Consider the following 52,738-nt stretch of genomic DNA (forward strand, 5'->3'; position numbering starts at 1 on the left):
CGACGGCCAGCGCGGCCGTCAGCCGGGCACCGGGCCATCCCGCCAGGTCGTCCAGGCGGGCCGAGGCCCAGCCGTAACGGCGGTAGCGGGGGGACCTGTGGCCGACCATGGCGTCGAGCGTGTTCACGGCCCGGAAACCCACGAGCCCCGGGACCCCTCCGACCGCCCCCCACACCAGCGCGCCGACGACGGCGTCCGAGGTGTTCTCCGCGACCGACTCGACGACCGCGCGGGCGATCTGAGGGCCGTCCAGGGACTGCGGATCGCGCCCGCACAGGTGCGGCAGCCGCTCCCGGGCCGTCTCCACGTCCCCGGCGGCGAGCGCGCCGCCGATGGCACGGGCCTCCCGGCCCAGCGACGTGCCGCCGACAACCGACCAGGTGGTGGCGGCGGTCAGCGCCACGGCGAGCGCCGGGCGGTCCCGTACCGCACGGGCGGTCAGCGCCGCGGCCCCCACGGCGCCTCCGGCGCACACCAGGGTGTGCAGGGCCCCCCGGCCCCGGTCGTCACGCCAGAGCAGGGCCTCCGCCCGTGCGGCGGCCCTGCCGAAACCGGCGACGGGGTGGCCACGCCGGGGGTCGCCGAACAGCGCGTCGGCGACCAGCCCGACCGTGGCGCCGTACGCGAAGAGGCGATCGGCACGCACGGCTCAGTCCGTCGTGGGTCGGGGCGTTCCGGCACGAGGGGGCAGGGGGTGCGGCGCACTGCGGCCGGGCATGGTGTAAGTCCTCACTCAGGGTCCGCGCCCTGGTTCGACGTGACCGGCGACGAGAGTCTCCTGGCTCCCGGCTCCGCAGTTCCCCCGGCCTTCCAGCCCGTGTCGACGGGCCGTGACGTCCGGTGTGGGGGAGTGCTCCCCGGTGACAGTGGCGGGACCGCGCCGGATTCACACCGGCTTCCTCTGCTGTCGCCGTAAATGGCTCCGGCAGTCCACCACGCTGCGAGAACGCCCGTCAACTCGCTGTTGACCTGCACCCCTCGACTGTGCGCAGACGCACATCGGGCCGGACACACCGTGGTGTGCCCGGCCCGACGACATGCCGGCGGGGGCGTCAGATGACGATCAGGGCGATCCCGTAGGTGACCGCCGCCGCGCACAGGCCGAAGCAGAGGTACGCGCCGACTCGTGCCAGGGCCGCCGACCCACCGGAGCCGGCGCTGCCGGCCGGAGCGGACTGCTTGGAGAGCCCGACGATGCCGAGGGTGAAGAGGCCGACCAGCGCCACGGTGACCACGAGACTGACACCGAAGACGGAGGCGAGAGCTGCCCAGTCGATTTTCATGCGGATCTGTCCTTACACCGTGGCCGGAGGACGGGCCGTGTCGTCCGGCGCCGCGGTGGGGGCCGGGAGGGTGGTCGTGGGGTCGGCGGCCGGGACGCCGGCCGGCGGCGGCGAGACCGCGGCGATGGCGGTGGTGACGACGCCCTGCGGCTCGTCCTGCCCGGCCGGGTCGTTGACGTTGGTGTGGTCGACCGGCTTGCGGCGCGAGGCCAGCCAGATCGCGCCGGACCCCGTGACGAGCAGGACCGCGGTGACGGTGATGCCCCAGGGGCCCTGCTTGGTCAGGAACTCGGCGCCCGCGCCGACCAGGCCCGCCGCCGGGAGCGTCAGCCCCCAGGCGACGAACATCCGGGTGGCGGTGGACCAGCGGACCACGCCCCCCTTGCGGCCGAGGCCCGCGCCCATCACCGCGCCGGAGCAGGACTGGGTGGTGGAGAGGGAGAAGCCGAGGTGCGAGGAGGCCAGGATGACGGTCGCCGCACTGGTCTGGGCGGCGAAGCCCTGCGGCGGCTTCAGCTCGGTCAGGCCGCTGCCCATGGTGCGGATGATGCGCCAGCCGCCGAGGTAGGTGCCCAGCGCGATGGCCACACCCGCGGAGACGATGACCCACATCGGCGGGTTCGAGCCGGGGGCGAGCACGCCGCCGGTGACCAGCGCCAGGGTGATGATGCCCATCGTCTTCTGGGCGTCGTTGGTGCCGTGGGCGAGCGAGACGAGGCCGGCGGAGGCGATCTGTCCGGCCCGGTAGCCCTTGGCCGTCGACTTCAGCTGCTTCTCGTCGGTGACGTTCCGGTTGATCCGGTACGTCAGCTTCGTGGCCAGCATCGCGGCGAGACCGGCCACCAACGGGGCGGCGATCGCGGGAAGCAGGACCTTGGTGACGACGGTGCCGCCGTTGATGGAGGACCAGCCGGCCGACATCACCGCTGCGCCGATGAGACCGCCGAACAGGGCGTGTGAGGAGCTGGAGGGAAGCCCGACCAGCCAGGTCAGCAGGTTCCACAGGATGGCGCCGACGAGCGCCGCGAAGATGACCTCGGTTCTGATGCCGTCCTCGTTGACGATCCCGCCGGAGATCGTCTTGGCGACCTCCACCGACAGGAACGCGCCGATCAGGTTGAGAACGGCGGACATGGCCACCGCCGTCTTGGGCTTCAGTGCGCCGGTCGAGATGGTGGTGGCCATCGCGTTGGCGGTGTCATGGAAACCGTTCGTGAAATCGAACACGAGAGCTGTCACGATCACAATCGCAAGCAGCAGTGTGATGTGTTCCATTTACCCAGGCAATCGTTCGACGTCAGTGGCACGTGGACCGTAGGCAACCTGGGTGAACGGAAGATGAACTGAGAAGGGCGCTGTGGTGACCCCAACCGGGGTGGATCGGTTCCGCTTGAGCGCGGAAGTGACGGTGGGACACCGGTGGGGCGCGGCCTGGGCTGCCCTTTACCGCTCGGTGGCGAAGATTTTGACCGGCCCTCCATCACCCGAAAGAGATCCCCGTCACGCCGTGCTTGACGTTCCGGTTTCCGGCCGCCGCAGCACCGCCGACCCCGACGCACCCGCCGACGCCCCCGGTTTCCGGACTGCCTTCCCGCAGCGGCCGGGCCGCCGCGCTCACCCCCGGCCTACGCTCTCCGCATGACTGCGAGCGAGCTGCCCCGGCACACGATCGAACAGACCTGGCGGGAGGTCGTGGACACGGCCCGCCGGAGCGCCGCGGACGGCCTGGTCGTCGGCACCTCGGGCAACGTGTCGGCCCGTGTGGGCCCCCTGGTCCTGGTGACGCCCAGCGGAGTGCCCTACGACCGGCTCGGCCCCCGGGACGCGGTCGGCGTCGACCTGGACGGCCGACAGGTCCTCGGAGACCTCGCCCCGACCAGCGAACTCCCGCTCCACCTGGCGGTCTACCGGGACACGGACGCCGCCGCCGTGGTCCACACCCACGCGGTGCACGCCACCGCCGTCTCCACCCTCCTGCCCGAGGTGCCGCTCGTCCATTACGCGGCGGCCCTGCTCGGAGGCCCCGTCCGCACCGCCGCCTACGCCCGCTACGGCACCCCGGAGCTGGCAAAGGCCATGCTCGTCGCCCTGCGCGGCCGCACCGGCTGCCTGCTGGCCAACCACGGCACCGTCACCTACGGCGACACCCTCGAGAGGGCCTACGAGCGCACCGCCCAACTGGAATGGCTCTGCCGGCTCTGGCTCACCGCCTCCTGTGTGCCGGGCCGCGCCCCGAAGCTGCTCAGCGAGGCCCAGCTGGCCGAGGTGACCGAAGCGCTCCAGGGGTACGGCCAGCCCAACTGACCCGGTCCGTCCGCACCCGGCCGCCCGTGGCCCCGGCCCCGCGCCCGCCCGGCCCCGCGCCCGCCCGGCCCCGCGCCCGCCCGGCCCCGCGCCCGCCCGGCCCCGCCCCGGACGGCCCCGCCCACTGGCGCCCCGACGCCCGCCGCACGACACTGAAGCCGTGCGCCCGGCAACTGCGACGGCAACGGCCGTCACCACGATCCTCGGACTCGGTGCGGCAGCGGTCGCGGCCGGCCGGTACGCCTGTGACGCCGCCCTCAAGGCGCCGCCGGGGCGGTCCCTGCCCGCAGACCGCAGACTCACCGTGCACGCCACAGCGGTCGGGCAGGTCACCCTGACCCGGTCCTTCTCCGCGCTGAGGCCCGGCGTGTACGGGCTGACCGGCCCCGGCGTCCACGCGGTGGTCGGACCGGTCGTCGAAGGGGCCTCGACCGCGCCGGACACCGTCGTCCGGAGGCTGGAGCGGGTCTCCCGGGGAGTCCTCGAACCGGGCGCGAAGGTCCGGCTCACACCCGAGCTGTACGACGGGGACCCCCTCGGCGACCTCGGGCTGGAGTACCGCGAGGTCGAGATCCCCGGCGAACTGGGGACGCTGCCCGCCTGGTTCGTGCCCGGCGCGCGCGACACCTGGGTCATCACCCTGCACGGCCTCGGCGCCAGCCGGGCCCACCCCATGAACCTGATGGGGTTCCTGCACGGACAGCGCTTCCCGGTCCTGGACCTCGCCTGCCGCGGCGACCGCGGGGCCCCCCGCCCCGCCGACGGCGTCGGCCACTTCGGCGCCTGCGAGTGGCGTGACCTGGACGCCGCCCTGCGCCACGCCCTGCGCAACGGGGCGGCGAACGTGATCGTGCACGGCTGGTCCACCGGCGCGACGGCGGCCCTGTACGCCGCGGCCTGCTCCCCGCTCCGCGACCGGATCAGCGGACTCGTCCTCGACTCCCCGGTGCTCGACTGGCCGGTCACCCTGCGCGCCCTGGCCGCCGCCCGCGGCGTCCCGGCCGCCCTGCTGCCGCTGGCCGTCCGCGCCGCCCAGGGCAGGACCGGGCTGTCCCGAGCTCCGTTGCTGGACAGCTCTGTTCCCGCCGCCCTGCGCGCCCCGACCCTCCTTCTGCACGGCCCGCACGACACCATCGCGCCCTGGGGGCCCTCCCGCGAACTCGCCGCCCGCCGTCCGGACCTGGTCAGCCTCCACACCGTCGCGCAGGCTCCGCACGCGGCGATGTGGAACGCCGGGCCGGCCCGCTACGAGGAGACCCTGCGGCGCTTCCTCACTCCGCTGATGTGAGCCGATCCAGTGACCGGACCGCCGTTTCCGGGACGCCGGCACCACCTTTCGCGTACCGGTGAAACGCCTTCCGTTTGGGCTTTCGGGCCGTCAGGGGCAAGACTGCTCCTCGTGACGTCCCGTACCCCGCGCGACTCCAGGCTGCGACTTGTCCGCCCGCGACCCCTTGCCACCGCCCGCAAGGCCGTGACCACCCGGCGTACCAGGCCGGCCCCGCGGCCGCCCGAGGGCACCCCGCCCCGTCCGGAACTGGCCCGGCAGGCCAGGACGGTGCTCGCCGACGCCGTACGCATCGCCCACTGGGCCGCCGGCACGCCGGGGCCCGGCGCCGCCGCCCCGGTCGCCGCCCAGGCCATGGAGCGGGCGGCGGCGGCCCTGGAGCTCTCCCCGGCGCAGGTGCGCGCGGGCTGGGACCGGGCCCGGCTGGCCGGCCTCATCGAGCTCCACGGCGACACCGCCCGCCCCGGTTGGCGGCTGAGGGCCTGGGACCGGGACGACTCCGCCGTGCTCCGCGGCTGGGTGGCGCTCTTCGACGCCTGGTCGCTCGTCCACCCCGCCCCCGAGGGCGTCGAGGCCGGGCCGGTCGCCGAAGCCGTCGAGGCCGTCCCCCAGGTGCTGTCCCTCCTCCAGCTCTCCGCGGGCCCCGTGCCCGTCCCCGCCCTCCTGGACCTCCTGGGGCAGCGCGTCGCCGAACTCCAGGAGGAGCGCTGCGAGGTGCCCCTCGGCCCCGGCCGCCCGGCCCCGCCGGGCGCCGCGGCCCCGGCCGGGACCGACCCCGCCGGGAGGGCCGACCTCAACGCCCTGCTGCTCGACTGGGCCCTGGAGGGCCTCGCCGCGGTCGGCGCGCTGACCCTCGGCGACGGGCACGCCACCCTCACCCCCCTCGGCAACTGGGCGGTCTGGGTCAAGCTGGAACAGATCTGCGTCGCCGCCCAGAGCCCCGCGGGCAACATCGAGCAGTCGGCCGCCGACATGCTCCTCGGCTGCGCCCGGCTCACCCCCGGGCCGGCCCGCGACGAATACCGGGCCTGGCTCGCCGCTCGCACGGTCGGCAGCGCCGTCGCCGAACTGCTGACCGTCGCCCGGGGGGAGGACGCCCTGCTGCGCGGTCTGGCCTTCGAGGCGCTGCGGGTCGTCGGGGCCCCGGCCGAGCCCGAGGTCCGCGCCGTGCTCGGCGAACCCTCCCTCCGCCCCTACGCCCTGCTGTGGCTCGCCGAGTACGAGGGCAACGACCCGGACGACGCACAGGACGCCCTCAGCCGGGAGGAGGCCACCTGGCTCTGGGTCGACACCGCCGCCGCCGTCGCCGACCACGGCGAGACCGGGCTGCTGGTGCGCCACCTCGACTCCGCCGTCCAGGGGACCGTCCCGGCCCTCCTCGACGAGGTCAGGGCCGTCGGCCACCCGCGCACCGTCCAGGTGCTGGTCGCGCTGGCCGCCGCCCACCCGGACCCGGCCCTGGCCAAAGCGGTCCGCCGGGCCGCTTTCCAGGTCCACACCGGCGGGGCCTGAGCCGCCCGCTCCCGGGGCCCGCTCAGCCCGCGGACCCCGGGGCGTACGTGCCGAAGCTCCACACGTTGCCCTCGGCGTCCCGCGCCATGTAGTCCCGCGAGCCGTAGTCCTGGTCGGTGGGCGGCATGAGGATCTCCACACCGAACTCGGCGGCGCGGGCGTGGTGCGCGTCCACCTCGTCCACCACCACGTAGACCCCGGCCGGGCCCGCGCCCGCCATCGCCCCCGCGAACACGCCGCCGCGCCCCTTGGAGCCGAGCATCACCCTGCCGTTGCCGCAGGACAGCTCGGCGTGCAGCACCTCGCCGCCCTCGCCCTCGTAGACCGCTTCCTCGGTGAAGCCCAATCCCTGCGTCAGCGTCCTGATCGCCGCCTTCGCGTCGTCGTACAGGATCGTCGGGTAGATCGTCGGAACCCCGCTCGCCGCGCCTGCCATCGCCCTCACCTCTTCTGACGTCTCTTCACCGACCGGGGCCACCGCCCGGACCGGCCGGATGTGACCTGTGTCTCAGTCTCGCACCGGGCACTGACAACGCCCCGCGGAGGAGAGTCCTGCCACGCCTTCGTGCCGCTGTCCTGTGGTGAGTATCGGACGATTCGCACCCCCCGGTATGCGGAAAACCAGTTGCCCACCGCCAGTAGAATGGCCCCTATGGCCATTCTCCCTGTGCATTAGCGGCGTCGAGAGACCTCCGCCCTCGTCCCTCCGCCGTCCCCACTGCCCTGGAGTTTTTCCGTGATCACCGCTTCCGGCATCGAGCTGCGCGCCGGCGCCCGCATCCTCATCGAGTCCGCCTCCTTCCGCATCGCCAAGGGCGACCGCATCGGCCTGGTCGGCCGCAACGGGGCGGGCAAGACCACCCTCACCAAGTGCCTCGCGGGCGAGGGCACGCCCGCGGGCGGCGCCATCACCAGGTCCGGCGAGGTGGGCTACCTCCCGCAGGACCCGCGCACCGGCGACCTCGACACCCTCGCGAGGGACCGCATCCTCTCGGCCCGGGGTCTCGACGAGATCCTGCGCAAGATGCACGAGAACGAGGACCGGATGGCGAACGGCAAGGGCGCCACCCGCGAGAAGGCGATGAAGAAGTACGAGCGCCTGGAGACGGAGTTCCTCACCAAGGGCGGATACGCCGCCGAGGCGGAGGCCGCCACCATCGCCGCCGCGCTCAACCTGCCCGACCGGGTGCTCGGCCAGCCCCTGCACACGCTCTCGGGAGGTCAGCGCCGCCGCGTCGAACTGGCCCGGATTCTCTTCTCCGACGCCGACACGCTGCTCCTGGACGAGCCGACCAACCACCTCGACGCCGATTCGATCGTCTGGCTGCGCGACTACCTCAAGTCCTACCGCGGTGGCTTCATCGTGATCTCCCACGACGTCGACCTCGTCGAGACGGTGGTCAACAAGGTCTTCTACCTCGACGCCAACCGCTCGCAGATCGACATCTACAACATGGGCTGGAAGCTCTACCAGCAGCAGCGCGAAGCGGACGAGAAGCGCCGCAAGCGTGAGCGCCAGAACGCCGAGAAGAAGGCCGCAGCCCTCAACTCGCAGGCCGACAAGATGCGTGCCAAGGCCACCAAGACCGTCGCCGCGCAGAACATGGCCAAGCGCGCCGACCGGCTGCTGGCCGGCCTCGAAGCGGTCCGAGCCTCCGACAAGGTCGCCAAGCTGCGCTTCCCCGAGCCCTCGCCCTGCGGCAAGACCCCGCTGATGGCGGAGGGCCTGTCCAAGTCGTACGGCTCGCTGGAGATCTTCACCGACGTCGACCTCGCCATCGACAAGGGCTCCCGCGTCGTCATCCTCGGCCTCAACGGCGCCGGCAAGACCACACTGCTGCGCCTGCTCGGCGGCGCGGAGAAGCCCGACACCGGTCAGATCATCAAGGGCCACGGGCTCAAGCTCGGTTACTACGCCCAGGAGCACGAGACCCTCGATCCCGAGCGCACCGTCCTGGAGAACATGCGCTCCGCGGCCCCCGACCTCGACCTCGTCGAGGTCCGCAAGACGCTCGGCTCCTTCCTCTTCTCCGGCGACGACGTCGACAAGCCGGCGGGCGTGCTCTCCGGCGGCGAGAAGACCCGGCTCGCCCTCGCCACCCTGGTCGTCTCCTCGGCCAACGTGCTGCTCCTCGACGAGCCGACGAACAACCTCGACCCCGCCAGCCGCGAGGAGATCCTCGGCGCACTGCGCACCTACAAGGGCGCGGTCGTCCTCGTCACCCACGACGAGGGCGCGGTCGAGGCCCTCCAGCCGGAGCGGATCATCCTGCTCCCGGACGGTGTCGAGGACCTCTGGGGAGCCGACTACCGGGACCTCGTCGCCCTGGCCTGATGCGCGGCTGATGGATCATTCGGCCTAGGCGCGCTCCGTCATCTGTGGGAGAACGTCTCGTACCCCGGCGGTGCGCCCGGCGCTGCCCCGTCGCGCGCCTCTCCGGCGGTTGTCGCGCCCCGCACAGCCCTGACCTGGAGGTTCTCCCCCCGGACAGGGCTGTGCTTCGTTCCGCGCCCCATGGAATGAGGGGCTCCGTTCGTGTCGACGGCCCTTCCGTGCGGGAATCCGGTCGTACCGACCTTGCCGAATGGGTGGCCAGGAAGCGTGCGAGGGGTGATCATGAGAGTCCAGAGCGCACTTCCTATGAGGAGGCACGGGTGGCCGAGACTCTGAAGAAGGGCAGCCGGGTAACCGGCGCCGCGCGTGACAAGCTCGCGGCAGACCTGAAGAAGAAGTACGACTCCGGTGCGAGCATCAGGGCGCTGGCCGAGGAAACGGGCCGCTCCTACGGGTTCGTGCACCGGATGCTCAGTGAGTCCGGAGTGACGCTGCGGGGACGCGGCGGCGCGACACGGGGCAAGAAGGCCGCTTCGGCCTGAGGTGTCCCGGTCTCCGGGGCTCATCGGAACGCGGGGTGACCACCCGGCCGACCGCGAGGTCGTCCGGGTGGTTACTGTTCAGTCACTTATTTCTGAGTGCTGACTGCACCCGATCCGGAGGGGCCCCATGACCTCGCTCGACACTGTGCTCGACAAGGACGGCGTACGGCTCACCGTCGATGACGCCATCGCCACGGTGACGCTCACCAACCCGGCCAAGCGCAACGCTCAGTCTCCCGCTCTGTGGCGGGCGTTGACGGAGGCCGGGCGGGTGCTTCCCGGCACGGTGCGGGTCGTGGTGCTCCGCGGTGAGGGCGCGTCCTTCTCCGCGGGCCTCGACCGGCAGGCTTTCACGCCCGAGGGGTTCGACGGCGAGCCGTCGTTCCTCGACATGGCGCGCGGCCCCGAGGCGGAGCTGGACGCGACCATCGCCGCGTATCAGGAGGCCTTCACCTGGTGGCGTCGCAACGACATCGTGTCGATCGCGACGGTCCAGGGACATGCCATCGGCGCCGGGTTCCAGCTCGCCCTCGCCTGTGATCTCCGGATCGCCGCGGAGGACGTGCAGTTCGCGATGCGCGAGACCAGCCTCGGCCTCGTCCCCGACCTCACGGGCACCCACCCCCTGGTGCGTCTCGTGGGGTACGCCCGCGCACTCGAAATCTGCGCCACCGGCCGTTTCGTGCACGCGGAGGAGGCCGAGCGCACCGGCCTCGCCAACCTGGTGGTCCCCGTCGACCAGCTCGACGCCGCCGCCCGCGACCTGGCCGCCGCCCTGGTGGCCGCTCCGCGCGACGCCGTCATCGAGACCAAGGCCCTGCTCGGCGGCGCGCTCTCGCGTGACTACGAGGAGCAGCGCAGGGCCGAGCGTGCCGCCCAGGGCCGCAGGCTCCGCGACCTGGCGGGCGTCGCCGACTGACGCCGGGGCCCCGCCGCACGCCCGCCCGGCTCCTGCCCCGGCGGGCCTCCACGGTCGGGGGAACGGCGTGCCCACCGCACACGCGCCGGGCGCCCGCACCGCCCAATTCGCGGCCACGGGGCGTCTGCGGTGGGGCCGAAGGCCCGTCGGCGCAAGCGGGGATCAGCCGTCAGAGCGAGGCTCCACCACGTCCGTGACCAGCACCGACACCGGGAGCCTGCCCTCCGTGGCCGCCGACACCGCCGTGCGCACCGACCGGGCCACGTCCAGCGCCCGGTGGTCGGCGGCCGTCGCCACCTCGATCCGTACGTGGTCCGGGCCGGTGTGCACCGCGCTGCCCAGCACCCGGGTCAGCGCGACGACCCCGGGCACCGAGGCGGCGGCCGTCGCCACCGGGCCGTCCGCCTCCGCGCCGAAGGCCGCCGGAGCGAAGGCGTCCGCCCGCCCCTCGTGCAGCGGCGCCGCCCCCGGTCCGGCGGCGTCCTCGGGGGGACGCGGTGCGCCCCGGCCGGCCTCGCCCGCGTCGGGCGACGCCGACCGCCGACCGGCCTCGCCCCCGTCCGGCGGCGAAGTCACCCCGCCGGGCGCACCGGGGTCGAGCAATGCCGTCACCCTCAGATCCACCTCCGAGACCTCCAGGCCGAGCCGGGCGGCGGCCGCGGAGATCAGCGCCGCGCGCAGGGCGGCCGCCGCGTCCGGCAGCGGTCGGCCCAGGGCTGCGGAGAACTCCGCCTCGATCCGCAGCGGCCCGGCCGGCAGCGCGCTCGGCGGAGCCGGCGGCGCAGCCGTGGCGTCCGGCGCTGTGCCCTGTTCCGCCTCCTCCCCCGCCCAGCCGATCCGCAGCCTGCCCAGCACCGTCCCCGGAGCGGCCACCGCCCCGCGCAGCACCGAGGCGGCCGCCGTCTCCGCGATCCACGTGCCGTCCGCCGGTCCACCCAGCGGCAGCAGTCTGCCCAGGCCCAGCCGCTGCCGTACCGCAGCCGTCCATCCGTCGGCCCTCTGCGGGCTCCGCGCCGTCGTCATCCCCCCAGCCTGCCGTATCCCGGGCGCGGGATACGGCAAGCGCACTTAACGTGGGCGAGGAAGTCCCCCCCTGCCCCCGAAGGGAAGAGCAGCGATGACTGAGACCTCCCAGCGCAACACGCCCGACAGCGGTTCCGGCGACAAGAGCCTGAGCAGGCGCGGCGGCGGCGACCCCGGCAGCCGCGGCCGTACCACCATCGCCGACGGCGTCGTCGAGAAGATCGCCGGAATGGCCGCACGCGATGTGAGCGGTGTCCACGCGATGGGCAGCGGCCTGTCGCGGACCTTCGGCGCGGTCCGAGACCGGGTCCCCGGCGGCGGCAAGTCCGTCACCCGCGGGGTGAAGGCCGAGGTCGGCGAGTCGCAGGCGGCCCTCGACCTGGAGATCGTCGTCGAGTACGGCGTGTCCATCTCCGACGTGGCCCGCGACGTGCGTGAGAACGTCGTCACAGCGGTGGAGCGCATGACCGGCCTCGAAGTGGTCGAAGTCAACATCGCGGTCAGCGACGTCAAGCTGCCCGACGAGGACGACGACGAGGACGAGGACACCCAGCGCGTCCAGTAGGCCCCCGGTTCTGGCGTCGATAGGCAGTTGAGGAGTCACGATGAGCATGGCTGTGGTCGGCCTGTTGGCCGGCATGGCGCTCGGGTTCGCCGGTTACTTCGGCGGGTTCGGAGCCTTCGTACTGGTGGCCGCGCTGGGGGCGATCGGCTTCATCGCCGGCCGCTTCCTGGACGGCGACCTGGAACCCGGCGACTTCTTCAGGAGTCGCGAGCGCGGCGACCGGCGACGGTGACGGCGGTGACCGGGCGCGTCGCCCCCGCCGAACGGGGCGAGACCCGGATCGCCGACCGGGTCGTCGCCAAGATCGCCGCCCAGGCGGCGAAGGAGGCGGTCGACGCACCGCCCGACGACGGGGCGTCGCCGCGTGCCACGGTCACCGTGCACCGCGACGCCGCCCGGGTCCGGGTCAGTCTTGAGCTCGGCTATCCCAGCGACATCGGCCGCCAGTGCGGGGCCGTTCGCCGTCGGGTGGTCCAGCGGGTCAAGGCGCTGGTGGGCATGGAAGTGCCCGAAGTGGCCGTGCAGGTCGAGCGGTTGCACCCCGCGGGAGCGGGCGCCGCCGCACAGGGGAGAATCCGATGACCGAATCCGGCGAACCGACCGGCTCCACCCGGCGCATGCCCCCGGTGGAACCGAACGACGGCGCCCACCCGCCCCCCTCGGAGAGGCAGCCCTCCTCCGACGCCCGCGAACCGGTCCCGACCCTGGAGCAGGGTGACAGCCGGGCCGGCCGCTTCTGGTCCGCGCGCCGGGTGCCGGCCGCCCTGCTGGCTCTGGTGGTCCTGGGCGCGGCCGGGCTGCTGCTATACGACATCGCCGCCGTACGGGCCGGCCGCCCGGCCATGCAGTGGCGGCGCTCCCTCGCCGACGGGCTGGCCGAACGCCGTCTGGACGACGCCCTCGTGCTCACCGGAGCCGGGGTGGCGGCGGCGATCGGCCTCTGGCTGATCCTGCTGGCCCTCACCCCCGGACTGCGGGACCTGCTGCCGATGCGCCGGGACCGCGCCGACGTGCGGGCCGCCCTCGACCGGAGCGCCGCCGCCCTGGCCCTGCGGGACCGGGCCGTGAACGTGGCCGGGGTGCAGTCCGTGCGGGTCCGGGTGGGCCGCCGCAGGGCGAAAGTGCGCGCGCTCTCGCACTTCCGGGAACTCGACGACGTACGGACCGATCTGGACGCCGTACTGGGAGCGGGGATCAGGGATCTGGGCCTGGCCAAGCCGCCCGCCCTCTCCCTCCAGGTGCACCGTCCGGAGAAGAAGGGATGAGCCGCATGCGCTCCACCGTCAACCGGGTCCTGCTGGTCCTGGCCGGTCTGCTGCTGGCCGCCGTCGGCGGAGCCGTGCTCGCCGCCGGCCTCGGCGCGCCGGTACCGTCCTGGTGGCCCTGGGACGGCAAGGGCGATGTGCTGCTCAGCTCCGCCGACCGGGGCCGCTGGCGCGACCAGGGCTGGTGGTGGCCCACGGTGATCGCGATCCTGGCCGTCCTGGTGGTCCTGGCCCTGTGGTGGTTCTTCGCCCAACTGCGCCGTGGCCGCCTCGCCGCACTGCTGGTCGACAGCGGTGACGGTGAGGGAGCTCAGGTGCGCGGCAAGGCGCTGGAGGGCGCCCTCGCGGGGGAGGCGGACACGGCGGACGGGGTGGCGCACGCGCACGCTGCCCTGACCGGCCGCCGGACCGCGCCCCGGGCCAGGGTCCGGCTGCGGATGGAGCCGGACGCCGCCCCCGTCCGGACGCTGCGGGCGGTGGCCGACGGCGCGCTCGCCCACGCCCGGGAGTCGGCCGGACTCGCGGAGCTTCCCGCCGAGATCCGCCTCCGGGCCGTCAAACACCGCGCGGAGCGGGTGTCCTGACGGCACGGGAGCCAGCGTCAGGGCGGGTGCGGCGGGTCAGAAGCCGTGCCGCGATCCGCCGTCGACCGGAACCATGATCCCCGTCAGATACGAGGCGGCGGGCGAGAGCAGGAAGGCCGCGGTCCTCCCGAACTCCTCGGGCGTCCCGTAGCGCCGCAGCGGGACGCGCGCCTCGCTGGCGGTCCGGGCGGCCTCCGCGTCACCGGACAGCGCGTCCAGCTCACGGACCCGGTCGGTGTCGATCCGGCCGGGCAGCACCCCGACGACCCGGATGCCGCGCGGGCCCAGCTCGTCGGCCAGCGACTTGGCGAAGCCGGCGAGACCGGGGCGCAGCCCGTTCGAGATGGTCAGCCCCGCGATCGGCTCGTACACCGACCCGGAGAGCACGAAACCGATCACACCGCCGTCGCCGAGCGCGGCGGCCGCCGTCCGGGCGAGCCGCACCGCCCCCAGGAAGACCGTCTCGAACGCCGTCTGCCACTGGTCGTCGGTGTTGTCGGCGAGGAACCCCGGGGCCGGGCCGCCGACGCTGACGAGGATGCCGTCGAGCCGCCCGAAACGCTCCCGCGCGGTGTCCACCAGGCGTTGGGCGGCGGTCGGGTCGGCGTTGTCGGCGGGGAGCCCGACGGCGTCCGGGCCCAGCTCGGCGGCGGCCTCCGCGACGCCCGTCGCGTCCCGGCCGGTGATGATCACCTTCGCCCCGTCGGCGGCCAGGGCGCGCGCCGTGGCGTTGCCGAGGCCCCGCGTCGCCCCGGTGACGATGTACACACGGTCCTTCAGTCCAAGATCCATGGCCCTATCCTGCCGGGTCCTCCCCGAGGAGGGCGACAGCCGCGTTCACCAGACCGATGTGGCTGAACGCCTGCGGGAAGTTGCCCAACTGCCGCTCCGCCGCGACGTCGTACTCCTCCGCCAGCAGCCCCACGTCGTTGCGGAGCTCCAGCAACCGCTCGTACAGCCGACGGGCCTCGGCCGGCCGGCCGGTCCGCCGCAACGCGTCGACCAGCCAGAACGAGCAGACGACGAACGCCCCCTCCTCGCCGGGCAGCCCGTCGACGGACATGCCCGCGGTGCTGTAGCGGCGGACCAGGCCGTCGCTGCCCAGCTCGTCGCGGACCGCGTCGACCGTGCCGATCACCCGCGGGTCGTCCGGCGGCAGGAACCCGGTGCGCGCGATCAGCAGGGTCGAGGCGTCCAGCTCCCGCGACCCGTAGAACTGGGTGAAGGTGTTCCGCTCGGGGTCGTACCCCTTCTCGCACACCTCCGCGTGCACGGCGTCCCGCATCGCCCGCCAGCGGTCCGCGTCGCCGGGCAGCCCGGGGTTCTCCTCCAGCGTGCGCACCGCCCGGTCGGCGGCGACCCAGGCCATCACCTTGGAGTGCACGAAGTGGCGGCGTGCGCCGCGGATCTCCCACAGCCCCTCGTCCGGTTCCCGCCAGGTCGACTCCAGGAAGCCGAGCAGACTGAGCTGGAGGTTCCAGGCGTGCGGCTTGTCGTCCAGGCCGGTGTCGCGGGCCAGCCGGAGCGCGTCGATGACCTCGCCGTACACATCCAACTGGCGCTGGCGGACCGCCGCGTTGCCGGTGCGCACGGGCCGGGAGTTCTCGTACCCGCTGAGCCAGGGCAGCTCCGTCTCGGGGAGCCGGCGCTCGCCCGCCAGCCCGTACATGATCTGGAGGTCCGCCGGGTCCCCGGCGACCGCCCGCAGCAGCCAGTCGCGCCAGGCGCCCGCCTCCTCCACATAGCCGGCCGAGAGCAGCGCTCCGAGGGTGAGGGTGGCGTCCCGCAGCCAGCAGTAGCGGTAGTCCCAGTTCCGTACGCCGCCGATCTCCTCCGGCAGCGAGGTCGTCGGGGCGGCCACGATGCCGCCGGTCGGGGCGAAGGTCAGGGCCTTCAGCGTGATGAGCGAGCGCAGGACGGCCTCGCGGTACGGTCCGTCGTACGTGCAGCGCTCGGTCCACTTCGCCCAGTCGTGCAGCGTGTGCTTCAGGGCCTTGCGCGGGTCGATCAGCTTGGGGCGCGCCGAGTGCGACGGATGCCAGGTCAGGACGAAGGCCACGCTCTCGCCCTCGGCGACGGTGAAGGAGGAACAGGTGCTGAACTGCTGCCCCCACGTCTTGACCGGGGGCTCGCTGCGCAGCCAGACGGAGTCGGGGCCCGCGACCGCTACCCGGTGGCCGTGCGACCGGCGTACCCAGGGCACCACAGAACCGAAGTCGAAGCGCAGCCGCAGCACGGAGCTCATGTCGACGCTGCCGCTGACGCCCTCGACGATCCGCATCAGGTCCGGCGACCGGTCGCGCTGCGGCATGAAGTCGATGACCTTGACCGTGCCGGTCCGCGTCTGCCAGTACGTCTCCAGGACCAGGGAGTCGCCCGCGTAGCCCCGCCGGGTGCAGGTGTCGGTGGGGCCCGCGCCCTTGGGGGCGATGCGCCAGTGGCCGTTCTCCTCGGAGCCGAGCAGGGCGGCGAAGCAGGCTCCGGAATCGAAGCGGGGCAGGCAGAGCCAGTCGACGGAACCGTTCCTGCCGACGAGCGCGGCGGTCTGGAGATCGCCGATCAGGGCGTAGTCCTCGATGCGTGGGGTCACGCTCTGGCGTGTTCCCGAACCGGGCCCTTGTTAAGCAGGCCGGCGGTGTGCCGCGCGCCTCAGGCCCTCGCCGGTTCCGGCTGCGCGGACGTCACGCCCTCGGCCGCCGCCTGCTCGCGGTCGCGCTTCTCACGCCGTACGAGCACCGCCCAGCCGATCGGGACCGCGGCGACGAACAGCCACCACTGGACGGCGTACGCCATGTGCGGGCCGATCGAACCACTGTCCGGGGAAGCGACCTGCTCGGGCAGATCACCCGCCGGCGTCGGCGCGGTCTGCTCGATGTAACCGCCGAGGACCTCGCGGGAGAGGAGCTGGGACTGCTGCTCGCTGTTGATCAGCATCACCTGCCGGTCCGGCAGCCCCGCCAGGTCCTTGATGCCGCTGCTGCCGGTCGTCTCGTCCGCCTTGAGACGGCCGGTGACGGTGACCTCGCCCCGCGGGGCGGGCGGCACGTCGGGGTAGTCGGTCTGGTTCGGCGCCGCCGGGACCCAGCCCCGGTTGACCAGGACGGTGCCGCCGCCCCGGAGGTCCAGCGGGGTCAGGACGTGGGCGCCGATCCGGTCGTCGCCCGAGGTCCGGCGGCGGACGACCAGCTCGTGCTCGGAGTCGAACGTCCCCGTCGCGGTGACCTCCCGCCAGTAGTCGGCGCGCGGGACGGTGTGCCCGGGGGAGGTCAGATCTGTGACGGGCACCGCCGGCGCTTCCAGGTTGCGGGAGATCAGGGCGTTCTGCTCGACCCGGTGCTGGTGGCGGTGCAGCTGCCAGAAACCCAGCTCGATCATCGTCGGGATCAGCACGAGGGCGAGGAGGGTGAGGATCACCCACTGCCGGGTCAACAGGAAGCGGTACACCCCATGACCGTACAACCGAGGCAATGGGGCGCGGCACTCAGGGGTGCCGCCGGAGCGTCCCCGCTCCGGGGTGTTTCCTCACGCTCTGTCCACGATGCCCGCCTTCCCCTCGGCGCGGGCGCAGTGGGCGCCGCAGTACCAGTGCCCGTCGGCCTCGACGCCCTGCCCGATCACCTGGACCCGGCAGTGCTCGCAGATCGGCGCCATGCGGTGGATGGCGCAGGCGAAGCAGTCGAAGACGTGCACCGCGCCCTGCGCGTGCACCTCGAAGGACATGCCGTAGTCGTTTCCGCAAACCTCACAACGTGCCATGCGCCACAGGGTGGGACGCCCGGCGGCGGGGGGCGAGCGGCTGCCGGGCGCGTCGCGCCCGGTTCACTCCGATGACGGTGCGGGCGCCTGCGGGGGCACCACACCCGGTGCGCCCTCCTCCGCGGGGGCCACATCGCGCAGCAGATGGGTGAAGGCGCTCTCCTCCAGGATCGGGGTGCCGAACGTCCTGGCCTTCTGCGTCTTGGACGTGGCCGCCTCCGGATCGTTGGTCACCAGCAGGCTGGTCAGACGGGAGACGCTGGTCGCCACGTGCAGACCGGCCTCCACGGCCCGGTCCTCCAGCAGCTCCCGGTCGATCGAGGTGTCCCCGGAGAACGCCACCCGCATGCCCTGCTTCAGCGGCCTCTCCCTCTCGTACCGCCCAGGGTTGGGATACGGGCAGGCGGGCCGCTTGCGCGAGGGCCGCCAGCTGTTCTGCTGCCGCGCGGGCTGATAGCCGGCGCGCGGGACGACGGGGGAGTCGGACCACTCGGTCAGCGGCCGGCACTCCAGCAGCGGCAGCCGCACTCCGCCCCTGGCCGCCGCGTGCAGGCTGGGCCGGAACGCCTCGGCCAGCACCCGGGCGTCGTCCAGGGCGTGGTGGGCCTGCTCCTGCACCACCCCGAAGTGCGCGGCGAGCGAGGCCAGCTTGTGGTTGGGCAGCGGCAGCCGCAGCTCCTTGGCGAGCGCGATCGTGCAGAGCCGCTGCTCGACCGGGGCGATCACCGCAGCGCGTGCGTACTCCCGGGCGATCATCGACCAGTCGAACGCCGCGTTGTGCGCCACGAGCACCCGGCCCGCGAGCCGCTGTGACAGCTCGGCGGCCACCTCGGGGAAGAGCGGGGCGCCGTCCAGGACGGCGCTCGTCAACCCGTGGATTCTGACGGGGCCCGGGTCGCGCTCCGGATTGACCAGCGTGTACCAGTGGTCCTCGACGTTGCCCAGGGCGTCCAGCCGGTAGACGGCGGCGGACACTATCCGGTCGTCACGGGCGAGCCCGGTGGTCTCCACGTCGACGACCGCGTACCCCGGGGGATAGGCGGTCGGCCACGGTGCGGCTGTCTGGCGGTCGTCGAGCATGGTCACAGAGAATACGGGCCATGACTGACAGTCTCCTACCCGGCCGCCGGGGGCGGGGTGCTCCGGTGCCGTGGTCCGGTCGAGCTGCCGGCCGCTGCACCGGCGTGCTCCCGCCCTGGCCCGCCGGGCGCGCAGTCGCAGCCGACCCCTCTGTCGAGAGCCTGTTCGCCCCTCGGGGAGACGCCCGAAGGAGCCCGCCAGACGGCCCGCGAGCGCCCTCACCGCCCGGTCCGGTTTCGCGGGGTCCGTCGCGGTCAGCCGTAAGCGGGGCAACTTCCGTACCGGACACGAGCGTTCCTCCCCCTCGACGCGCCGCGTGCCGTGGATGCCGCGGCCCGGCCCCTTGTCGGAAGGCGCCAAAGACTGCTGACGCCAGGTCTCGCATACTTGTGGGTAACAACGTCTAGCCCTCGTCGGCCGACCGCTCTACGGTGCTCGCATGGAGCCGAATCTGCCCGATGTCGTGCTGTGGTCAATACCGGCCTTCGTGCTGCTCACCGTGGTCGAGATGGTCAGCTGCCGCCTCCGCCCGGACGAGGACGCCGCCGGGTACGAAGCCAAGGACGCGGCGACCAGCGTCACGATGGGCCTCGGCAGCCTGGGCTTCGACCTGCTGTGGAAGCTGCCCATTGTGGCGATCTACACCGCGGTGTACGAGCTGACGCCGATGCGGGTGCCCGTGCTGTGGTGGACCGTCCTGCTGATGCTGCTCGCCCAGGACTTCTTCTACTACTGGTCCCACCGCGGCCACCACGTCGTCCGTATCCTGTGGGCCTGCCACGTGGTCCACCACTCCAGCCGCAAGTTCAACCTGACCACCGCGCTGCGCCAGCCCTGGACCTCCGCGACCGTCTGGCCCTTCTACCTGCCGCTGATCGTCTGCGGGGTGCACCCGGCGGCGCTCGCGTTCTGCCAGTCGGCCAACCTCGTCTACCAGTTCTGGGTGCACACCGAGCGGGTGGGCAAGCTCCCGAAGCCCTTGGAGTACGTCCTCAACACGCCCTCACACCACCGGGTCCACCACGCCTCGCAGGGCGGCTACCTGGACCGCAACTACGGCGGCATCCTGATCATCTGGGACCGCCTGTTCCGGTCCTTCGCCGCGGAGACCGAGCGGCCCGTCTACGGCCTCACCAAGAACATCTCCACCTACAACCCGCTGCGCGTCGCGACCCACGAGTACGCCGCCATCGCGCGTGACGTCCGCGCCGCCGCCTCCTGGAGCGAGCGGGCCGGACGGGTCTTCCGCGGGCCCGGCTGGCAGCCCGCGCCCCCGGCAGCCCGGGCCGGCGCCCCCGCCACGGCGGTGACGCCGGGAGCGCCCCCGGCCGCCGCGGCCCCCGCGGACCTCACCGCCGCCCCCCTCCGGAAGCGGGCCGCCCCGTCCGCACAAGCCCCCGCCCCGGCGCGGGGCCGGTGAGCGCCACCGCCGCCCGGCCCGCTCGCCCGGGCGGGACGGAGCGCTTCGCCCGGCCGCTGGCGGCGGCCTTCCTCGTCACCGCCGCCGCCGACCTGACCGGGCTGCTCGCCGGGGCCGGGACCGTCCACCTGGTCGCCAAACCGCTGCTCATGCCGCTGCTCGCCGGGTACGCGGCGCTGCGCGGCGCGCCCCGGCCGCTCGTCGCCGCCCTGCTGCTCGGCTGGGGCGGCGACGTCCTCCTGCTCGCAGAGACCGACACGTCCTTCCTGCTCGGCATGGCCTGCTTCGCCGTCGGCCACGTCTGCTATCTGACGCTGTTCGGCCGCGGCCGGGCCCGTGCCCCGCTGGCCACCGGGGCCGGGTACGTCCTGGCCCTCGGCCTCTTCCTCGCCCTGATCCTGCCGGACCTCCCGGCGGACCTGCGCCTCCCGCTGGCCGGCTACAGCCTGCTGCTCACCGCCGTGGCCTGGCGCTCCGGCGTGTTCGGGCCGTACGCGGCGGTGGGCGGGGCTCTCTTCCTGGTCTCCGACGCCCTCATCGCCACCGGTGTCGCCGATTGGCCCCAGCCGCCCACGCCGGATTTCTGGGTGATGCTCACCTATATCGCCGCGCAGGCCCTGCTGGTCTTCGGCGCGCTCGCGTCGACGGCGAAGGGCGCGGCCCGGGGGTGAACTCCCGGGCCGCGCCCGTGTCGAGGTGCGGGCTGCTACCAGCGGACCGCGTCCAGCGCGTCCACCGTCCCGGCCCCGTAGAAGCCGTTGGCGTGCTTGCCGCCCTCGCAGACCGCGTCGACGGTGCCGTCACCGTCGATGTCGTACGGCGCGCCGCACGCCTTCGCGTCCGCCTGGAGGGCCAGCAGCGCCTTCACGGCGGCCGGTGAGGCGTAGGGGTGCTTGGACTTGATCAGGGCCACGACGCCGGCGACGTGCGGCGACGCCATCGACGTACCGGCCTTGTAGCCGAACTTGCCGCCCGGCAGCGTGGACAGGATCAGCCCGCTCACGGCCGGCGCCTCCGGGGTCTGGTAGACCGTCGAGTCGCCGCCCGGCGCCGACACGTCGATGACGCCCTTGCCGTAGTTGGAGTAGGAGGACTTCAGGCCCTTCGCGCCCGTGGCGGAGACCGTCACGACGCCCGGCAGCATGGTCGGGATGTCCGGGCAGAGGCTCGGGTCGACCGTCCGCGTGACGGTCTCGCTGTCGTTGGGGCTGGTGGAGTCCTTGATCGCGTCGGACGCCAGGTCGTGGCGGGAGTTGCCCGCCGCGGCGACGTTGACCGCGCCGCGGCGCTCGGCGTACCGGGCGGCGCGGGTGAGGGCGTCCACCAGCGCGCCCTGGTCCGGGTCGTTCTTGCAGGCGAACAGCCAGGGGTCGGTGTAATAGCTGTTGTTCGTCACGTCGACGCCGTGCTCGGCGGCCCAGAGGAACCCGCAGACGACGGCCTCGGTGTAGAAGAACCCGTCCGGGTTCGAGACCTTGATGCCGGAGACCTTCACACCCGGCGCGACGCCGGTGACGCCGGCGCCGTTCTTCGCGGCGGCGATGGTGCCCGCCACGTGCGTGCCGTGGTCGCTCTCGCCCGCCGCCGGACGCCAGGAGCCGGGGGTGGTGTCCGGAGCGCCGGTGACGCAGTTGACCGAGGCGCGGCGGTCGAAGTTCGGGGCGAGGTCCGGGTGGGTGTCGTCGACGCCCGTGTCGATGACGGCGACCGTCACCCGCTTGGAGCCGAGCGACTTCTCGTGGGCCCGGTCCGCCTTGATCGCCGGCAGCGACCACTGGAGGGGCTCCAGCGGGTCCTCGTCGGCCTTCGCCTGCGCGGCGGCGGCCGCCGCCTGCGCGGCCGTGAGCGGCTGCGCTATCGCTCCGACGTCCTTGGTGGCCTGCGGCACGATCGGGTTCGTCCGGGTGGCGCCGGCCGACTCCACGCCCCGTACCCGGCGCATCGTCTCGCCGAAGGCCGGGTTCTGCGAGTGGACGACGATGACGCCGATCTGCTCGTAGGCGACGACGACGGTGCCGCCGGCCCTGCCGATCGCCTTCTCGACCTGCTTCACGGTGCCGCGGCCGCCCCGGGTGTTGACCACGTAGGACAGCTTCGGACCGTCGGTCCGCACGGTCGCGGTGGCAGGCTCGCCGGTGGGCGCCGCCGTGGCCGTCGCCGTCGGCAGGAAGCCGAGCGAGGCGGTCAGCGCGAGTCCGACGGGCGCCGCGAGTGCGCGGGTCCGTCTCGATGCCAGATGAGCCATGGGTTCTCCACATCATCCGTGCCGATCGACCGGACACTTGACGTGTTCGGTCGCGTACATGACGAGTGAAGCTATCGCTGATCTTGCCGACACATCAATGTTTACGGGCAAGTTGGTTCGAAGAGTGACCCTCACGGGTGATCACTGAGCGGCCGGGCCCAGGGCGCCGGGACCCGGCGTACCGCGTCGGAGAAGGCGAAACGCGCGGTGAACCGCTTCGTCGCGTCCTCCGTGCCGTTGTCCAGGAGGCACATCACCGTCCCCGGCAACGAGGCGAGGCCTCCCATGACATCCACCACCCCCCAGAACACCGCACCCGCGTCGCGAGGAGAATCCGTGGCTACCGAGGCACCGCCGCCCGAACCCCGTCAGGACACCGGCCCCGTCCAGCCCACCGCCGAGGCGTTCGTCGCGATGCAGGCGAGCGGCGAGTTCGCCGAACTGCGGCGCTCGCACCGTTCCTTCGCCTTCCCGCTCACCGTCGCCTTCGTGACCTGGTATCTGCTGTACGTCCTGCTCTGCAGCTACGCGGGCGACTTCATGGCGACCAAGGTCGTCGGCAACATCAACATGGCGCTCGTCCTCGGCCTCGCCCAGTTCGCCACCACCTTCCTCATCGCCTGGCTCTACTCCCGGCACGCCGCCACCAAGCTCGACCCGAAGGCCGACGCCATCAAGTCCCGTATGGAGGCCGACGCATGAGCGCCGCCCACATCGCCCGCCCCGCAGTCCAGCTCGCCGCAGAAGGGGCGGGCGACCACCGGGCGCTGATCATCACCCTGTTCTCCGCGTTCGTCGTCGCGACCCTCTTCATCACCGTGTGGGCCGGGCGCCAGACCAAGAGCGCCGCCGACTTCTACGCGGGCGGCCGCCAGTTCACCGGGTTCCAGAACGGCCTGGCCGTCTCCGGCGACTACATGTCCGCCGCCTCCTTCCTCGGCATCGCCGGAGCCATCGCCCTCTTCGGCTACGACGGCTTCCTGTACTCCATCGGCTTCCTCGTCGCCTGGCTCGTCGCCCTGCTGCTGGTCGCCGAGCCCCTGCGCAACTCCGGCCGCTACACCATGGGCGACGTCCTCGCCTACCGGATGCGCCAGCGCCCCGTCCGCACCGCCGCCGGCACGTCCACGATCGTCGTGTCGATCTTCTACCTGCTGGCCCAGATGGCCGGCGCGGGCGTCCTCGTCTCGCTGCTGCTCGGCATCACCAGCGACGCGGGCAAGATTCTCATCGTCGCGCTGGTCGGCGTGCTCATGATCCTCTACGTCACCATCGGCGGGATGAAGGGCACCACCTGGGTGCAGATGGTCAAGGCCGTCCTGCTCATCGCGGGCACCCTGCTCATCACCTTCCTGATCCTGCTGAAGTTCAACTTCAACATCTCCGACCTGCTCGGCACCGCCGCCAGCAACAGCGGCAAGGGCGCGGCGTTCCTGGAGCCCGGCCTGAAGTACGGCGTCGACGGCATCTCCAAGCTCGACTTCATCTCCCTCGGCATCGCCCTGGTCCTGGGCACCGCGGGCCTGCCGCACATCCTGATCCGCTTCTACACCGTGCCCACGGCCAAGGCCGCCCGTAAGTCCGTGAACTGGGCGATCGGCATCATCGGAGCCTTCTACCTGATGACGATCGTGCTCGGCTTCGGCGCCGCCGCCCTCCTCAAGCCCGGCGACATCATCGCCTCCAACAAGGCGGGCAACACCGCGGCGCCGCTGGCCGCCCTGGAGATCGGCGGAGGCGCCGGCTCCACGGGCGGCGCCATCCTCCTCGCGGTGATCTCCGCCGTCGCGTTCGCCACCATCCTCGCCGTCGTCGCCGGACTCACCCTCGCCTCCTCCTCGTCCTTCGCGCACGACATCTACGCCAACGTCATCCGCAAGGGGCAGGCAACCGAGAAGGAGGAGGTCCGCGCCGCGCGCTGGGCCACCGTCGCCATCGGCGTCGTCTCCATCGCGCTGGGAGCGCTCGCCCGGGACCTCAACGTGGCCGGTCTGGTCGCCCTGGCCTTCGCGGTCGCCGCCTCCGCCAACCTGCCGACCATCCTCTACAGCCTCTTCTGGAAGCGCTTCACCACCCAGGGGGCCCTCTGGTCCATCTACGGAGGCCTCGCCGCCTCCGTCCTGTTGGTGCTGTTCTCGCCGGTCGTCTCCTCCAAGCCCAGTTCGATGTTCCCCGGCGTCGACTTCGCCTGGTTCCCGCTGGAGAACCCCGGCCTGATCTCCATCCCGCTCGGCTTCCTCCTCGGCTGGATCGGCTCGCTGATCTCCAAGGAGAAGCCCGACACGGACAAGTACGCCGAACTGGAGGTCAAGTCCCTCACCGGCATCGGCGCCCACTGACGCGGCGTGGCCGGCCGGGCGCCGGCCCCACCGGCGCGGCGACACGCCCTGAGCAAGGAGGCCGCGGAGCCGCCCGGGAGCACACCCCGCGGCGGGNACGCGGCCCGGCCGCGCCTCGTGGCAAACGGGGCGCCCCGATGTCAGCGGTCTCCCGTAGTCTCGAAGGAGTCAGGTCTCGAAAGAGCCAACGTCTCGAAAGAGCGACCGCGCCACCGCGGGCGGCACCGGGGAGGGGCCCACCATGCTCATCGACACTTACGACCGGATCGCCACCGACCTGCGCGTGTCACTCACCGACAAGTGCAACCTGCGCTGTACCTACTGCATGCCGGAAGAGGGCCTGCAGTGGCTCGGCAAGAGCGAGCTGCTCTCCGACGAGGAGATCGTGCGCCTGATCCGCATCGCCGTCACCTCGCTCGGCATCACCGAGGTCCGCTTCACCGGCGGCGAACCTCTGCTGCGCCCCGGCCTCGTCTCCATCGTCGAGCAGTGCGCCGGCCTCACCCCCCGCCCCCGGATGTCCCTGACGACCAACGGCATCGGGCTCCGGCGCACCGCCGCCGCACTCAAGGCCGCGGGCCTCGACCGGGTCAACGTCTCGCTGGACACCCTGCGCCCCGACGTCTTCAAGACCCTCACCCGCCGCGACCGCCACCAGGACGTCCTGGACGGCCTCGAAGCCGCCCGTGAGGCCGGACTCACCCCGGTGAAGGTCAACTCCGTCCTGATGCCCGGCCTCAACGACGACGAGGCCCCCGAGCTGCTCGCCTGGGCCATCGAGCACGACTACGAGCTCCGCTTCATCGAGCAGATGCCCCTGGACGCCCAGCACGGCTGGAAGCGCGACGGCATGATCACCGCCGGGGACATCCTCGCCTCGCTGCGCACCCGCTTCTCCCTCACCGCGGAAGGCGACGACGCCCGCGGCTCCGCTCCCGCAGAGCGCTGGGCCGTCGACGGCACCGAGCACCGCGTCGGAGTGATCGCCTCGGTCACCCGCCCGTTCTGCCGCGCCTGCGACCGCACCCGGCTCACCGCCGACGGCCAGGTCCGCACCTGCCTCTTCGCCCGCGAGGAGACCGACCTGCGCGGAGCCCTGCGCGGCTCCGCGCCCGACGAGGAGATCGCCCGGCTCTGGAAGACGGCCATGTGGGGCAAGAAGGCGGGCTCCGGACTGGACGACCCGTCCTTCCTGCAGCCCGACCGCCCGATGTCGGCGATCGGCGGCTGAGGCTCAGCCGCGGCCGGAGCCCGACTCCCAGTCCGCCAGCGTCACGACGTCCTTCAGAAAACCTCGTACATCGAGGAAGGAGGACAGGTGCTCCCGGTGCTCCTCGCAGGCCAGCCAGGTCTTGCGCCGCTCGGGCGTGTGCAGCTTGGGGTTGTTCCAGGCCAGCACCCACACCGCGGCGGCCCGGCAGCCCTTGGCGGAACAGATCGGGGCGCCGGCGGGACTCGCGGCGGACGTATCGGGGAAGATCACGCGCCCAGCCTAGGCCAGAGGCTCTGCGTGCCTCCTGACGCCTCCCCGCCGGAGAAAGGGCGACGCCGAGCAGCCACGGGGGGAGCTGCCCGGCGTCGGTCCGTCGCTCCGACGGGGGATGCGGAGCGCAGGGGAAGTATGTCACGGGGACCGGCGCGCGGTGCACCGGAACGTCATGATTGCTCGTTGCTTTCCCGAGCCGCGCGGGCGCCCCGGCTCAGCCGTGCCCGTGGGGCGGAGGGACCCGGCCGGCCGGCTCCCCGGAGCCGTCGGACTCCGCCCTGCCGGACGCCGGAGCCGCCTGAACGGCAGGCCGCGCCGGCAGGGGGACGAACGTCGAGGGCAGGGAGGGCGCGCTCTCCCGTCCGGCGTTGGCGATGACCACGGCCACGTACGGCAGCAGCACACCGAGCACCAGCGCCACGATCGCCACATGCCGTTCGACGTTCCACAGCACCGCCGCCAGCACCACGGACACCGTGCGCACCGACATGGAGATCACATAGCGTCGCTGTCTGCCGCGGACGTCGTCCGCCAGCCCCTGACGTGCGCCCGTGATCCGGAAGACCTCCGCACCGTCGTTCTTCCGCAGCATGTTCCCACCACCAGATCTCGTCGCCGGCCGCCCCGGACCGGGCCCTGTCCACGGTACGCCCGCTGCCCGCGGGACGGGCGGCCGGGGCGCGTCCCCCACCCGCCGGGCCGCAGGCCCGGCCACCCGTACGGCCCTGCCCGGCATGCGCCCGGAGCCGGACCGGCCGAGACTGGGCGGACGCGCACACCGCGCCGCATGAGGAGGCGAAATGAGCTGGTTGTGGGCCATCATCGTGGGCTTGGTGCTCGGTGTCATCGCCAGAGCGATCCTGCCCGGCAAACAGGACATCCCGCTCTGGCTGACGGCGGTGTTCGGCATCGTCGGAAGCATCCTCGGCAATGCTGTGGCCGGCTGGATCGGCGTCGAGGACACCAAGGGCATCGACTGGATTCGCCATCTGCTGCAACTGGCCGGCGCCGTAGCCGTGGTCGCCCTCGGTGACATGCTCTGGCAGTCGATCCGAGGCAACCGCAAGCAGAGAACCTGACCCACCGCGATCACCGCGGCCGGACACGCACGGAGCGTGTCCGGCCGCGGTGCCGTGCCACGGGAGAGGAAGCGGTCAGCCGACCGGTCCGACCTCCACGGCCGCCAGGTTCTTCTTGCCCCGGCGCAGCACAAGCCAGCGCCCGTGCAGCAGCTCACCGGCGGCCGGGGCGCTCTCGCCGTCGACGACCTTGACGTTGTTCACGTAGGCGCCGCCCTCCTTGACCGTGCGGCGCGCCCCCGACTTGCTCGGCGCCAGCCCGACCTCCACCAGGAGGTCCACCAGCGGGCCCAGCTCGGCGACCCGGGCGTGCGGCACCTCGGACAGGGCCGCGCCCAGCGTCGCCTCGTCCAGCTCGGCCAGGTCGCCCTGCCCGAACAGCGCCTTGGACGCCGCGATGACGGCGGCGCACTGGGCGCCGCCGTGCACCAACGTGGTCAGCTCCTCGGCCAGCGCGCGCTGCGCCGAGCGGGCCTGCGGCCGCTCCTCGGTCAGCTTCTCCAGCTCTTCGAGCTCCTCACGGCTCTTGAAGCTGAGGATGCGCAGATACCGGGAGACGTCCCGGTCGTCCACGTTCAGCCAGAACTGGTAGAACGCGTAGGGCGTGGTCATCTCCGGGTCGAGCCAGACGGCGCCGCTCTCCGACTTGCCGAACTTCGTCCCGTCCGCCTTCGTCATCAGCGGCGTCGCCAGCGCGTGCACGGCGGCGCCCGGCTCCAGCCGGTGGATCAGGTCGATGCCCGCGGTGAGGTTGCCCCACTGGTCGCTGCCGCCCTGCTGGAGGGTGCAGCCGTACCGGCGGTACAGCTCGAGGAAGTCCATCCCCTGGAGCAGCTGGTAGCTGAACTCCGTGTAGCTGATGCCTTCCTGCGACTCCAGCCGACGGGCGACCGAGTCCTTGGTGAGCATCTTGTTGACCCGGAAGTGCTTCCCGATGTCCCGCAGGAACTCGATCGCGGACAGACCCGCGGTCCAGTCCAGGTTGTTGACCATCGTGGCCGCGTTGTCGCCCTCGAAGGACAGGAACGGCTCGATCTGCGACCGCAGCCCCGCCACCCAGGCCGCGATGGTCTCCGGGTCGTTCAGGGTGCGCTCCGCGGTGGGCCGGGGGTCGCCGATCTGGCCCGTCGCGCCCCCCACCAGAGCGAGGGGCCGCAGCCCCGCCTGCTGGAGCCGCCGCATGGTGAGCACCTGGACCAGGTGCCCCACGTGGAGGCTCGCCGCGGTCGGGTCGAAGCCGCAATAGAAGGTGACAGGACCGTCCGCGAGAGCCTTGCGCAATGCGTCCTCGTCAGTGGACTGGGCGAACAGCCCGCGCCACTTCAGCTCGTCGACGATGTCCGTCACGGTTCCGGTGCTCCTTATGCCTGGTCCTGGTAGAGATCTAGGTGTCAGTCTAGGCGTGTCACACCCCCTGGCTGACCGAGCTCATATGGAAGTCCGGGATGCGCAGCGCGGGCATGGCGGCCCGCGTGAACCAGTCGCCCCACTCGCGCGGCAGCGTCTTCTCCGTACGCCCCGCCTCCGTCGCCCGGGACAGCAGGCCCACCGGCGACTCGTTGAACCGGAAGTTGTTCACCTCGCCGACCACCTCGCCGTCCTCGACCAGATAGACGCCGTCCCGGGTCAGCCCGGTCAGCAGCAGCGTCGCCGGGTCGACCTCCCGGATGTACCAGAGGCAGGTCAGCAGCAGCGCCCGCCCCCTGGTCGCGGCTGCCATCTCCTCCAGCGACCGTTCGCCGCCGCCCTCCAGCACCAGGTTGTCGATGGCCGGGGCGACCGGCAGGCCCGTCAGGCCCGCCGAGTGCCGGGTCGTCGTCAGCCGCTCCAGCGTTCCCTCCCGCACCCACTCCGTCGGGGCGAGCGGCAGCCCGTTGTCGAAGACGGAGCCGCTGTCGCCGGAGGAGTGGGCGATCACGAAGGGCGCCGACTCCAGCCCCGGGGCGTGCGGGTCGCTGCGCAACGTCAGCGGAAGCGGGGACAGCCTCTCGCCCAGCCGCGTGCCGCCGCCCGGCGTCGAGAACACCGTCCGGCCCTCGACGGCGTCCCGTGCGGTGGAGGACCAGAGCTGGTAGATCAACAGGTCAGCGACCGCCGTCGGCGGCAGCAGCGTCTCGTACCGGCCGGCCGGGAGCTCGATCCGCCGCTCCGCCCAGCGCAGCCGCCGCGCGAGCTCCGCGTCCATCGCCGCCGGGTCCACGTCACAGAAGTCCCGGGTCGCCCGGCCCGCCCACGCGGAGCGGGACCGGTCCGGGGACTTCGCGTTCAGCTCCAGCGTCCCGTTCGGCTGGTCGTGGCGCAGCCGCAGCCCCGTGGACGTACCGAGGTACGTGGAGGTCAGCTCGTGGTGGGCGAACCCGTACAGCTCGCGGTCCTCCGAGCGGGCGCGGGCGAAGGCGTCGCCGAGGGCCGGGGCGAAGTCGGCGAAGACCTCGGGACCGGTCTCCGCGGGCGCGTCGGCGAAGTCGGGGGAGGGGGCCGCCCCGCTCACCAGCGGCTGTGCGTCCTCGGCGGGCCCGGCGCCGCGCGCGGCGGCCTCTGCGGCCCGTACCAGCGGCTCCAGGTCCTCCGCGGTGACGGCCGATCTGGAGACGACGCCGGTGGCCGTCCCCTTCGCCCCGTCCGCCGTCGCGACGACGGTCAGGGTCCGTCCCCGGGTGACCCCGTTCGTGGTGAGCGCGTTGCCCGCCCAGCGCAGATTGGCGGAGGAGTGCTCGTCGGCGATGACCACCAGACCGTCCGTGGTGGACAGCTCCAGGGCCCGCTCGACGATCTCGTGCGGCTTGCTGACGCGGCTCATCGTCCGGCCTCCTGCGTCGTGTTGAGGATGTTCACGCCTCGGAAGAGGGCGGAGGGGCAGCCGTGCGAGACGGCGGCGACCTGCCCCGGCTGGGCCTTGCCGCAGTTGAACGCGCCGCCCAGTACGTATGTCTGCGGGCCGCCGACCTTCTCCATCGAGCCCCAGAAGTCCGTGGTCGTCGCCTGGTACGCCACATCGCGCACCTGCCCGGCGAGCCTGCCGTTCTCGATGCGGAAGAAGCGCTGCCCGGTGAACTGGAAGTTGTAGCGCTGCATGTCGATCGACCACGACCGGTCTCCGACCACGTAGATTCCCCGCTCCACCCCGCCGATCAGGTCGTCGGTGGACAGCCCGCCCGGGTCCGGCCGGAGCGAGACGTTCGCCATGCGCTGGACGGGTACGTGGCCCGGCGAGTCCGCGTAGGCGCAGCCGTTGGAGCGGCCGAGCCCCGTCAGCCTCGCGATCCGGCGGTCCAGCTGGTAGCCCACCAGAGTGCCGTTTCTCACCAGGTCCCAGGACTGGGCCTCGACGCCCTCGTCGTCGTACCCGATGGTCGCGAGCCCGTGCTCGGCGGTGCGGTCGCCCGTCACGTTCATGACGGAGGAGCCGTACGCCAGCTTCCCCAACTGGTCGAAGGTGGCGAACGAGGTCCCGGCGTACGCCGCCTCGTACCCCAGGGCCCGGTCCAGCTCGGTGGCGTGGCCGATCGACTCGTGGATGGTCAGCCACAGGTTCGACGGGTCGACGACCAGGTCGTACGCCCCCGCCTCGACGCTCGGCGCGCGCATCTTCTCCGCGAGGAGCGAGGGGATCTCGGCCAGTTCGGCGTCCCAGTCCCAGCCGGTCCCGGTCAGATACTCCCAGCCGCGTCCGACCGGTGGCGCGATGGTCCGCATCGAGTCGAACTCACCACTCGCGCCGTCCACCGCGACGGCGGTGAACTGCGGATGAATCCGCACCCGTTGCTGGGTGGTGACGGTCCCCGCCGTGTCCGCGTAGAACTTGTTCTCGTGCACGGCCATCAGGGACGCGTCCACATGCGCGACCCCTTCGGCGCCCAGCAGCCGCCCGCTCCACTCGGCCAGCAGCGCCGCCTTCTCCTCGTCCGGTACGGAGAAGGGGTCGACGTCGTACGCGGAGACCCAGGTCCGCTCGCCGTGCACCGGCTCGTCCGCCAGCTCGACCCTGCCCTCGGTACCGGCCCCGGAGGCCGCGATCACCTTCGCCGACAGCTTGGCCATCGCGACGGCCTGCGAGGCCACCTTCGCGGCCGCGTCCATCGTCAGGTCGACCCCGGACGCGAACCCCCAGGCGCCTCCGTGCACCACCCGCACCGCGTACCCGAGGTCCGTGCTGTCCGACGCGCCGGCGGGGCGTGCGTCCCGCAGCCGCCAGGACGCGCTGCGCACCCGCTCCAGCCGGAAGTCGGCGTGCGTCGCGCCGAGCGCCCGCGCCCGGGCGAGCGCCGCGTCGGCCAGCGCGCGCGAGGGCAGGGCAAGGAAGGACTGATCTACCTCGTGGGGCACAGGGAATTCCCTTCTCGATACACCACGGCAGTGAACCATGCCGGACGGTGACCGCACCGGTGGACCGGCGTGACTGCCGGGGCGGACATCCGCCGTGCGGACTGTAGGAACCCCACAGCACCCCGGACAAGCCACTGTCAGGGCTCGATTCCCCGATCGGCGCACGGTACCGATAGGTTTTCGAGGTAGCCAGACCGTCAGGGAAGACCTGCCGTCCGCCAAGGAAAGGGTGATCCGTTGAGCCGCTCGGTTCTCGTCACCGGAGGAAACCGGGGCATCGGCCTCGCCATCGCCCGCGCCTTCGCCGACAACGGCGACCAGGTCGCGATCACCTACCGCTCCGGAGAGCCTCCGCGGGCCCTCACCGACGCCGGTGTCCTCGCGGTCCGCTGCGACATCACCGACGCCGAGCAGGTGGAGCAGGCCTACAAGGAGATCGAGGACAAGCACGGCCCCGTGGAGGTGCTGGTCGCCAACGCCGGTATCACCAAGGACCAGTTGCTGATGCGGATGTCGGAGGAGGAGTTCACCTCCGTCGTCGACACCAACCTCACGGGGACCTTCCGCGTCGTCAAGCGGGCCAACCGCGCGATGCTGCGCGCCAAGAAGGGCCGCGTCGTCCTCATCTCCTCCGTCGTCGGCCTCCTCGGCTCGGCCGGCCAGGCCAACTACGCCGCCTCCAAGGCCGGGCTGGTCGGCTTCGCCCGGTCGCTGGCCCGTGAGCTCGGTTCGCGCAACATCACCTTCAACGTCGTCGCCCCCGGTTTCGTCGACACCGACATGACCCAGGCGCTCAGCGAGGAGCAGCGCAAGGGCATCGTGTCCCAGGTGCCGCTCGGCCGCTACGCGCGGCCCGAGGAGATCGCCGCCGCGGTGCGCTTCCTCGCCTCCGACGACGCGTCGTACATCACTGGAGCCGTCATCCCCGTTGACGGCGGATTGGGCATGGGTCACTGATCACCATGAGCGGAATTCTCGACGGCAAGCGCGTCCTCATCAGCGGGGTGCTGATGGAGTCGTCCATCGCGTTCCACACCGCGAAGGTGGCCCAGGAGCAGGGGGCCGAGGTCATCCTGACGGCCTTCCCCCGGCCCACCCTGACCGAGCGCATCGCCAAGAAGCTGCCGAAGCCTGCCAAGGTCATCGAGCTGGACGTCACCGACGGCGAGCACCTGGACCGGCTGGCCGGCCTGGTCCGCGAGGAGCTCGGCTCGCTCGACGGCGTCGTCCACTCCATCGGCTTCGCGCCTCAGGACGCGCTCGGCGGCAACTTCCTCAACACCCCGTTCGAGTCCGTCGCCACCGCGATGCACGTCTCGGCGTTCTCCCTGAAGTCGCTGGCCATGGCGTGCAGGCCGCTGATGAGCGACGGCGGCTCGATCGTCGGCCTCACCTTCGACGCCCAGTACGCCTGGCCGCAGTACGACTGGATGGGCCCCGCCAAGGCCGCGCTGGAGGCCACCTCCCGCTACCTCGCCCGGGACCTCGGCAAGGACGGCCTGCGCTGCAACCTGGTCTCCGCCGGACCGCTCGGCTCCATGGCCGCCAAGTCCATTCCGGGCTTCTCCGAGCTGGCCGACGTCTGGAACCACCGCTCCCCGCTCGCCTGGGACATGTCGGACCCGGAGCCGGCCGGCCGCGGCGTCGTGGCCCTGCTCTCCGACTTCTTCCCGAAGACGACGGGCGAGATCATCCACGTCGACGGCGGCGTGCACATGATGGGCGCCTGACCGCTCCCTCTCCTGGTCAACGGCCTCCGGCCGCGCGCCGCACCCCGGTTCTCCCGGGGGCGGTCCGCGGCCGGAGGCCGTCATGGCACGCGGCTCCGCCGTCGCTCCGGTCGAGAAACCAGCCGATCCACCGCAGAATGTGGAGGAACCGGACTTCTGGTCAGGCTGCGGGAGGGAGATCGCCGTGCGCCCCACGCATCGCCCGTACCGCCCACGGGTCCTGCGCGCCCTCGGCGCCCGGCGCCGGCGCTCCGCCCGGCCCCGTCCGCTCCGCGCTCCCCGCAGGGCCCGTCTCCCGGTGGTCGCCGCGCTCGCCGTCGCGGGGCTCGGCGTCCCGCTGGGAGTCCACGCCGCCGGCGGGGCCGACTCCGCCTCGGGGGCCCCTCTGGGCGCGCCCGCGGAACCCCGCGGGAGCGGCCCGGCCGGCTCGGAGTGCCGTACGTCCGTGGAGGGCTCCCGGGTCGTCGCGTACTGCCACAATCCCTACCCCTCCACCGACCTGGTCCGGCTGCACACCGAATGCGAACGGTGGTGGGACGTGGACGCGGACGGCGCGGCGGTCGCGGTGGAGCCCGGCCGGACCGTACGGCTGGAGGACCGATGCTGGAAAGAGGTCGCCACGGCCTGGGTCAGCCACCGTCCCGCCCCGCTCTGAGCCTGGCTCACCCCGCCCCGCCGCGCACCGCCGGGCCCGCACCGCTGCGAGTCGCCGGTTGTGGCTCTGGGCCGCCCGACCGCGCTGCCGGACCCGGCCCGGGCTGGTGGGCCGGCCCCGCCTGCACGCGGTCCGCCGGGCAGTTCAGCGCGTGGCTCGCCGCCTCCGCCGCGGCCGTCTCAGCGTCCCCGGCCCGGATCGCCTCGACCAGCCGGGCGTGGTCCATGTGGTTCTCCGGCCGCAGCTCGGGGCCCACGTCACCGCGCAGGTAGTCGCGCAACAGGTCCCCGAGGTCCGCGTAGAGCTCCGTCAGGACGTCGTTGTGCGAGGCGGCCACCACTGCCAGGTGCAAGGTCGCGTCCGCGGCCACGAAGGCCTCCGCGTCGCCCGCGGCCCAGGTCTCCTCCCGGCGTGCCATCAGGGTGTCCAGCTGCCGCAGGTCCCGCTCGGTGCGCCGGACGGCCGCCAACCGGGCCGCGGAGGACTCCAGCGTCGACCGCAGCTCCGCGATGTGACGGGGGTCGGCGGCCGCGAACCGCCGGTGCATCACCCCGGCCAGCTCGCTCGTGGCGATCACATAGGTGCCCGAGCCCTGCCGGATGTCGAGGAGCCCGTTGTGCGCCAGGGCGCGTACCGCCTCGCGGACGGTGTTGCGGGCCACCCCCAACTGCTCGACCAGCGCGGGCTCGGTCGGAATGCGCGAGCCGACCGGCCACTCGCCCGAGGTGATCTGGTTCCTCAACTGGGCGATCACCTGGTCGGCGAGTGCCGAACGCCGGGGAGACGTCAGCGCCATGATGCTCCTTGCTCGTGGGCGGGCCGGGCCGAACGGGGAAGTCCGGCCCGGATTCTCTCAGGGGCGGCGGGAGCGCGGGAGGCGCGGCCGGACGGCGGTGGCGGGAATTGGACAAGTAAACATCCCATGATTCTATGATGGCTCCATGCCGGACGACGACATCCAGACCCCGACCCTGAAGCGAGGCACCGCCACGCGCACGCCCCACGCCCCGGAACCTCAGCGGCTCCCTGGCGGGCGAGAGGCCCCCGCGCCCTGGCTGCTCCGCCTCATCGCCGTGGGGCTCGTCCTGGCCGCCCTGAACCTCCGCCCCGCCATCACCAGCCTCGGCAGCCTCCTCGAAGAGGTCCGCGAGGGGCTGCACATGAGCGGCAGCGTCGCCGGGCTCCTCACCTCCGTGCCGCCGCTCTGCTTCGCGGCCTTCGGAGTCATGGCGCCGCGCCTCGCCCGGCGCTTCGGCGCGGGCGCCGTCGTCTGCGCGGGCATGGCGGCCATCGCGGCCGGTCTGGTGATCCGCCCGTACATCGGCTCCACCGCGGGGTTCCTGCTCGCCAGCGCGCTGGCCCTGATGGGCATCGCCGTCAGCAACATCCTGATGCCGGTGATCGTCAAGCGCTGGTTCCCCGACCGCGTCGGCACCATGACCGGCCTCTACTCCATGGCCCTGGCGCTCGGCACCTCCCTCGCCGCCGCCGTCACCGTCCCGCTCACCGGGGCGCTGGGCGGCGACTGGCGGTCCGGACTGGCCGTCTGGGCCGGCCTGGCGGCCCTCGCGGTCCTGCCCTGGGTCGTTCTCGTACGGGACCGCACCCCCGCCCCCGAGCAGCCCGGCGCCCGCCCGACCGGAGCGCCGGCGCTCCGGATCGCCCACAGCCGGACCGCGTGGAGCCTGGCCTGCTTCTTCGGGCTCCAGGCCACCGCCGCGTACATCACCATGGGCTGGATGCCGCAGATCTACCGCGACGCCGGGGTCTCCGCCGGCCGGGCCGGCCTCCTTCTCGCGGTCACCATGGCGATGGGCGTCCCGCTCGCCTTCGTCATCCCCAAGGTCGCCTCGCGGCTCAGGCAGCAGGGCCCCATCGTCGTCGTCCTCGGCCTGTGCGGCCTGATCGGTTACGCGGGCCTCTACCTCGCCCCCGCCGCGGGGGCCTGGGCCTGGGCGCTGCTCCTCGGCGTGGCCAACTGCGCCTTCCCGCTCGCCCTGACCATGATCGGCATGCGGGCCCGTACCGGGGCCGGCGTGGTCCGGCTGTCCGCCTTCGCCCAGTCCACCGGATACCTGCTCTCGATTCCGGGCCCGCTCCTGATCGGCGTGCTCTACCAGCACAGTGGTGGCTGGGGCCTGCCGATCGCCCTGATGGCGGGCCTCATGATCCCCCAGATGGCGGCCGGGATGCTGGCCGGCCGGGACCGGGCGGTTGAGGACGAGTGCTGAGATGCGAGACTGGCCCCATGCCCGTGCTCGATCCTCATCCCCAGAACGGCAAGCAGAAGCTCCTCCTCGTGTTCGGGGCGATGCTTCTCGTGACCGTGATCATCGGTGTGATCGCTTCCATCGCCTCCCCTTGACGTTCCCCTCTTCTGTACGTCCCCTGCGCCCGCGCCCCCCTGGAAGCTGGGGCTGGCCCCCGGTCCCTTAGGGGGGCAGGCTCAGGGTGAAGTGGGTGGGCCACCGGATGGGGCCCACCCCGTCCGGTCCGTAGGTTCTTCGGTATCGACCCGATGAGCCACGGAGGCGTAGATGCCGGTCCCAGCGCACACCAGAACGTCCCGACCGTCGACGGGCGCCGTCGAGATCCGGCTGCCCTGGTGGGCCGTCGCGCTGCCCTCCGTCGCGTTCGCCGCGCTCCTCCTGCTGATCCTCAGCCCCGGACAGGCGCACGCCGCCACCGGAGCCTCCGCCCTCGGGCAGCTGGTCGAACACATATTCCCTCTGCTGACCCGCTGACGTCGGGACACCGCTGCTCCGCGGTGGCCTGCCGTCGCGGTGGGCCGGGCCCGGCGCCCCAGCTCCGGATTCCTTGGGCCGGCACGTCAACACCCTGCGCCGGAGGCCGCGTTTCATGCGAAGCTGAGGTGTATGAGCGTTGAGACACCTCGCAGGATCGTCCTTCTCCGGCATGCCAAGGCGGAATGGTCGCAGGCTTCCGATCATGAGCGTCCGTTGGCCGAGCGCGGCCGCAAGGACGCGCCTGTGGCCGGCCGCAAGCTCGCCGATTCCGGCATCGATGTCGACCTGGCCCTCTGCTCCAGCGCCGTCAGGACGCGGGAGACCTGGAAGCTGGCGGTCCACGAATTCGCCCAGCGCCCCCGGACCGTCTATGAGGACAGGCTCTACGACGCCTCCCTCGGCGATCTGATCGCCCTGTTCAACGAGACCCCGGACGAGGTCCGCACCCTGCTGGTCATCGGCCACAACCCCGGGATGCACGCCGCCGCCGACGCCCTCTCGGGATCGGCCGAGGGCGATGCGCTGGCCAGGATGACCCGGGACGGATTCCCGACGGCCGCTTACGCCGTCGTGGAGTTCCCCGGTTCCTGGAAGACCGTGGAACACGGGGCCGGCAGGCTCACGGAGTACTGGACGCCCAACGCCTGAGCGGCCGGGCTCCGCGAGCGCGCGGGCGGCCGCCCGCGCCGAGCGGCCCCGCCCCGGGCGGCAGCGGCTGATCCACGTCTGACCGAAGTACGCCCAGGGTCCCCGGCACCTCCTGCGCGCCGGGGACCCCCGTCCGTGGGCCCGTAGGCCGGTCTCGCGGGCCCGTCCGTGCGACGTCAGTCGATGAGGCCGTCCGCCGCCTCTACCTCTTCGCGGGTGATGCCGAGCAGATAGAGCACGGTGTCCAGGAACGGCACGTTCACCGCGGTGTGCGCCGCCTCGCGGACCACGGGCTTGGCGTTGAAGGCGACCCCGAGGCCCGCGGTGTTCAGCATGTCGAGGTCGTTCGCCCCGTCCCCGATGGCCACCGTCTGCGCCAGCGGAACCCCCGCCTGCTCGGCGAAGCTGCGCAGCAGCCGGGCCTTGCCCGCCCGGTCCACGACGTCGCCGACGACCCGGCCGGTGAGCTTGCCGTCCACCACCTCCAGGGTGTTGGCGGAGGCGAAGTCGAGGCCGAGACGTTCCTTCAGGTCGTCCGTGACCTGGGTGAAGCCACCGGAGACCACGCCCACTTGGTACCCGAGTCGCTTCAGCGTCCGGATGAGGGTCCGGGCGCCGGGGGTGAGCCGCACCTCGGCGCGCACCTTGTCCACCACCGAGACGTCCAGCCCCGCCAGCAGCGCGACCCGGGCGTGCAGCGACTGCTCGAAGTCCAGCTCGCCGCGCATCGCCTGCTCGGTCACCTCGGCGACCTTGTCCTCACAGCCCGCGTGCGCCGCGAAGAGCTCGATCACCTCGTCCTGGATCAGGGTGGAGTCGACGTCCATGACGACCAGGCGCTGGGCCCGGCGGCTCAGTCCGGCCGAGACCACCGCGACGTCCACGCCGATCTCCGCGGCCTCGGTCGCCAGCGCGGTCCGCAGCTGCCCGGTCCCGGTCCCCGAGACGGCGAACTCGACCGCGGTGACCGGGTACTTCGCCAGCCGGAAGACGCGGTCGATGTTCCCGCCGGTCGCGGTGATCGTGGCCGCTATGGCGGCGGTGGACTCCGCGGTGAGGGGGTGGCCCAGCACGGTCACATGGGAACGGCCGTCGCCGCGGGGCCGGTTGTCGCCGATTCCCGAGATGATCTCGGCCTGGAGCTTCAGGGAGTTGGCCCAGCTGTGCACGGTCGCCCGCAGGTCGCCCTCGGTCGTCCCGCCCGCGGTGGGCGTGGTGACCAGGGCGCACAGCACGATGCGTCCGCGGGTGACGACCTGCTCGATGTCCACGACGTCGACCGCGTAGGCGGCGAGGGTGTCGAAGAGCCCGGCGGTGATGCCGGGGCGGTCCTTGCCGAAGATCTTGACGAGGAGGGTGGGTGCGTCGCCGCCCGGGGGAGGCGCGTCACCGGCCCGGCGGTCCTGGCGGGGCTCGGGGAACGCGGGGGACTGAGGTGGCTGGGATGCGCTCATGGTGTTCCCACCGTATCGGTCCCGCCGCCCGCTCCGGCCTCCCGTCCCGAGGGACGGACGGAAAGCCGCGGCGCCCCGCGCCCGGCGTGCGCGGGTGGCGCGGCGGAGGGTCTTCGGAACGCCCTGCCGTCCGGACGGAACGAGGGCGTGCGCCCGGCGTACGAGCAGAAGCCGACGGTGGCCCGCAGGCCGGCGGGGAGGCGGTCCGGCGGCGGCTCGCGCCCCGGCGCGCGCGGGGCGGGTGACCAGCGGACGATCTGGCCGGTAGACCCCTTGCGCACCGCCGCGCCTGAGCACCCCGTATCCGCCGGTATGCAGACGCCTGGCCTTCTCCGGACGGTAACCGGATCTTCATCCCGACTTCTTCCGGTACCGGTCTGTTCTACCCGCGATAACACGACGGCGGCGCTGGTCCGCGCCGGGTCTTCAGCCGCCTGACTTTCGGATCGGGGACCGCTCCTGGGATAGTTCCCCACGATGTTCAGCATCCCTGGACTCCCTGCGACGGGGGTCACTCGGGGGACGACTAGGTGGGGCGCGGAGTGCCGGAACTCGTACTGGAATTGAATGGCAGCACCTGGACGCTCGATCCGTCCAGGCCGTACACCCTCGGGCGTGATCCGCAGGGGGATGTGACGATCGACGACGCCAGGGTGTCGTGGCGGCACGCCACGATCAGTTGGGGCGGCCACAGCTGGTTCATCGAGGACCATGGCAGCACCAACGGCACCTATGTGCACGGGCAGCGCATCCAACAGATGGAAATCGGTCCCGGCTCCGTGCTGAACCTGGGCAACGCCACCGACGGCCCGCGGGTGAGCCTCACCGCCGCCGGCGCTCACCACCCCGTGCAGCAGCCGCAGCCGCACCGGACGCCCCAGGACGGCGGCGCGGGCTGGGCGGGGCAGCAGCCCGCGCACCAGGCCCCTGTTCAGCAGGCGCCCGCTCAGCAGGCCCCCGTTCACCAGCAGGCGTGGCAACAGCCCCAGCAGCAGGTCCCGCACCAGCAGCAGGCCCCGAGTCACCAGCAGGTCCCGCACCAGCAGGGGCCAGCCCAGCAGAACCCGGCGTATCCGGCCGGACCGGGACAGGGCGGCGCAGCGGGGGCGCCGCCGGTCCACGGCGACCGCAGCCCCACCACGTTCCACCAGCTGGCCCTCGGCCGGGTCATGCGCATCGGTCGTGCGCTGGAGAACGAGCTGGTCGTCTCCGACCTCCAGGTCTCCCGCCACCACGCTGAGTTCCACGCGGCGCCCGACGGCCGCTTCGAGATCCGCGACCTCGGCTCGCACAACGGCACCTATGTCAACGGCCAGCCGCTGCAGAAGTCAGGCTCCGCGCTCATCGGCCCGAACGACATCGTCGGCGTCGGCCACTCGACGTTCCGGCTGGTCGGGGACCGGCTGGAAGAGTTCGTCGACACGGGCGAGGTCTCCTTCTCCGCCCGCCACCTCACGGTGACGGTCGACGGGGGGAAGCAGATCCTCAAGGACGTCTCCTTCGGCGTCCCGGAGAAGTCGCTGATCGCGGTCATCGGCCCGTCCGGCTCCGGAAAGTCCACCCTGCTCAAGGCGCTCACCGGCTACCGGCCCGCCAACCAGGGCGACGTCCTCTACGACAACCGCAACCTCTACAAGCAGTTCGCCGAGCTGCGCCAGCGCATCGGTCTGGTCCCGCAGGACGACATCCTGCACAAGGAACTCACGGTCACCAAGGCCCTCAAGTACGCGGCCAAGCTCCGCTTCCCCGCGGACACCACCGAGGCCGAGCGCCAGTCCCGGATCACCGAGGTCCTCGCCGAGCTCAAGCTCGACATCCACAAGGACAAGAAGATCACCTCGCTCTCCGGCGGTCAGCGCAAACGCGTCTCGGTCGCCCTGGAGCTGCTCACCAAGCCCTCGCTGATCTTCCTGGACGAGCCGACCTCCGGCCTCGACCCGGGCATGGACCGCGATGTCATGCAACTGCTGCGCGGCCTCGCCGACGACGGACGCACGGTGCTGGTGGTCACCCACTCGGTGGCCGAGCTGGCGATCTGCGACAAGCTCCTGGTGATGGCCCCGGGCGGCTCGGTCGCCTACTTCGGCCCCCCGGGGGAGGCGCTGAACTTCTTCGGCTACACCAGCTGGGCCGACGTCTTCTCCGCGTTCGAGAACTACCGTGACTACGACTGGGCGGGCCGCTGGCGCGGTTCTCAGCACTACCAGATGTACGCCGCCGACATCGACGCGGTGGCCGCCCAGCCCGTCAGCATGCCGTCCCCGCAGCAGATGCGTCCGCCGAAGCCGCAGGGGTGGACGGCGCAGCTGTGGACGTTGATCCGCCGGTACGTCTCGGTCATCGCGTCCGACAAGGGCTTCATGGGCCTGATGGTGATCCTGCCGGCCGTGCTCGGCGTGGTCAGCGTGGTGATACCGGCCGACTTCGGGCTGGCCGAACCCACCCCGCCGTCCCGGTTCAACAGCAAGGCCGGAACGATCATGCTGATCCTCGCGGTCGGCATGTGCTTCTCGGGCGCCGCCAACTCCGTACGAGAACTGATCAAGGAACGGGTCATCTACGAGCGGGAACGGGCCACCGGCCTGTCCCGGTCCGCCTACCTGATGTCCAAGGTGATCGTCCTCGGCGTGATCACCGCCTTCCAGGGCGTCATCATCTGCGGCATCGGCTTCGCCACCCGTGAGCTGCCGGACGAGGGCCTGATCATGCCCCCGGCCGTCGAGATATGCCTGTCGATCATCGCCCTGGGCTTCACGTCGATGATGTTCGGCCTGGTCATCTCCTCGCTGGTGAAGACCTCCGAGAAGACCATGCCGCTGCTGGTCATGTTCGCGATCATCCAGGTCGTCTTCACCGGCGTGCTCTTCCAGGTGTACGGATCGCCCGGCCTGGAGCAGTTCGCCTGGCTGATGCCGTCCCGCTGGGCGATGGCCGCGGCCGGCACCACACTGGATCTGGCCCATCTCATGCCGCCGTGGGACCCGGAGAACCCCACGGACCTCGACCCGCTGTGGGAGCACACCGCGAGCCAGTGGGGGATCAACATCACCGTGCTGCTCGCGCTCGGTGTCATCTGCGGCGTCGCGGTCGCGCGGCTGCTGCGCCGCCACGAGCCCGAGGTCATGCGCAAGTGACGTGAGCGGCCGGGTCCGCGGCAGGCGGGCCCGGCCNCGGGGCGCCGCCCTCCGGCGTCGTGGTGGGGCGCTGCGTGGGGCTCAGTACGCGCTGTTGACGTTGTCCATGGAGCCGTAGCGATCGGCCGCGTAGTTGCAGGCGGCGACGATGTTGGCGACCGGGTCGTACAGGTCCTTCTTGGTGCCCGCCACGTGGTAGCGGTCGAAGGTCGGCTGGATCACCTGGAGCAGGCCCTTGGAGGGCACGCCGTTGCGGGCGTTGATGTCCCAGTTGTTGATGGCCCACCGGTTGCCGCTGGACTCCCGCATGATGTTGCGGTGAATCCCGTTGTAGGAGCCCGGGATGCCTTCCTTCTTCATGATCGCCATGGCCTCGCGTATCCAGCCGTCCAGGTTGTCGGCGTAGACGGGCTTGCGCGCGGTGGAGCGGTTCGCGGCCTCTGCGCCCCGCTTCTTCGCGTCGGCGGCGGCCTTCGCCTTGGCGTCGGCGGCGGCCTTGGCCTTCGCCTCGGCAGCGGCCTTCGCCTTCGCGGCGGCGGCCTTCGTCTCGGCGGCGGCCTTGGCCTTGGCGGCGTCGGCCGCCTTCACCAGCTGTTCGGCGGTGGAGTGCTGCTCGATCATGCTGTTCTGCACGGTCTTGGCCTGCGCGGAGCCTGCGGCGGCGGTGAAGGCCACGGGCGCAGCGGCTGCCGCTGCCTGCGGGGCAATCTCGGCCTCGGCGTTCGACGGGACGAGCGAGAAGGTCAGGGCGGTGACGCCCAGGGCCGACACACCGGCCGCGGAGATCTTCTGGACCTTGTTCAGACGACGGAGACGGCTGGGAATGCGAGTCGCGGACATGCAGGGATACCTCTTCGAATCAGCAGGTGTCCTCACGGAGGACGAGACGGGAGCGACGGTTCGCATCTCCGTCGGGGACGCTTGCAATTCTTAGCGGCAGCAAAATCCCGTGGCAAAGGTGTGACGTACGAAGCTGCGTAGTGGGCACGGGTCCTGTTCGTCCGAAATACCCCGTACCGATCCCCGCTTAAATCGCCCTTATGCGCCCACTAGGCGCGTTCGTAAGTGACGTGGCTCCTATGTGCGGGCTCACATCGGGGACGCGTAGACATTACTGTTCGTTGCTGTGGCAATTCGGAAGGTGACGTTCCGTGCGGAGGGGTCGGTCGAGGGGGCGCGGTCCTCGGCGCACACCTCCTGTCATCTCGCGGCGCCGCCCGGCGACAGGGGGCGCGCCACCGCATGCCCCGGGGCGGAGGCGGTCCTACGACTTTCGATCCGGGCGTACGGCGCACCGGGCCTAGGTCTCCCGCCCCTCGCCACCGCCCCGGGGCCGATACGGCCGCCCGGGCCCCGCCGGTACGGTGATCCCATGAGTCATCGCCCGCCCTCGGGCCTCGCCGCGGTGAGTGCCGCACTGCTCGCCATGAACCGGCACCTCGAAGTGGGGGACGTCCTCAAGACGATCGTCGTCTCCGCCCGCGAACTGCTCGACGCCCAGTACGCGGCCCTCGGCGTCCCGGACGACCACGGCGGTTTCGCGCAGTTCGTCGTCGACGGACTCAGCGACGAGCAGTGGAAGGCCATCGGCCCCCTGCCCCGGCAGCACGGCATCCTCGCCGCGATGTTGCACCAGGCGAAGCCCGAGCGGCTCGCCGACGTCCGCAAGGACCCCCGCTTCGAGGGCTGGCCCGACGCGCATCCCGACATGTCCGACTTCCTCGGCCTGCCCATCACGGACGGCGACGAGATCATCGGCGCTTTGTTCCTCGCCAACAAGCAGTGCCCCAAGCCCGAGGGCGGCTACGGTTTCACCGCCGAGGACGAGGAACTCCTCTCGATCTTCGCCCAGCACGCGGCCATCGCCCTGACCAACGCCCGTCTCTACGAGCGCAGCCGCGAGCTGACCATCGCGGAGGAACGCTCCCGCCTCGCCCACGAACTGCACGACGCGGTCAGCCAGAAGCTGTTCTCCCTCCGCCTCACCGCCCAGGCGGCCGCCGCCCTCGTCGACCGCGACCCGGGGCGCGCCAAGGGCGAACTCCAGCAGGTCGCCGATCTCGCCGCCGAAGCGGTCGAGGAGCTGCGGGCCGCCGTCGTGGAGCTGCGCCCCGCGGCGCTCGACGAGGACGGTCTCATCGCCACCCTCCGCACCCAGGTCCAGGTCCTGGACCGGGCGCACACCGCGGAGGTCGCCTTCGAGAGCAGCGGCGTGCGCGCCCTGCCGGCCGCCCAGGAGGAGGCACTGCTCCGGGTCGCCCAGGAGGCACTGCACAACGCCCTGCGCCACTCCGGCGCCCAGCGGGTGGGCGTGACCCTGGCGCGGCGCGGCCGCTCGACCGTCCTGCGGGTCACGGACGACGGCCGGGGTTTCGAGCCCACCGCCGTCCGGCGGGCGGGCCGCCACCTCGGCCTGGTCTCCATGCGCCACCGGGCGAGCAGCGTCGGCGGCCGACTCACCGTTGCCTCGGAGCCCGGGAAGGGCGCCACGATCGAAATGGAGGTCCCGGGTGGCTGACAAGATCATCAGGGTGCTGCTGGTCGACGACCACCAGGTGGTCCGCCGCGGACTGCGCACCTTCCTGGAGATCCAGGAGGACATAGAGGTCGTCGGCGAGGCGTCCGACGGCGCGGAAGGCGTGGCCCGCACCGAGGAGCTGCGCCCCGACGTGGTCCTGATGGACATCAAGATGCCGGGCACCGACGGTATCGAGGCCCTGCGCCGGCTCCGCGAGCTCGACAACCCCGCCAAGGTCCTCATCGTCACCAGCTTCACCGAGCAGCGCACGGTGGTCCCCGCCCTGCGCGCCGGGGCCTCCGGTTACGTGTACAAGGACGTCGACCCGGACGCCCTGGCCGGGGCGATCCGCTCGGTGCACGCGGGCCACGTCCTGCTCCAGCCGGAGGTTGCCGGGGCCCTGCTCGCCCAGGACGACGCGGGGGGCGGAACGGGCCGGGGGAGCACCCTGACCGAGCGGGAGCGCGAAGTGCTCGGGCTCATCGCCGACGGACGCTCCAACCGCGAGATCGCCCGAGCGCTCGTCCTCTCCGAGAAGACGGTCAAGACCCACGTGTCGAACATCCTCATGAAGCTCGACCTGGCCGACCGCACCCAGGCCGCCCTGTGGGCGGTACGCAACGGGGCCGCCGGCTGACCACCCGATCCTCCGGGCGACGCCGACGCGGCCCCCGCCCCCGGCCCACAGCGGCTCCGCCGCCACGGCGCGCCCCCCGATCCCCCGGAGGCCGCCGACGCCGACCCGGTCCCGCTCGCAGCCCCGGCGCACGCGGTCGGCGGCAAGGCCGACGCGACCGCTTCCCCGCCCCAGGTCTTCGGCTGCCTCGCCCGAACCACTGACCGCGCACTTCCGCCGAAAGCCGGGCGCCCGCCCCCACGAAGGACGCCCGGCTTCCGCGCCCGCGCTCCCGCCCGCGCCCCGCCCTCCGCCGCCCCGGTCCGCGCACCCCGCGCCCCCTGCGGCCGCTCCCGCCCGGGGCTACCTCTGCCCAGCCCCGCCCTCCACGTACGCGTTGTACGCCGCCACCTGCGCCCGCCGCGCCACCCGCTCCACCGGCCGCAGCGCCTCCCCCCGCGCAGCGATCTCCGAGGCGCTCACCGCACCGCCGTGCCCGTTCTCGTACGCCACCGCGACCAGCAGCCCCACGCGCTGCGCCATCTCCAGCACCCGCGCCGCCCGCGGCGGATACCCGGGGGCCAGCACCTCCCGGCTCCGCTCCGCCCGCGCCCGGTACGCGTCCAGCGCCGCTTCCGCCACCGGACCCGAACCGGCCACGTCCAGCCGGGCCAGCGTCGCCGTCGCCTCCCGCAACGCCTCGGCCAGCTCCCGCTCCGCCTCGCCCAGCGACGGCACGTCCGCGGGCGGCGCCTCCCGTACCGGCAGCACCCGCCACACCACCTCGACGTGCACGTCCCCGGCCGGCCCCGCCTCGCTGACCTCCGGCACCAGCCCGTACGCCACCCCGCAGGCGATCACCGCCTCCTGGGCCTCCAGCGCCCGCGCGTTGAAATCGGGCGGTCCGCTCAGTCCCAGCGGATGCCCCGGCGCCGGCAACGCCACCCGGAGTCCGGTCGCCCCCAGCCCTCTGAGCCGGCCGAGGGCGAGCGTGAGCCCGACCGGCCCCGCCTCGCCCGGCAGCCCCTCGACGCGGTGCACCGCGTCCTGTCCGACAATCGCGAGGACGGCTTCGTCGGGCGAGACGAGCCCGCCCAGAAGCGCGTTTCCCCAGGCGGCCAACAACCCTGAACGTGGTTCGACAAGCATGCCGACAGCCTAGGCAACCGACCTCGCGCCGGAAGCACTCACGCGGTGGCGTAGGTTTTCCCTGGGAGCCGTGCCCACCGGCACGCGACGATCGACGAGACTGCATGGGGAGACGACGCGCTCATGAGCGATGTACTGGAGCTGGTGGACGTATCCGTGGTCCGCGACGGACGCGCTCTGGTGGACGACGTCTCCTGGTCGGTCAAGGAGGGGGAGCGCTGGGTCATCCTGGGCCCCAACGGCGCGGGCAAGACGACCCTCCTCAACCTCGCGTCCAGCTACCTCTTCCCGAGCAGCGGCACGGCCACGGTCCTCGGCGAGCGCCTCGGCGGCGTCGGCACCGACGTCTTCGAGCTGCGCCCCCGCATCGGCATGGCGGGCGTGGCGATGGCCGACAAACTGCCCAGGCGCCAGACCGTGCTCCAGACGGTGCTCACCGCCGCGTACGGCATGACCGCCACCTGGCACGAGAACTACGAAGCCGTCGACGAGGAGCGTGCCCGCGCCTTCCTCGACCGCCTCGGCATGACGGAGTACCTCGACCGCAGGTTCGGCACCCTCTCCGAGGGCGAGCGCAAGCGCACCCTGATCGCCCGCGCCATGATGACCGATCCCGAGCTGCTGCTCCTGGACGAGCCCGCCGCCGGACTCGACCTCGGCGGTCGCGAGGACCTCGTCCGCCGGCTCGGCCGCCTCGCCCGTGACCCGTACGCCCCCTCCATGATCATGGTCACCCACCACGTCGAGGAGATCGCGCCCGGGTTCACCCATGTCCTGATGATCCGCCAGGGCAAGATCCTCGCGGCCGGCCCGATGGAGACCGAGCTCAGCTCACGCAACCTCTCCCTCTGTTTCGGACTGCCGCTGATCGTCGAGCACACCGGCGACCGCTACACCGCACACGGCCTGCCCCTCTCCTGACCGGGCGGGAACCCCGCCCCGCCGGGCCCGCACCACGCCCCGACGGGGCGCTCCGCCGCGATCGGCGGGCCCCGCACCGCGGTTGAGCCCTCGTGCGCCCTGTCGGCGACGGACCGACAGACCTACGATGAGTGCGTGGACATCGACGCGTGGGTGTGGTGGCTGATCGGCGCGGTGGGACTGGGCATCCCCCTCGTCCTGACCGCGATGCCCGAATTCGGGATGTTCGCCGTCGGGGCGGTGGCCGCATCGGCCGTCGCCGCCCTCGGCGGCGGAATCGTCGCCCAAGTACTGGTCTTCGTCCTGGTCTCGGTCGGACTGGTCGCCGTGGTGCGCCCGATCGCCGCGAGACACCGGGCCGGGCAGACCGGGCACGCCAGCGGCATCGACGCCCTGAAGGGCCGTCAAGCCACCGTCCTGGAGCGGGTCGACGGCTCCGGAGGGCGCATCAAGCTCGCCGGCGAGGTCTGGTCGGCCCGCTCGCTCGACGAGAGCCAGGTCTACGAACCCGGCGCCCAGGTCGACGTCGTGGACATCGACGGAGCGACGGCCGTCATCATGTGACGGAACTGCCCACGCGGCGGACCGGGTTCTGACAGACTCGAAGTCGATCATCATGAGAACCCGGCCCGACCGCGCTCCACGCAAGCGGACCCTGACGACGACCCTCATGACGACCCGAATCCGCTCCCCGCGATCCGTCGGCAACCGAAGGACACGAGAGACACGATGCAACCGATCATCATCGTCCTGATCATTCTGGTGGTGCTCGTCTTCGTCGCCCTGATCAAGACGATCCAGGTCATCCCGCAGGCCAGCGCCGCCATCGTGGAGCGCTTCGGCCGCTACACCCGCACGCTGAACGCGGGCCTGAACATCGTCGTGCCGTTCATCGACTCGGTCCGCAACCGGATCGACCTCCGCGAACAGGTCGTGCCCTTCCCGCCGCAGCCGGTGATCACCCAGGACAACCTCGTCGTCAACATCGACACCGTCATCTACTACCAGGTGACCGACGCCCGGGCGGCGACCTACGAAGTCGCCAGCTACATCCAGGCGATCGAGCAGCTCACCGTCACCACCCTGCGCAACATCATCGGCGGTATGGACCTGGAGCGCACGCTCACCTCCCGCGAGGAGATCAACGCGGCCCTGCGCGGAGTCCTCGACGAGGCGACCGGCAAGTGGGGCATCCGCGTCAACCGCGTCGAGCTCAAGGCCATCGAGCCGCCCACCTCCATCCAGGACTCGATGGAGAAGCAGATGCGCGCCGACCGCGACAAGCGTGCCGCGATCCTGACCGCCGAGGGCATCCGGCAGTCCCAGATCCTGACCGCAGAGGGCGAGAAGCAGTCCGCGATCCTGCGCGCCGAGGGTGAGGCCAAGGCCGCCGCCCTGCGCGCCGAGGGCGAAGCCCAGGCCATCCGCACGGTGTTCGAGTCCATCCACGCCGGAGACCCGGACCAGAAGCTGCTGTCGTACCAGTACCTCCAGATGCTCCCGAAGATCGCCGAGGGAGACGCCAACAAGCTCTGGATCGTGCCCAGCGAGATCGGCGACGCCCTCAAGGGCCTCAGTGGCGCCTTCGGGAACTTCGGCGGCGGTGGCGGCATGCCCGGCTTCAACACCGGCGGCAACGGCAACGGCGGCAACTCCGGAGGCGGCGCGGTGGAACGGCGCGAGGAGCCCCCGGTCTCCTGACGCCGGAGACGCGTCATGCATGATCAGTGAGGCCCCTCGACCTTCATGGCGGGGAGGCGTCACTGACCATCGAAGGAGATGGCCTTGTCCCTCTGGGAAATACTCGCGGTCTTCGCAGCCGGAGTCGGAGCGGGCACGATCAACACGATCGTGGGCTCGGGCACCCTGATCACGTTCCCGGTCCTGCTCGCCACCGGCCTCCCCCCGGTCACCGCGACGGTGTCCAACGCCCTCGGCCTCATCCCCGGTTCCATCAGCGGCGCCATCGGCTACCGCAAGGAGCTGGCCGGGCAACGCCGACGCGTCCTCAGACTGGGCGCCGGAGCGGCAGTGGGCGGCCTCGCCGGGGCGATCGCGCTGCTGGCGCTGCCCTCCACGGCCTTCGAGACCATCGTCCCGGTCCTGGTCGCCCTCGCCCTGGTCCTGGTGATCCTGCAACCCCGCATCAGCAGAGCCGTCCAGCGCCGCCGCGAACACACCGGCGCTCCGGCCCGCCCCGACGGGGGTCCGCTCCTGTTCACCGGTCTGATGCTCGCCAGCGTCTACGGCGGCTACTTCACGGCCGCCCAGGGGATCATCTACCTCTCCCTGATGGGGATGCTGCTCGACGACACGATGCAGCGCCTCAACGCCGTCAAGAACGTCCTGGCCGCCGTGGTCAACAGCATCGCCGCGCTGTTCTTCCTCTTCGTCGCGCACTTCGACTGGACCGCCGTCGTCCTGATCGCGATCGGCTCGGCGATCGGCGGCCAGATAGGGGCCAAGGTCGGCCGTCGCCTCAGCCCCGGTGTCCTGCGCACCGTCATCGTCGCCGTCGGCACGGTGGCCATCGTCCAACTGCTGCTCCGCTGACATCCGTGCGGGCCCGCCCGGCCCCGCACAGGGGCCCCGGCCACACCCACACGACGCCGGACGCACGGCGGGGGAGCCGGCCGCGCCCCCGGACGCCGTACGACCGCGCTATGCCGCCGCCGTCGACCGGTGGTCCAGCCAGTCGGGCAGCGCCGACCGGTCACGTGACCCCATCGCCAGCAGCATCGCCTCTGCGGGGGAGGGGACGAACGGCTGCTTCAGCAGCGGCATCCCCGCCTGCTCCGGCGTCCGGGCCGCCTTGCGGTGGTTGTCGTCGGCGCAGGAGGCCACGGTGTTCAGCCAGGTGTCCTGCCCGCCCTGGGCACGCGGCACCACATGGTCGACGGTGGAGGCCCGACGCCCGCAGTACGCGCACCGGTACTGGTCCCGCACCAGCACACCCCTCCTGGACCACGGGGCCTGTCTTCGGAACGGCACCCGTACATACCGGCAGAGCCTGATCACCCGGGGCACCGGGATGTCCACGGCGGCGCCGCGCATACGGAGCTCGGGATGCGACTGCTCGACGACGGCCTTGTCCGTCAGGATCAGGACCACCGCGCGGTTGAGCGTCACCGTCGACAGCGGCTCGAAGCTCGCGTTGAGCACCAGCGTGTCCCGCATCCCGCCCACCTCCCGTGTGCCGCCCGCCCCCTGGCAGGCCCGGATCAACTCTGGCTGGGCAGGCCGCGATGGACAACGCAATAAAAAATGCCCTGCTCTGATCTCTCCAAGACCAGAGCAGGGCAAACAGCGAAAGAACTAATCGTCGGCGGGGGCCGCGTACTCGCCGATCAGCTGGGCGCGCCCGAGCGTGTGGAACCGAAGGTTGAACCCGACCACGGCGGGCGAGACGTCACTGTCGATCCCGAGCTTCTCGGTGTCCACCGCGTACACCGTGAACACGTATCGGTGGTTCTCCCCGGGCGGCGGCGCCGCACCGCCGAAGTCCCTCGACCCGTAGTCATTGCGGGCCTGCACAGCCCCGTCCGGCAGCCCGGCGAACGACCCGCTCCCCGCGCCGGCCGGCAGCTCCGTCACCGAGGCGGGGATGTCGAAGACCACCCAGTGCCAGAATCCGCTGCCCGTCGGGGCGTCCGGGTCGAAACACGTCACGGCGAAGCTCTTGGTCCCCGCGGGGAAGCCCTCCCACCGCAGATGCGGCGAGGTGTTCCCGGCCGCGAGCACCTGCGCGTCGCCCAGTACGGCCCCCGGTGCGAGGTCGTCGCTCACCACGGTGAACGACGCGACCTCCGGATGGAAGTCGTGCGGCAGTGGGGCCCTCTTCGACTCGGTCACGTCTCGTACCTCTCCTGATCGGCTCGACCGCTGCGAGCGGCTCCTGTGCGTCTCTGCAGCAGGTCCTCGGCAGGTTCTCCCCCCTGCCCGAGCCTAGTGGTGCGGCAGGGCGAAGGCCGCCGGGAGGGGCGCTAGAGCCAGTTGCGCTGTCCGCCGACCTGGGCGAGCCACTGGTTGAGGTAGGCCGCCCAGTCGGTCTGCTGGTAGTCGTGCAGCCCCACCTGGAACGCCCGGTAGGAGTCGCTGCCCTGGCTGAACAGTCCCGGCTTCTTGTCCATCTCCAGGATCACGTCCATTTCGCGGTCGTCGGTGACGAACGACAGCTCGACCTGGTTCAGCCCGCGGTACTGCGTCGGCGGGATGAACTCGATCTCCTGGTAGAACGGCAGCCGCTGCCGGGTGCCGCGGATGTGACCGCGCTCCATGTCCGCGCTGCGGAAGCCGAAGCCCAGCTGCCGGAAGGCGTCCAGAATGGCTTCCTGGGCGGGCAGCGGGTGCACGTTGATCGGGTCCAGGTCACCGGAGTCCAGCGCGCGGGCGATCTCCAACTCGGTGGTCACCCCGATGTCCATCCCGCGCAACCGCTGGCCGCCGAACATCGTGATCGGCGTCTCCCAAGGGATCTCCAGGCCGAACGGCACCACGTGCACCGCGCCGGCCTGCACCTCGAAGGCCCCGCCGAGCCGCAGCTTGGCGAACTCGATGTCCTGCTTGGTCTCCTGGTCGCCGCTCTCGACCTCGACCCGCGCCTGCAGGCCGACGGAGAGCCCCTCGATCTGCTGGGCCACCGATCCGCCCTGGATGCGCACCTCGCCCTGGACGACCCCGCCGGGGACGACGTTCACCTCGGTGAGCTCGGTCTCCACCGAGGCGCCACCGGCGCCCATGCTCGCGAGCAGCCGCTTGAAGCCCATAGTCACTCCTTCTTGGTCCTGACCCCTACATACGCGCCATGACGGTAGCCGGTTCCCGTTCGCGCGATCCCAGTACCCTCGGTCGCCATGACGAACAGCCCGGACCGCACCCCCCTGACACGCGACTTCTTCGACCGCCCCGTATTGGAGGTGGCCCCCGACCTCCTGGGCCGCACGCTCGTCCGCCGTCACACGGCCGGCACGATCGAGTTGCGCCTGACCGAAGTGGAGGCGTACGCCGGTGAGATCGACCCCGGCTCGCACGCCTTCCGCGGCCGCACCCCGCGCAACAGCGTGATGTTCGGTCCGCCCGGCCACACGTACGTCTACTTCACCTACGGGATGTGGCACTGCCTGAACCTGGTCTGCGGCCCGGAGGGCAGGGCGAGCGGTGTGCTGCTGCGGGCCGGTGAGATCAACGTGGGAGCGGGCCTCGCGCGTGAACGGCGCCTCTCGGCCCGCAACGACAAGGAACTGGCCAAGGGGCCGGCCCGACTCGCCACCGCTCTCGACGTCGACCGGGAGCTGAACGGCAGCGATCTCTTCGACGGCCCGACGCCGGCTCTGTCCGTGCTGCACGGCACCCCGCCGGCCCCCGCCCTCGTGCGCAGCGGCCCCCGGACCGGAGTGGGCGGCGACGGGGCACACCAGCCCTGGCGTTTCTGGATCGACGGAGACCCCACGGTGAGCCCTTACCGCGCGCATGCCCCCCGCCGCCGCCCGAGCCGCAAGGCAACTTGACGCTTCAGGGCCCACCGCCTAATGTGGACCAAGTCGCTTGACACGGGTACAGCTGTCGGCAAGGTCCATCGGACCGAGCTGATCCATCCGCAGCGACCACAACCCACTACCGATGACCCACCCTCTCGGGTGTTGGTTCGTCGTATCCGTTATTCCCTCGACAGACTCGATTATGAGCTGTCTGGAAAATCGGCTAACGTAGTGAACACGCCGAAAGGCAAGGCCATTCCACAGGCCACCAGCACTTCGAAAACGGACCGGAAACGGAACGAATGAGAGTCTGGTAAAGTTGGAGCCGCCGGAAAGGG

At 72.1% G+C, this 52,738-nt stretch carries 56 protein-coding genes and 1 riboswitch (1 of these 57 cut by a window edge); of the genes, 32 read left to right on the plus strand and 24 right to left on the minus strand.

The features are described from left to right. The 3 genes from V9U70_RS04010 to V9U70_RS04020 form a co-directional block, all read right to left on the minus strand. Positions 1 to 646 carry the 5' portion of a cobalamin biosynthesis protein gene (locus V9U70_RS04010; protein ID WP_336673034.1) on the minus strand. Its footprint begins 329 nt before the window's first position, so only the first 646 of its 975 coding nucleotides appear in the window; its start codon is at positions 644 to 646; the stop codon falls past the left edge of the window. Between the two features lie 126 nt (positions 647 to 772). Further along, positions 773 to 901: riboswitch (cobalamin riboswitch) on the minus strand. Between the two features lie 151 nt (positions 902 to 1,052). Next, positions 1,053 to 1,283 carry a hypothetical protein gene (locus V9U70_RS04015; RefSeq protein WP_336673035.1) on the minus strand — a complete coding sequence of 77 codons (231 nt, stop codon included), beginning with the start codon at positions 1,281 to 1,283 and terminating at the stop codon, positions 1,053 to 1,055. A gap of 12 nt (positions 1,284 to 1,295) precedes the next feature. Further along, positions 1,296 to 2,558 (minus strand): inorganic phosphate transporter, encoded by a 1,263-nt coding sequence (locus V9U70_RS04020; protein WP_336673036.1) that lies wholly within the window; start codon positions 2,556 to 2,558, stop codon positions 1,296 to 1,298. Positions 2,559 to 2,921: 363 nt separating this feature from the next. On the opposite strand from V9U70_RS04020, the gene V9U70_RS04025 reads away from it, so the two are divergent. From V9U70_RS04025 to V9U70_RS04035, 3 genes are all read left to right on the plus strand, one after another. Further along, positions 2,922 to 3,587 (plus strand): class II aldolase/adducin family protein, encoded by a 666-nt coding sequence (locus V9U70_RS04025; RefSeq protein WP_336673037.1) that lies wholly within the window; start codon positions 2,922 to 2,924, stop codon positions 3,585 to 3,587. Between the two features lie 160 nt (positions 3,588 to 3,747). Next, positions 3,748 to 4,875, plus strand: a complete 1,128-nt coding sequence (locus tag V9U70_RS04030) for an alpha/beta hydrolase (protein ID WP_336673038.1) — start codon at positions 3,748 to 3,750, stop codon at positions 4,873 to 4,875. Positions 4,876 to 5,061: 186 nt separating this feature from the next. Continuing rightward, a complete protein-coding gene (locus V9U70_RS04035; RefSeq protein ID WP_336673088.1) occupies positions 5,062 to 6,387 on the plus strand; it encodes a hypothetical protein in 1,326 nt (441 codons plus the stop codon). A gap of 22 nt (positions 6,388 to 6,409) precedes the next feature. Here the strand turns inward: V9U70_RS04035 and V9U70_RS04040 are convergent, their stop codons facing one another. Next, entirely contained in the window at positions 6,410 to 6,823 is a 414-nt protein-coding gene (locus V9U70_RS04040) for a VOC family protein (RefSeq protein WP_336673039.1), read from the minus strand. Between the two features lie 300 nt (positions 6,824 to 7,123). Here V9U70_RS04040 and V9U70_RS04045 point away from each other — a divergent pair, with 300 nt between their 5' ends. From V9U70_RS04045 to V9U70_RS04055, 3 genes are all read left to right on the plus strand, one after another. Further along, positions 7,124 to 8,722, plus strand: a complete 1,599-nt coding sequence (locus V9U70_RS04045; protein ID WP_336673040.1) for an ABC-F family ATP-binding cassette domain-containing protein — start codon at positions 7,124 to 7,126, stop codon at positions 8,720 to 8,722. Positions 8,723 to 9,042: 320 nt separating this feature from the next. After that, a complete protein-coding gene (locus V9U70_RS04050) occupies positions 9,043 to 9,264 on the plus strand; it encodes a helix-turn-helix domain-containing protein (protein ID WP_006123601.1) in 222 nt (73 codons plus the stop codon). A 127-nt stretch (positions 9,265 to 9,391) separates the two neighbouring features. Continuing rightward, positions 9,392 to 10,183, plus strand: coding sequence for an enoyl-CoA hydratase/isomerase family protein (locus V9U70_RS04055; protein WP_336673041.1), 792 nt, complete (start codon positions 9,392 to 9,394; stop codon positions 10,181 to 10,183). A 162-nt stretch (positions 10,184 to 10,345) separates the two neighbouring features. Here V9U70_RS04055 and V9U70_RS04060 read toward each other — a convergent pair whose 3' ends face one another. Next, positions 10,346 to 11,206, minus strand: a complete 861-nt coding sequence (locus V9U70_RS04060) for a hypothetical protein (RefSeq protein WP_336673042.1) — start codon at positions 11,204 to 11,206, stop codon at positions 10,346 to 10,348. Between the two features lie 94 nt (positions 11,207 to 11,300). Here V9U70_RS04060 and V9U70_RS04065 point away from each other — a divergent pair, with 94 nt between their 5' ends. From V9U70_RS04065 to amaP, 5 genes are read left to right on the plus strand one after another with little or no spacing between them, the layout of a single operon-like run. Next, a complete protein-coding gene (locus V9U70_RS04065) occupies positions 11,301 to 11,771 on the plus strand; it encodes an Asp23/Gls24 family envelope stress response protein (RefSeq protein WP_336673043.1) in 471 nt (156 codons plus the stop codon). Positions 11,772 to 11,811: 40 nt separating this feature from the next. Next, positions 11,812 to 12,003: a hypothetical protein gene (locus tag V9U70_RS04070; protein WP_336673044.1), complete on the plus strand. Its 192-nt coding sequence runs from the start codon at positions 11,812 to 11,814 to the stop codon at positions 12,001 to 12,003. Beyond that, positions 12,000 to 12,353, plus strand: a complete 354-nt coding sequence (locus tag V9U70_RS04075; protein ID WP_336673045.1) for an Asp23/Gls24 family envelope stress response protein — start codon at positions 12,000 to 12,002, stop codon at positions 12,351 to 12,353. Before V9U70_RS04070 ends, V9U70_RS04075 begins: the two co-directional genes overlap by 4 nt. After that, a complete protein-coding gene (locus tag V9U70_RS04080; RefSeq protein ID WP_336673046.1) occupies positions 12,350 to 13,036 on the plus strand; it encodes a DUF6286 domain-containing protein in 687 nt (228 codons plus the stop codon). The genes V9U70_RS04075 and V9U70_RS04080 overlap by 4 nt, the downstream gene beginning before the upstream one ends. Before the next feature lie 5 nt (positions 13,037 to 13,041). Beyond that, entirely contained in the window at positions 13,042 to 13,620 is a 579-nt protein-coding gene (gene amaP / locus V9U70_RS04085) for an alkaline shock response membrane anchor protein AmaP (RefSeq protein ID WP_419723929.1), read from the plus strand. A gap of 36 nt (positions 13,621 to 13,656) precedes the next feature. Here the strand turns inward: amaP and V9U70_RS04090 are convergent, their stop codons facing one another. The 5 genes from V9U70_RS04090 to V9U70_RS04110 all read right to left on the minus strand — a co-directional run bounded on the left by V9U70_RS04090 (position 13,657) and on the right by V9U70_RS04110 (position 18,462). Beyond that, positions 13,657 to 14,412, minus strand: coding sequence for an SDR family oxidoreductase (locus tag V9U70_RS04090; protein ID WP_336673048.1), 756 nt, complete (start codon positions 14,410 to 14,412; stop codon positions 13,657 to 13,659). A gap of 4 nt (positions 14,413 to 14,416) precedes the next feature. Beyond that, positions 14,417 to 16,210 (minus strand): glycoside hydrolase family 15 protein, encoded by a 1,794-nt coding sequence (locus V9U70_RS04095; RefSeq protein WP_336673049.1) that lies wholly within the window; start codon positions 16,208 to 16,210, stop codon positions 14,417 to 14,419. A 59-nt stretch (positions 16,211 to 16,269) separates the two neighbouring features. Next, complete coding sequence (locus V9U70_RS04100; RefSeq protein WP_336673050.1) at positions 16,270 to 17,064, minus strand: SURF1 family cytochrome oxidase biogenesis protein; 795 nt, start codon at positions 17,062 to 17,064, stop codon at positions 16,270 to 16,272. Positions 17,065 to 17,142: 78 nt separating this feature from the next. Then, complete coding sequence (locus V9U70_RS04105; protein WP_336673051.1) at positions 17,143 to 17,376, minus strand: hypothetical protein; 234 nt, start codon at positions 17,374 to 17,376, stop codon at positions 17,143 to 17,145. 63 nt (positions 17,377 to 17,439) lie between these two features. After that, on the minus strand, positions 17,440 to 18,462 hold the full coding sequence (locus V9U70_RS04110) for a DEDDh family exonuclease (protein ID WP_336673052.1): 1,023 nt from the start codon (positions 18,460 to 18,462) through the stop codon (positions 17,440 to 17,442). 433 nt (positions 18,463 to 18,895) lie between these two features. Here V9U70_RS04110 and V9U70_RS04115 point away from each other — a divergent pair, with 433 nt between their 5' ends. Together V9U70_RS04115 and V9U70_RS04120 are read left to right on the plus strand one after the other, a co-directional pair. Further along, positions 18,896 to 19,876 (plus strand): sterol desaturase family protein, encoded by a 981-nt coding sequence (locus tag V9U70_RS04115; protein WP_336673053.1) that lies wholly within the window; start codon positions 18,896 to 18,898, stop codon positions 19,874 to 19,876. Then, complete coding sequence (locus V9U70_RS04120) at positions 19,873 to 20,547, plus strand: lysoplasmalogenase (RefSeq protein ID WP_336673054.1); 675 nt, start codon at positions 19,873 to 19,875, stop codon at positions 20,545 to 20,547. Before V9U70_RS04115 ends, V9U70_RS04120 begins: the two co-directional genes overlap by 4 nt. Before the next feature lie 35 nt (positions 20,548 to 20,582). On the opposite strand, the gene V9U70_RS04125 is transcribed toward V9U70_RS04120, so the two are convergent. Beyond that, positions 20,583 to 22,121 carry a S8 family peptidase gene (locus V9U70_RS04125; protein WP_336673055.1) on the minus strand — a complete coding sequence of 513 codons (1,539 nt, stop codon included), beginning with the start codon at positions 22,119 to 22,121 and terminating at the stop codon, positions 20,583 to 20,585. A gap of 131 nt (positions 22,122 to 22,252) precedes the next feature. Then, a complete protein-coding gene (locus V9U70_RS04130; protein WP_336673056.1) occupies positions 22,253 to 22,408 on the minus strand; it encodes a hypothetical protein in 156 nt (51 codons plus the stop codon). Positions 22,409 to 22,457: 49 nt separating this feature from the next. On the opposite strand from V9U70_RS04130, the gene V9U70_RS04135 reads away from it, so the two are divergent. The 3 genes from V9U70_RS04135 to moaA all read left to right on the plus strand — a co-directional run bounded on the left by V9U70_RS04135 (position 22,458) and on the right by moaA (position 25,691). Further along, positions 22,458 to 22,823 carry a DUF485 domain-containing protein gene (locus V9U70_RS04135; RefSeq protein ID WP_336673057.1) on the plus strand — a complete coding sequence of 122 codons (366 nt, stop codon included), beginning with the start codon at positions 22,458 to 22,460 and terminating at the stop codon, positions 22,821 to 22,823. After that, on the plus strand, positions 22,820 to 24,460 hold the full coding sequence (locus V9U70_RS04140) for a solute symporter family protein (RefSeq protein ID WP_336673058.1): 1,641 nt from the start codon (positions 22,820 to 22,822) through the stop codon (positions 24,458 to 24,460). The genes V9U70_RS04135 and V9U70_RS04140 overlap by 4 nt, the downstream gene beginning before the upstream one ends. A 241-nt stretch (positions 24,461 to 24,701) precedes the next feature. Beyond that, the gene (gene moaA / locus V9U70_RS04145; protein ID WP_336673059.1) at positions 24,702 to 25,691 is read left to right on the plus strand and encodes a GTP 3',8-cyclase MoaA; all 990 of its coding nucleotides are present in this window, start codon (positions 24,702 to 24,704) and stop codon (positions 25,689 to 25,691) included. A 3-nt stretch (positions 25,692 to 25,694) separates the two neighbouring features. On the opposite strand, the gene V9U70_RS04150 is transcribed toward moaA, so the two are convergent. Both V9U70_RS04150 and V9U70_RS04155 read right to left on the minus strand, forming a co-directional pair. After that, positions 25,695 to 25,943 (minus strand): hypothetical protein, encoded by a 249-nt coding sequence (locus tag V9U70_RS04150; protein WP_336673060.1) that lies wholly within the window; start codon positions 25,941 to 25,943, stop codon positions 25,695 to 25,697. A gap of 217 nt (positions 25,944 to 26,160) precedes the next feature. Beyond that, complete coding sequence (locus tag V9U70_RS04155; protein WP_336673061.1) at positions 26,161 to 26,538, minus strand: DUF3099 domain-containing protein; 378 nt, start codon at positions 26,536 to 26,538, stop codon at positions 26,161 to 26,163. Positions 26,539 to 26,746: 208 nt separating this feature from the next. Here V9U70_RS04155 and V9U70_RS04160 point away from each other — a divergent pair, with 208 nt between their 5' ends. Further along, a complete protein-coding gene (locus tag V9U70_RS04160) occupies positions 26,747 to 27,025 on the plus strand; it encodes a GlsB/YeaQ/YmgE family stress response membrane protein (protein WP_336673062.1) in 279 nt (92 codons plus the stop codon). Positions 27,026 to 27,100: 75 nt separating this feature from the next. On the opposite strand, the gene tyrS is transcribed toward V9U70_RS04160, so the two are convergent. From tyrS to V9U70_RS04175, 3 genes are read right to left on the minus strand one after another with little or no spacing between them, the layout of a single operon-like run. Then, positions 27,101 to 28,372, minus strand: coding sequence for a tyrosine--tRNA ligase (gene tyrS / locus V9U70_RS04165; RefSeq protein WP_336673063.1), 1,272 nt, complete (start codon positions 28,370 to 28,372; stop codon positions 27,101 to 27,103). Between the two features lie 58 nt (positions 28,373 to 28,430). Beyond that, the gene (locus V9U70_RS04170; protein ID WP_336673064.1) at positions 28,431 to 29,825 is read right to left on the minus strand and encodes a metallopeptidase TldD-related protein; all 1,395 of its coding nucleotides are present in this window, start codon (positions 29,823 to 29,825) and stop codon (positions 28,431 to 28,433) included. Continuing rightward, complete coding sequence (locus V9U70_RS04175) at positions 29,822 to 31,351, minus strand: TldD/PmbA family protein (protein WP_336673065.1); 1,530 nt, start codon at positions 31,349 to 31,351, stop codon at positions 29,822 to 29,824. The genes V9U70_RS04170 and V9U70_RS04175 overlap by 4 nt, the downstream gene beginning before the upstream one ends. Before the next feature lie 237 nt (positions 31,352 to 31,588). On the opposite strand from V9U70_RS04175, the gene fabG reads away from it, so the two are divergent. The 3 genes from fabG (at position 31,589) to V9U70_RS04190 (ending at position 33,736) form a co-directional block, all read left to right on the plus strand. After that, a complete protein-coding gene (fabG, locus tag V9U70_RS04180) occupies positions 31,589 to 32,308 on the plus strand; it encodes a 3-oxoacyl-[acyl-carrier-protein] reductase (RefSeq protein ID WP_336673066.1) in 720 nt (239 codons plus the stop codon). A gap of 5 nt (positions 32,309 to 32,313) precedes the next feature. After that, the gene (gene fabI, locus V9U70_RS04185; protein ID WP_336673067.1) at positions 32,314 to 33,081 is read left to right on the plus strand and encodes an enoyl-ACP reductase FabI; all 768 of its coding nucleotides are present in this window, start codon (positions 32,314 to 32,316) and stop codon (positions 33,079 to 33,081) included. Between the two features lie 220 nt (positions 33,082 to 33,301). Next, positions 33,302 to 33,736, plus strand: coding sequence for a hypothetical protein (locus tag V9U70_RS04190; protein ID WP_419723930.1), 435 nt, complete (start codon positions 33,302 to 33,304; stop codon positions 33,734 to 33,736). A 7-nt stretch (positions 33,737 to 33,743) separates the two neighbouring features. Here the strand turns inward: V9U70_RS04190 and V9U70_RS04195 are convergent, their stop codons facing one another. Then, positions 33,744 to 34,532, minus strand: coding sequence for a FadR/GntR family transcriptional regulator (locus V9U70_RS04195; RefSeq protein ID WP_336673068.1), 789 nt, complete (start codon positions 34,530 to 34,532; stop codon positions 33,744 to 33,746). A 145-nt stretch (positions 34,533 to 34,677) separates the two neighbouring features. Here V9U70_RS04195 and V9U70_RS04200 point away from each other — a divergent pair, with 145 nt between their 5' ends. From V9U70_RS04200 to V9U70_RS04215, 4 genes are all read left to right on the plus strand, one after another. Beyond that, the gene (locus V9U70_RS04200) at positions 34,678 to 35,967 is read left to right on the plus strand and encodes a CynX/NimT family MFS transporter (RefSeq protein ID WP_336673069.1); all 1,290 of its coding nucleotides are present in this window, start codon (positions 34,678 to 34,680) and stop codon (positions 35,965 to 35,967) included. A 17-nt stretch (positions 35,968 to 35,984) separates the two neighbouring features. Next, entirely contained in the window at positions 35,985 to 36,101 is a 117-nt protein-coding gene (locus V9U70_RS04205; RefSeq protein WP_336673070.1) for an SGM_5486 family transporter-associated protein, read from the plus strand. 172 nt (positions 36,102 to 36,273) lie between these two features. Continuing rightward, a complete protein-coding gene (locus V9U70_RS04210) occupies positions 36,274 to 36,480 on the plus strand; it encodes a hypothetical protein (RefSeq protein ID WP_336673071.1) in 207 nt (68 codons plus the stop codon). Positions 36,481 to 36,612: 132 nt separating this feature from the next. Beyond that, complete coding sequence (locus V9U70_RS04215) at positions 36,613 to 37,131, plus strand: SixA phosphatase family protein (protein WP_336673072.1); 519 nt, start codon at positions 36,613 to 36,615, stop codon at positions 37,129 to 37,131. A 176-nt stretch (positions 37,132 to 37,307) separates the two neighbouring features. On the opposite strand, the gene serB is transcribed toward V9U70_RS04215, so the two are convergent. Further along, positions 37,308 to 38,585: a phosphoserine phosphatase SerB gene (gene serB / locus V9U70_RS04220; protein WP_336673073.1), complete on the minus strand. Its 1,278-nt coding sequence runs from the start codon at positions 38,583 to 38,585 to the stop codon at positions 37,308 to 37,310. A 530-nt stretch (positions 38,586 to 39,115) separates the two neighbouring features. Here serB and V9U70_RS04225 point away from each other — a divergent pair. Next, on the plus strand, positions 39,116 to 41,719 hold the full coding sequence (locus tag V9U70_RS04225; RefSeq protein ID WP_336673074.1) for an ABC transporter ATP-binding protein/permease: 2,604 nt from the start codon (positions 39,116 to 39,118) through the stop codon (positions 41,717 to 41,719). An 81-nt stretch (positions 41,720 to 41,800) separates the two neighbouring features. Here the strand turns inward: V9U70_RS04225 and V9U70_RS04230 are convergent, their stop codons facing one another. After that, positions 41,801 to 42,559: a transglycosylase SLT domain-containing protein gene (locus V9U70_RS04230; protein WP_336673075.1), complete on the minus strand. Its 759-nt coding sequence runs from the start codon at positions 42,557 to 42,559 to the stop codon at positions 41,801 to 41,803. Between the two features lie 532 nt (positions 42,560 to 43,091). Between V9U70_RS04230 and V9U70_RS04235 the strand changes: the two genes are divergently transcribed. Both V9U70_RS04235 and V9U70_RS04240 read left to right on the plus strand, forming a co-directional pair. Continuing rightward, a complete protein-coding gene (locus tag V9U70_RS04235; RefSeq protein ID WP_336673076.1) occupies positions 43,092 to 44,237 on the plus strand; it encodes a GAF domain-containing sensor histidine kinase in 1,146 nt (381 codons plus the stop codon). After that, the gene (locus tag V9U70_RS04240) at positions 44,230 to 44,874 is read left to right on the plus strand and encodes a response regulator transcription factor (RefSeq protein WP_336673077.1); all 645 of its coding nucleotides are present in this window, start codon (positions 44,230 to 44,232) and stop codon (positions 44,872 to 44,874) included. Before V9U70_RS04235 ends, V9U70_RS04240 begins: the two co-directional genes overlap by 8 nt. A 342-nt stretch (positions 44,875 to 45,216) precedes the next feature. Here V9U70_RS04240 and V9U70_RS04245 read toward each other — a convergent pair whose 3' ends face one another. Continuing rightward, on the minus strand, positions 45,217 to 46,002 hold the full coding sequence (locus V9U70_RS04245) for a hypothetical protein (RefSeq protein WP_336673078.1): 786 nt from the start codon (positions 46,000 to 46,002) through the stop codon (positions 45,217 to 45,219). Positions 46,003 to 46,125: 123 nt separating this feature from the next. On the opposite strand from V9U70_RS04245, the gene V9U70_RS04250 reads away from it, so the two are divergent. From V9U70_RS04250 to V9U70_RS04265, 4 genes are all read left to right on the plus strand, one after another. Beyond that, a complete protein-coding gene (locus V9U70_RS04250; RefSeq protein ID WP_336673079.1) occupies positions 46,126 to 46,923 on the plus strand; it encodes an ABC transporter ATP-binding protein in 798 nt (265 codons plus the stop codon). A gap of 135 nt (positions 46,924 to 47,058) precedes the next feature. After that, positions 47,059 to 47,487 carry an NfeD family protein gene (locus V9U70_RS04255; protein ID WP_336673080.1) on the plus strand — a complete coding sequence of 143 codons (429 nt, stop codon included), beginning with the start codon at positions 47,059 to 47,061 and terminating at the stop codon, positions 47,485 to 47,487. A gap of 165 nt (positions 47,488 to 47,652) precedes the next feature. After that, positions 47,653 to 48,624 carry an SPFH domain-containing protein gene (locus V9U70_RS04260; protein ID WP_336673081.1) on the plus strand — a complete coding sequence of 324 codons (972 nt, stop codon included), beginning with the start codon at positions 47,653 to 47,655 and terminating at the stop codon, positions 48,622 to 48,624. Positions 48,625 to 48,708: 84 nt separating this feature from the next. Continuing rightward, on the plus strand, positions 48,709 to 49,476 hold the full coding sequence (locus tag V9U70_RS04265) for a sulfite exporter TauE/SafE family protein (protein ID WP_336673082.1): 768 nt from the start codon (positions 48,709 to 48,711) through the stop codon (positions 49,474 to 49,476). A gap of 108 nt (positions 49,477 to 49,584) precedes the next feature. Here the strand turns inward: V9U70_RS04265 and V9U70_RS04270 are convergent, their stop codons facing one another. The 3 genes from V9U70_RS04270 to V9U70_RS04280 form a co-directional block, all read right to left on the minus strand. Beyond that, positions 49,585 to 50,100, minus strand: a complete 516-nt coding sequence (locus tag V9U70_RS04270) for an HNH endonuclease (protein WP_336673083.1) — start codon at positions 50,098 to 50,100, stop codon at positions 49,585 to 49,587. Between the two features lie 138 nt (positions 50,101 to 50,238). After that, positions 50,239 to 50,775, minus strand: coding sequence for a YbhB/YbcL family Raf kinase inhibitor-like protein (locus tag V9U70_RS04275; protein WP_336673084.1), 537 nt, complete (start codon positions 50,773 to 50,775; stop codon positions 50,239 to 50,241). Between the two features lie 131 nt (positions 50,776 to 50,906). Next, the gene (locus V9U70_RS04280) at positions 50,907 to 51,689 is read right to left on the minus strand and encodes a sporulation protein (RefSeq protein WP_336673085.1); all 783 of its coding nucleotides are present in this window, start codon (positions 51,687 to 51,689) and stop codon (positions 50,907 to 50,909) included. Positions 51,690 to 51,776: 87 nt separating this feature from the next. Between V9U70_RS04280 and V9U70_RS04285 the strand changes: the two genes are divergently transcribed. Beyond that, on the plus strand, positions 51,777 to 52,430 hold the full coding sequence (locus V9U70_RS04285) for a DNA-3-methyladenine glycosylase (protein ID WP_336673086.1): 654 nt from the start codon (positions 51,777 to 51,779) through the stop codon (positions 52,428 to 52,430). The last annotated feature ends 308 nt before the right edge of the window (positions 52,431 to 52,738 follow it).

Origin of the sequence: Streptomyces pratensis (assembly GCF_037137275.1) — a bacterium.
GTDB lineage: Bacteria > Actinomycetota > Actinomycetes > Streptomycetales > Streptomycetaceae > Streptomyces > Streptomyces pratensis_B.

What these genes read in the sequence shown, in the direction of transcription:
- V9U70_RS04015 (WP_336673035.1), bottom strand. Translation starts at nt 1,283, where the DNA reads ATGAAAATCGACTGGGCAGCTCTCGCCTCCGTCTTCGGTGTCAGTCTC.
- V9U70_RS04020 (WP_336673036.1), bottom strand. Translation starts at nt 2,558, where the DNA reads ATGGAACACATCACACTGCTGCTTGCGATTGTGATCGTGACAGCTCTC.
- V9U70_RS04025 (WP_336673037.1), top strand. Translation starts at nt 2,922, where the DNA reads ATGACTGCGAGCGAGCTGCCCCGGCACACGATCGAACAGACCTGGCGG.
- V9U70_RS04040 (WP_336673039.1), bottom strand. Translation starts at nt 6,823, where the DNA reads ATGGCAGGCGCGGCGAGCGGGGTTCCGACGATCTACCCGACGATCCTG.
- V9U70_RS04055 (WP_336673041.1), top strand. Translation starts at nt 9,392, where the DNA reads ATGACCTCGCTCGACACTGTGCTCGACAAGGACGGCGTACGGCTCACC.
- V9U70_RS04060 (WP_336673042.1), bottom strand. Translation starts at nt 11,206, where the DNA reads ATGACGACGGCGCGGAGCCCGCAGAGGGCCGACGGATGGACGGCTGCG.
- V9U70_RS04065 (WP_336673043.1), top strand. Translation starts at nt 11,301, where the DNA reads ATGACTGAGACCTCCCAGCGCAACACGCCCGACAGCGGTTCCGGCGAC.
- V9U70_RS04070 (WP_336673044.1), top strand. Translation starts at nt 11,812, where the DNA reads ATGAGCATGGCTGTGGTCGGCCTGTTGGCCGGCATGGCGCTCGGGTTC.
- V9U70_RS04080 (WP_336673046.1), top strand. Translation starts at nt 12,350, where the DNA reads ATGACCGAATCCGGCGAACCGACCGGCTCCACCCGGCGCATGCCCCCG.
- amaP (WP_419723929.1), top strand. Translation starts at nt 13,042, where the DNA reads ATGCGCTCCACCGTCAACCGGGTCCTGCTGGTCCTGGCCGGTCTGCTG.
- V9U70_RS04090 (WP_336673048.1), bottom strand. Translation starts at nt 14,412, where the DNA reads ATGGATCTTGGACTGAAGGACCGTGTGTACATCGTCACCGGGGCGACG.
- V9U70_RS04105 (WP_336673051.1), bottom strand. Translation starts at nt 17,376, where the DNA reads ATGGCACGTTGTGAGGTTTGCGGAAACGACTACGGCATGTCCTTCGAG.
- V9U70_RS04115 (WP_336673053.1), top strand. Translation starts at nt 18,896, where the DNA reads ATGGAGCCGAATCTGCCCGATGTCGTGCTGTGGTCAATACCGGCCTTC.
- V9U70_RS04125 (WP_336673055.1), bottom strand. Translation starts at nt 22,121, where the DNA reads ATGGCTCATCTGGCATCGAGACGGACCCGCGCACTCGCGGCGCCCGTC.
- V9U70_RS04130 (WP_336673056.1), bottom strand. Translation starts at nt 22,408, where the DNA reads ATGGGAGGCCTCGCCTCGTTGCCGGGGACGGTGATGTGCCTCCTGGAC.
- V9U70_RS04140 (WP_336673058.1), top strand. Translation starts at nt 22,820, where the DNA reads ATGAGCGCCGCCCACATCGCCCGCCCCGCAGTCCAGCTCGCCGCAGAA.
- moaA (WP_336673059.1), top strand. Translation starts at nt 24,702, where the DNA reads ATGCTCATCGACACTTACGACCGGATCGCCACCGACCTGCGCGTGTCA.
- V9U70_RS04155 (WP_336673061.1), bottom strand. Translation starts at nt 26,538, where the DNA reads ATGCTGCGGAAGAACGACGGTGCGGAGGTCTTCCGGATCACGGGCGCA.
- V9U70_RS04160 (WP_336673062.1), top strand. Translation starts at nt 26,747, where the DNA reads ATGAGCTGGTTGTGGGCCATCATCGTGGGCTTGGTGCTCGGTGTCATC.
- V9U70_RS04170 (WP_336673064.1), bottom strand. Translation starts at nt 29,825, where the DNA reads ATGAGCCGCGTCAGCAAGCCGCACGAGATCGTCGAGCGGGCCCTGGAG.
- fabI (WP_336673067.1), top strand. Translation starts at nt 32,314, where the DNA reads ATGAGCGGAATTCTCGACGGCAAGCGCGTCCTCATCAGCGGGGTGCTG.
- V9U70_RS04195 (WP_336673068.1), bottom strand. Translation starts at nt 34,532, where the DNA reads ATGGCGCTGACGTCTCCCCGGCGTTCGGCACTCGCCGACCAGGTGATC.
- V9U70_RS04200 (WP_336673069.1), top strand. Translation starts at nt 34,678, where the DNA reads ATGCCGGACGACGACATCCAGACCCCGACCCTGAAGCGAGGCACCGCC.
- V9U70_RS04205 (WP_336673070.1), top strand. Translation starts at nt 35,985, where the DNA reads ATGCCCGTGCTCGATCCTCATCCCCAGAACGGCAAGCAGAAGCTCCTC.
- V9U70_RS04210 (WP_336673071.1), top strand. Translation starts at nt 36,274, where the DNA reads ATGCCGGTCCCAGCGCACACCAGAACGTCCCGACCGTCGACGGGCGCC.
- V9U70_RS04215 (WP_336673072.1), top strand. Translation starts at nt 36,613, where the DNA reads ATGAGCGTTGAGACACCTCGCAGGATCGTCCTTCTCCGGCATGCCAAG.
- serB (WP_336673073.1), bottom strand. Translation starts at nt 38,585, where the DNA reads ATGAGCGCATCCCAGCCACCTCAGTCCCCCGCGTTCCCCGAGCCCCGC.
- V9U70_RS04230 (WP_336673075.1), bottom strand. Translation starts at nt 42,559, where the DNA reads ATGTCCGCGACTCGCATTCCCAGCCGTCTCCGTCGTCTGAACAAGGTC.
- V9U70_RS04235 (WP_336673076.1), top strand. Translation starts at nt 43,092, where the DNA reads ATGAGTCATCGCCCGCCCTCGGGCCTCGCCGCGGTGAGTGCCGCACTG.
- V9U70_RS04245 (WP_336673078.1), bottom strand. Translation starts at nt 46,002, where the DNA reads ATGCTTGTCGAACCACGTTCAGGGTTGTTGGCCGCCTGGGGAAACGCG.
- V9U70_RS04250 (WP_336673079.1), top strand. Translation starts at nt 46,126, where the DNA reads ATGAGCGATGTACTGGAGCTGGTGGACGTATCCGTGGTCCGCGACGGA.
- V9U70_RS04260 (WP_336673081.1), top strand. Translation starts at nt 47,653, where the DNA reads ATGCAACCGATCATCATCGTCCTGATCATTCTGGTGGTGCTCGTCTTC.
- V9U70_RS04270 (WP_336673083.1), bottom strand. Translation starts at nt 50,100, where the DNA reads ATGCGGGACACGCTGGTGCTCAACGCGAGCTTCGAGCCGCTGTCGACG.
- V9U70_RS04280 (WP_336673085.1), bottom strand. Translation starts at nt 51,689, where the DNA reads ATGGGCTTCAAGCGGCTGCTCGCGAGCATGGGCGCCGGTGGCGCCTCG.
- V9U70_RS04285 (WP_336673086.1), top strand. Translation starts at nt 51,777, where the DNA reads ATGACGAACAGCCCGGACCGCACCCCCCTGACACGCGACTTCTTCGAC.